58 protein-coding genes and 1 tRNA gene (1 of these 59 cut by a window edge) are annotated in these 56,791 nt (G+C 43.8%); 22 read left to right on the forward strand and 37 right to left on the reverse strand.

Features of this window, described 5'->3' with window-relative positions; all coding sequences use genetic code 11:
• Positions 1 to 177: 177 nt before the first annotated feature.
• Positions 178 to 3,597, forward strand: coding sequence for a CHAT domain-containing tetratricopeptide repeat protein (locus AAFP14_RS16470; RefSeq protein WP_341733325.1), 3,420 nt, complete (start codon positions 178 to 180; stop codon positions 3,595 to 3,597).
• Between the two features lie 5 nt (positions 3,598 to 3,602).
• Complete coding sequence (locus tag AAFP14_RS16475) at positions 3,603 to 5,111, forward strand: hypothetical protein (protein WP_341733326.1); 1,509 nt, start codon at positions 3,603 to 3,605, stop codon at positions 5,109 to 5,111.
• A 170-nt stretch (positions 5,112 to 5,281) separates the two neighbouring features.
• On the opposite strand, the gene AAFP14_RS16480 is transcribed toward AAFP14_RS16475, so the two are convergent.
• Entirely contained in the window at positions 5,282 to 6,241 is a 960-nt protein-coding gene (locus AAFP14_RS16480) for a GNAT family N-acetyltransferase (RefSeq protein ID WP_341733327.1), read from the reverse strand.
• 518 nt (positions 6,242 to 6,759) lie between these two features.
• On the opposite strand from AAFP14_RS16480, the gene pap reads away from it, so the two are divergent.
• Together pap and AAFP14_RS16490 are read left to right on the forward strand one after the other, a co-directional pair.
• Entirely contained in the window at positions 6,760 to 8,247 is a 1,488-nt protein-coding gene (pap, locus tag AAFP14_RS16485; RefSeq protein WP_341733328.1) for a polyphosphate:AMP phosphotransferase, read from the forward strand.
• A gap of 166 nt (positions 8,248 to 8,413) precedes the next feature.
• Entirely contained in the window at positions 8,414 to 9,406 is a 993-nt protein-coding gene (locus tag AAFP14_RS16490; RefSeq protein ID WP_341733329.1) for a YdcF family protein, read from the forward strand.
• 36 nt (positions 9,407 to 9,442) lie between these two features.
• Here the strand turns inward: AAFP14_RS16490 and AAFP14_RS16495 are convergent, their stop codons facing one another.
• Positions 9,443 to 9,952 (reverse strand): hypothetical protein, encoded by a 510-nt coding sequence (locus AAFP14_RS16495; RefSeq protein ID WP_341733330.1) that lies wholly within the window; start codon positions 9,950 to 9,952, stop codon positions 9,443 to 9,445.
• Between the two features lie 129 nt (positions 9,953 to 10,081).
• Between AAFP14_RS16495 and AAFP14_RS16500 the strand changes: the two genes are divergently transcribed.
• From AAFP14_RS16500 to AAFP14_RS16525, 6 genes are all read left to right on the forward strand, one after another.
• Positions 10,082 to 11,122, forward strand: coding sequence for a glutaminase (locus AAFP14_RS16500; protein WP_341733331.1), 1,041 nt, complete (start codon positions 10,082 to 10,084; stop codon positions 11,120 to 11,122).
• A 187-nt stretch (positions 11,123 to 11,309) separates the two neighbouring features.
• Positions 11,310 to 11,510 carry a cytochrome b6f subunit PetP gene (gene petP / locus AAFP14_RS16505; protein WP_341733332.1) on the forward strand — a complete coding sequence of 67 codons (201 nt, stop codon included), beginning with the start codon at positions 11,310 to 11,312 and terminating at the stop codon, positions 11,508 to 11,510.
• A gap of 633 nt (positions 11,511 to 12,143) precedes the next feature.
• A complete protein-coding gene (locus AAFP14_RS16510; RefSeq protein ID WP_341733333.1) occupies positions 12,144 to 13,238 on the forward strand; it encodes a Get3/ArsA fold putative tail anchor-mediating ATPase NosAFP in 1,095 nt (364 codons plus the stop codon).
• 271 nt (positions 13,239 to 13,509) lie between these two features.
• Positions 13,510 to 14,445 (forward strand): SGNH/GDSL hydrolase family protein, encoded by a 936-nt coding sequence (locus AAFP14_RS16515; protein WP_341733334.1) that lies wholly within the window; start codon positions 13,510 to 13,512, stop codon positions 14,443 to 14,445.
• 84 nt (positions 14,446 to 14,529) lie between these two features.
• A complete protein-coding gene (locus AAFP14_RS16520; protein WP_341733335.1) occupies positions 14,530 to 16,680 on the forward strand; it encodes a hypothetical protein in 2,151 nt (716 codons plus the stop codon).
• Between the two features lie 7 nt (positions 16,681 to 16,687).
• On the forward strand, positions 16,688 to 18,532 hold the full coding sequence (locus AAFP14_RS16525; RefSeq protein ID WP_341733336.1) for a DUF6798 domain-containing protein: 1,845 nt from the start codon (positions 16,688 to 16,690) through the stop codon (positions 18,530 to 18,532).
• A 523-nt stretch (positions 18,533 to 19,055) separates the two neighbouring features.
• On the opposite strand, the gene AAFP14_RS16530 is transcribed toward AAFP14_RS16525, so the two are convergent.
• From AAFP14_RS16530 to rfbC, 4 genes are all read right to left on the reverse strand, one after another.
• Positions 19,056 to 20,030 (reverse strand): glycosyltransferase family 2 protein, encoded by a 975-nt coding sequence (locus AAFP14_RS16530; protein ID WP_341733337.1) that lies wholly within the window; start codon positions 20,028 to 20,030, stop codon positions 19,056 to 19,058.
• 74 nt (positions 20,031 to 20,104) lie between these two features.
• Entirely contained in the window at positions 20,105 to 21,853 is a 1,749-nt protein-coding gene (locus tag AAFP14_RS16535) for a hypothetical protein (protein ID WP_341733338.1), read from the reverse strand.
• Between the two features lie 412 nt (positions 21,854 to 22,265).
• Positions 22,266 to 23,138 carry a dTDP-4-dehydrorhamnose reductase gene (gene rfbD / locus AAFP14_RS16540; protein ID WP_341733339.1) on the reverse strand — a complete coding sequence of 291 codons (873 nt, stop codon included), beginning with the start codon at positions 23,136 to 23,138 and terminating at the stop codon, positions 22,266 to 22,268.
• A gap of 3 nt (positions 23,139 to 23,141) precedes the next feature.
• Positions 23,142 to 23,687 carry a dTDP-4-dehydrorhamnose 3,5-epimerase gene (gene rfbC / locus AAFP14_RS16545; RefSeq protein ID WP_341733340.1) on the reverse strand — a complete coding sequence of 182 codons (546 nt, stop codon included), beginning with the start codon at positions 23,685 to 23,687 and terminating at the stop codon, positions 23,142 to 23,144.
• Positions 23,688 to 23,736: 49 nt separating this feature from the next.
• Between rfbC and AAFP14_RS16550 the strand changes: the two genes are divergently transcribed.
• A complete protein-coding gene (locus AAFP14_RS16550) occupies positions 23,737 to 24,417 on the forward strand; it encodes a class I SAM-dependent methyltransferase (protein WP_341733341.1) in 681 nt (226 codons plus the stop codon).
• Positions 24,418 to 24,469: 52 nt separating this feature from the next.
• Here the strand turns inward: AAFP14_RS16550 and AAFP14_RS16555 are convergent, their stop codons facing one another.
• From AAFP14_RS16555 to AAFP14_RS16570, 4 genes are all read right to left on the reverse strand, one after another.
• On the reverse strand, positions 24,470 to 25,036 hold the full coding sequence (locus AAFP14_RS16555) for a DUF924 family protein (protein WP_341733342.1): 567 nt from the start codon (positions 25,034 to 25,036) through the stop codon (positions 24,470 to 24,472).
• Between the two features lie 143 nt (positions 25,037 to 25,179).
• Positions 25,180 to 25,548, reverse strand: coding sequence for a peptidoglycan-binding domain-containing protein (locus AAFP14_RS16560; RefSeq protein WP_341733343.1), 369 nt, complete (start codon positions 25,546 to 25,548; stop codon positions 25,180 to 25,182).
• A gap of 132 nt (positions 25,549 to 25,680) precedes the next feature.
• On the reverse strand, positions 25,681 to 26,319 hold the full coding sequence (locus AAFP14_RS16565) for a HesA/MoeB/ThiF family protein (RefSeq protein WP_341733344.1): 639 nt from the start codon (positions 26,317 to 26,319) through the stop codon (positions 25,681 to 25,683).
• A 490-nt stretch (positions 26,320 to 26,809) separates the two neighbouring features.
• Positions 26,810 to 27,637: a hypothetical protein gene (locus AAFP14_RS16570; RefSeq protein WP_341733345.1), complete on the reverse strand. Its 828-nt coding sequence runs from the start codon at positions 27,635 to 27,637 to the stop codon at positions 26,810 to 26,812.
• Between the two features lie 187 nt (positions 27,638 to 27,824).
• On the opposite strand from AAFP14_RS16570, the gene AAFP14_RS16575 reads away from it, so the two are divergent.
• The gene (locus AAFP14_RS16575; RefSeq protein WP_341733346.1) at positions 27,825 to 28,217 is read left to right on the forward strand and encodes a DUF4189 domain-containing protein; all 393 of its coding nucleotides are present in this window, start codon (positions 27,825 to 27,827) and stop codon (positions 28,215 to 28,217) included.
• A 211-nt stretch (positions 28,218 to 28,428) separates the two neighbouring features.
• Here AAFP14_RS16575 and AAFP14_RS16580 read toward each other — a convergent pair whose 3' ends face one another.
• On the reverse strand, positions 28,429 to 28,764 hold the full coding sequence (locus AAFP14_RS16580) for a hypothetical protein (protein WP_341733347.1): 336 nt from the start codon (positions 28,762 to 28,764) through the stop codon (positions 28,429 to 28,431).
• 277 nt (positions 28,765 to 29,041) lie between these two features.
• On the opposite strand from AAFP14_RS16580, the gene AAFP14_RS16585 reads away from it, so the two are divergent.
• Positions 29,042 to 29,296 (forward strand): DUF433 domain-containing protein, encoded by a 255-nt coding sequence (locus AAFP14_RS16585; protein WP_341733348.1) that lies wholly within the window; start codon positions 29,042 to 29,044, stop codon positions 29,294 to 29,296.
• An 86-nt stretch (positions 29,297 to 29,382) separates the two neighbouring features.
• Here the strand turns inward: AAFP14_RS16585 and AAFP14_RS16590 are convergent, their stop codons facing one another.
• From AAFP14_RS16590 to AAFP14_RS16630, 9 genes are all read right to left on the reverse strand, one after another.
• On the reverse strand, positions 29,383 to 30,009 hold the full coding sequence (locus tag AAFP14_RS16590) for a Uma2 family endonuclease (protein ID WP_341733349.1): 627 nt from the start codon (positions 30,007 to 30,009) through the stop codon (positions 29,383 to 29,385).
• Positions 30,010 to 30,067: 58 nt separating this feature from the next.
• Positions 30,068 to 30,385, reverse strand: coding sequence for a type II toxin-antitoxin system Phd/YefM family antitoxin (locus AAFP14_RS16595; protein ID WP_341733350.1), 318 nt, complete (start codon positions 30,383 to 30,385; stop codon positions 30,068 to 30,070).
• Positions 30,386 to 30,455: 70 nt separating this feature from the next.
• Entirely contained in the window at positions 30,456 to 31,895 is a 1,440-nt protein-coding gene (locus AAFP14_RS16600; RefSeq protein WP_341733351.1) for a hypothetical protein, read from the reverse strand.
• A gap of 9 nt (positions 31,896 to 31,904) precedes the next feature.
• Positions 31,905 to 32,375: a hypothetical protein gene (locus AAFP14_RS16605; RefSeq protein WP_341733352.1), complete on the reverse strand. Its 471-nt coding sequence runs from the start codon at positions 32,373 to 32,375 to the stop codon at positions 31,905 to 31,907.
• 83 nt (positions 32,376 to 32,458) lie between these two features.
• Positions 32,459 to 32,527: transfer RNA gene (locus tag AAFP14_RS16610), tRNA-Leu, on the reverse strand.
• Positions 32,528 to 32,577: 50 nt separating this feature from the next.
• Complete coding sequence (locus tag AAFP14_RS16615; protein ID WP_341733353.1) at positions 32,578 to 32,937, reverse strand: hypothetical protein; 360 nt, start codon at positions 32,935 to 32,937, stop codon at positions 32,578 to 32,580.
• Between the two features lie 404 nt (positions 32,938 to 33,341).
• Positions 33,342 to 33,542 (reverse strand): hypothetical protein, encoded by a 201-nt coding sequence (locus tag AAFP14_RS16620; protein ID WP_340517046.1) that lies wholly within the window; start codon positions 33,540 to 33,542, stop codon positions 33,342 to 33,344.
• Positions 33,543 to 33,663: 121 nt separating this feature from the next.
• On the reverse strand, positions 33,664 to 33,864 hold the full coding sequence (locus tag AAFP14_RS16625) for a radical SAM protein (RefSeq protein ID WP_341733354.1): 201 nt from the start codon (positions 33,862 to 33,864) through the stop codon (positions 33,664 to 33,666).
• 281 nt (positions 33,865 to 34,145) lie between these two features.
• Positions 34,146 to 35,114, reverse strand: a complete 969-nt coding sequence (locus tag AAFP14_RS16630; RefSeq protein WP_341733355.1) for a GNAT family N-acetyltransferase — start codon at positions 35,112 to 35,114, stop codon at positions 34,146 to 34,148.
• A gap of 241 nt (positions 35,115 to 35,355) precedes the next feature.
• Between AAFP14_RS16630 and cpeB the strand changes: the two genes are divergently transcribed.
• The 7 genes from cpeB to AAFP14_RS16665 all read left to right on the forward strand — a co-directional run bounded on the left by cpeB (position 35,356) and on the right by AAFP14_RS16665 (position 41,479).
• The gene (gene cpeB / locus AAFP14_RS16635; protein ID WP_341733356.1) at positions 35,356 to 35,910 is read left to right on the forward strand and encodes a C-phycoerythrin subunit beta; all 555 of its coding nucleotides are present in this window, start codon (positions 35,356 to 35,358) and stop codon (positions 35,908 to 35,910) included.
• 76 nt (positions 35,911 to 35,986) lie between these two features.
• Positions 35,987 to 36,481, forward strand: coding sequence for a globin family protein (locus tag AAFP14_RS16640; RefSeq protein ID WP_341733357.1), 495 nt, complete (start codon positions 35,987 to 35,989; stop codon positions 36,479 to 36,481).
• Positions 36,482 to 36,699: 218 nt separating this feature from the next.
• A complete protein-coding gene (locus AAFP14_RS16645; RefSeq protein ID WP_341733358.1) occupies positions 36,700 to 37,986 on the forward strand; it encodes a HEAT repeat domain-containing protein in 1,287 nt (428 codons plus the stop codon).
• A gap of 250 nt (positions 37,987 to 38,236) precedes the next feature.
• Complete coding sequence (locus AAFP14_RS16650; RefSeq protein ID WP_341733359.1) at positions 38,237 to 38,941, forward strand: HEAT repeat domain-containing protein; 705 nt, start codon at positions 38,237 to 38,239, stop codon at positions 38,939 to 38,941.
• Positions 38,942 to 38,943: 2 nt separating this feature from the next.
• Positions 38,944 to 39,471: a helix-turn-helix transcriptional regulator gene (locus AAFP14_RS16655; protein ID WP_341733360.1), complete on the forward strand. Its 528-nt coding sequence runs from the start codon at positions 38,944 to 38,946 to the stop codon at positions 39,469 to 39,471.
• 56 nt (positions 39,472 to 39,527) lie between these two features.
• The gene (locus AAFP14_RS16660) at positions 39,528 to 40,898 is read left to right on the forward strand and encodes an AAA family ATPase (RefSeq protein WP_341733361.1); all 1,371 of its coding nucleotides are present in this window, start codon (positions 39,528 to 39,530) and stop codon (positions 40,896 to 40,898) included.
• Positions 40,898 to 41,479, forward strand: coding sequence for a hypothetical protein (locus tag AAFP14_RS16665; RefSeq protein WP_341733362.1), 582 nt, complete (start codon positions 40,898 to 40,900; stop codon positions 41,477 to 41,479). Before AAFP14_RS16660 ends, AAFP14_RS16665 begins: the two co-directional genes overlap by 1 nt.
• A gap of 68 nt (positions 41,480 to 41,547) precedes the next feature.
• On the opposite strand, the gene AAFP14_RS16670 is transcribed toward AAFP14_RS16665, so the two are convergent.
• From AAFP14_RS16670 to AAFP14_RS16685, 4 genes are all read right to left on the reverse strand, one after another.
• Complete coding sequence (locus AAFP14_RS16670; RefSeq protein ID WP_341733363.1) at positions 41,548 to 42,024, reverse strand: DUF2656 domain-containing protein; 477 nt, start codon at positions 42,022 to 42,024, stop codon at positions 41,548 to 41,550.
• Positions 42,025 to 42,032: 8 nt separating this feature from the next.
• On the reverse strand, positions 42,033 to 42,917 hold the full coding sequence (locus AAFP14_RS16675; protein ID WP_341733364.1) for a HEAT repeat domain-containing protein: 885 nt from the start codon (positions 42,915 to 42,917) through the stop codon (positions 42,033 to 42,035).
• 6 nt (positions 42,918 to 42,923) lie between these two features.
• Positions 42,924 to 43,190 carry a hypothetical protein gene (locus AAFP14_RS16680; protein ID WP_341733365.1) on the reverse strand — a complete coding sequence of 89 codons (267 nt, stop codon included), beginning with the start codon at positions 43,188 to 43,190 and terminating at the stop codon, positions 42,924 to 42,926.
• A gap of 153 nt (positions 43,191 to 43,343) precedes the next feature.
• Positions 43,344 to 43,946: a phycobiliprotein lyase gene (locus tag AAFP14_RS16685; RefSeq protein WP_341733366.1), complete on the reverse strand. Its 603-nt coding sequence runs from the start codon at positions 43,944 to 43,946 to the stop codon at positions 43,344 to 43,346.
• Positions 43,947 to 44,127: 181 nt separating this feature from the next.
• Here AAFP14_RS16685 and AAFP14_RS16690 point away from each other — a divergent pair, with 181 nt between their 5' ends.
• Positions 44,128 to 44,949, forward strand: a complete 822-nt coding sequence (locus AAFP14_RS16690) for a pentapeptide repeat-containing protein (protein ID WP_341733367.1) — start codon at positions 44,128 to 44,130, stop codon at positions 44,947 to 44,949.
• 219 nt (positions 44,950 to 45,168) lie between these two features.
• Here AAFP14_RS16690 and AAFP14_RS16695 read toward each other — a convergent pair whose 3' ends face one another.
• Both AAFP14_RS16695 and AAFP14_RS16700 read right to left on the reverse strand, forming a co-directional pair.
• A complete protein-coding gene (locus AAFP14_RS16695) occupies positions 45,169 to 45,900 on the reverse strand; it encodes a phycoerythrobilin:ferredoxin oxidoreductase (protein WP_341733368.1) in 732 nt (243 codons plus the stop codon).
• A 7-nt stretch (positions 45,901 to 45,907) separates the two neighbouring features.
• Positions 45,908 to 46,642 (reverse strand): 15,16-dihydrobiliverdin:ferredoxin oxidoreductase, encoded by a 735-nt coding sequence (locus AAFP14_RS16700; protein ID WP_341733369.1) that lies wholly within the window; start codon positions 46,640 to 46,642, stop codon positions 45,908 to 45,910.
• Positions 46,643 to 46,968: 326 nt separating this feature from the next.
• On the opposite strand from AAFP14_RS16700, the gene AAFP14_RS16705 reads away from it, so the two are divergent.
• Complete coding sequence (locus AAFP14_RS16705) at positions 46,969 to 47,547, forward strand: phycobilisome protein (protein WP_341733370.1); 579 nt, start codon at positions 46,969 to 46,971, stop codon at positions 47,545 to 47,547.
• A 202-nt stretch (positions 47,548 to 47,749) separates the two neighbouring features.
• Here the strand turns inward: AAFP14_RS16705 and AAFP14_RS16710 are convergent, their stop codons facing one another.
• The 11 genes from AAFP14_RS16710 to AAFP14_RS16760 all read right to left on the reverse strand — a co-directional run.
• On the reverse strand, positions 47,750 to 48,415 hold the full coding sequence (locus AAFP14_RS16710; protein ID WP_341733371.1) for a HEAT repeat domain-containing protein: 666 nt from the start codon (positions 48,413 to 48,415) through the stop codon (positions 47,750 to 47,752).
• Positions 48,416 to 48,551: 136 nt separating this feature from the next.
• The gene (locus AAFP14_RS16715) at positions 48,552 to 48,860 is read right to left on the reverse strand and encodes a CpeR family transcriptional regulator (RefSeq protein ID WP_341733372.1); all 309 of its coding nucleotides are present in this window, start codon (positions 48,858 to 48,860) and stop codon (positions 48,552 to 48,554) included.
• A gap of 339 nt (positions 48,861 to 49,199) precedes the next feature.
• Positions 49,200 to 49,967 (reverse strand): phycobilisome rod-core linker polypeptide, encoded by a 768-nt coding sequence (locus AAFP14_RS16720; protein ID WP_341733373.1) that lies wholly within the window; start codon positions 49,965 to 49,967, stop codon positions 49,200 to 49,202.
• 112 nt (positions 49,968 to 50,079) lie between these two features.
• Entirely contained in the window at positions 50,080 to 50,964 is an 885-nt protein-coding gene (locus AAFP14_RS16725; protein WP_341733374.1) for a phycobilisome linker polypeptide, read from the reverse strand.
• Positions 50,965 to 51,171: 207 nt separating this feature from the next.
• The gene (locus AAFP14_RS16730) at positions 51,172 to 51,771 is read right to left on the reverse strand and encodes a chromophore lyase CpcT/CpeT (protein WP_341733375.1); all 600 of its coding nucleotides are present in this window, start codon (positions 51,769 to 51,771) and stop codon (positions 51,172 to 51,174) included.
• 18 nt (positions 51,772 to 51,789) lie between these two features.
• Entirely contained in the window at positions 51,790 to 52,323 is a 534-nt protein-coding gene (locus AAFP14_RS16735; protein ID WP_341733376.1) for a phycobiliprotein lyase, read from the reverse strand.
• Positions 52,324 to 52,776: 453 nt separating this feature from the next.
• Positions 52,777 to 53,262, reverse strand: a complete 486-nt coding sequence (locus AAFP14_RS16740; protein ID WP_341733377.1) for a glutathione peroxidase — start codon at positions 53,260 to 53,262, stop codon at positions 52,777 to 52,779.
• A gap of 183 nt (positions 53,263 to 53,445) precedes the next feature.
• Positions 53,446 to 54,357 (reverse strand): YsnF/AvaK domain-containing protein, encoded by a 912-nt coding sequence (locus tag AAFP14_RS16745; RefSeq protein WP_341733378.1) that lies wholly within the window; start codon positions 54,355 to 54,357, stop codon positions 53,446 to 53,448.
• Between the two features lie 293 nt (positions 54,358 to 54,650).
• Positions 54,651 to 55,505 (reverse strand): DUF2382 domain-containing protein, encoded by an 855-nt coding sequence (locus AAFP14_RS16750; RefSeq protein WP_341733379.1) that lies wholly within the window; start codon positions 55,503 to 55,505, stop codon positions 54,651 to 54,653.
• 328 nt (positions 55,506 to 55,833) lie between these two features.
• The gene (locus AAFP14_RS16755) at positions 55,834 to 56,364 is read right to left on the reverse strand and encodes a DUF1499 domain-containing protein (protein WP_341733380.1); all 531 of its coding nucleotides are present in this window, start codon (positions 56,362 to 56,364) and stop codon (positions 55,834 to 55,836) included.
• 67 nt (positions 56,365 to 56,431) lie between these two features.
• Positions 56,432 to 56,791, reverse strand: the 3' end of a protein-coding gene (locus tag AAFP14_RS16760; protein ID WP_341733381.1) for an adenylate/guanylate cyclase domain-containing protein. Its footprint extends 1,290 nt past the window's final position; only the last 360 of its 1,650 coding nucleotides appear in the window; its start codon lies beyond the right edge, outside the window — the gene reads right to left on this strand; its stop codon occupies positions 56,432 to 56,434.

Raw genomic sequence — 56,791 nt, forward strand, 5'->3', positions numbered from 1 at the left:
TAACTAAGTCTCTCAAAAAAACCCGGTTTCTCGCCACCCACGCACCATCCCAGAAACCGGGTTTTTACGATTTTTTCCGACAGTAACTAAGTCTCTCAAAAAAACCCGGTTTCTCGCCACCCACCCACAATCGAATCATGATAAAATAAACATCGGTGTCACTCACAACTCCCCACAATGGACGAAACCCGCGCCCAAGCCTACCTGCAACTAATTCAAACTCTCCTGAATTGCCCAAACGGAGACGAACCGCAGATATTACAAGCTAACTTAGAATTACTAGATGGCGGATTTCTCCAAGCTTGCGAAGTCATAGCAGAAAACTTGAGACAGCAAGGACAGGAAAATCCAGCTAGTTTCTTGCGAAATCTGGCCAGTCAGCTAGGGGAATTCTTCGATACCAACGATGAGGGAGATAGCGATGACTCTGAAGGTGAAGATTCCCAAGAGTATGTAAACTTTATCCTACAATTATTGCAAGCAGAACAAGATAGCAATAGCGATGTTGCCGTAGTTTACCCTATTCTCGCTCAACGGCAACATCTACTCAATCTCCGTTTTGCCGAAACTTTACAGCAAGTAGCACAAAATTTAATTGCCGGCGAAAATACAGAAACAATTGCGTTTATTGTCGGCATTATTGAAAATTTAAGTATTGATATTAGTAACTTTCCGCTAGGAAGTAGAGCGAATAATCTGGAAATTGCGATTACTGGTTATCAAATAGTTTTAAATAATCGGGAACCGGGAAGCGAAAAGTTTGCTCAAACCCAAAATAATCTGGCAAATGCCTACAGAAACAGAATCAAGGGAGAGAAAGCAGAGAATATCGAAGTTGCGATCGCATATTACACTGCTGCATTAACCGTCTGCACCCCCGATGCCTTTCCCCAAGATTGGGCAACGACGCAAAATAATCTGGCAACAGCCTACAGTGACAGAATCAAGGGAGAGAAAGCAGAGAATATCGAAGTTGCGATCGCATATTACACTGCTGCATTAACCGTCCGCACCCCCGATGCCTTTCCCCAAGATTGGGCGATGACGCAAAATAATCTGGCAAATGCCTACAGTGACAGAATCAAGGGAGAGAAAGCAGAGAATATCGAAGTTGCGATCGCATATTACACTGCTGCATTAACCGTCTACAAGCCCGATGCCTTTCCCCAAGATTGGGCAATGACGCAAAATAATCTGGCAATTGCCTACATTGACCTAAAAGATAACTTAGCTGCAATTCAACATTTTTGCTCTGCATTAGAAATTTTGACCCCCTCATCATTTCCCTTAAGCTGCATTAAAGCAGGGCGCAACCTCGGCAACTTTGCCTTCGAGCTCCAAGACTGGGAAAACGCGATTTACGGCTACGAAAACGCCATCACCGCCGCCGAACAAAGCCGCGAATGGGCAACTTCCCAACGCAGCAAACGCCAAATCCTCGAAAAAGCCTTGCCCATGTACGAGAAAATGGTACTAGCCTGCATCCACCTCCAACGCTACGAAACCGCCCTCCTCACCGTCGAACGCAGCAAATCTCGCACCCTCATCGAACTCCTCGACAACGCCAACCTCTACCCCAAAAACAGCACCCCCGCCCAACAACAACAACTCACCCAACTCCGCCGCCAAATTGCTTCCCTCCAGCAACAACTCGACACCAACCAACCCCCAGAAGAAACCGAAACCACCACCGAAACCAACACCGACACCCTCAAAGAAAAAAGCAATATTTCCACAGCCAAATCGCCCCAAACCAGCGATTCCCACCTCGAAGCCCAACTAAAAACCCTGCAACAGCAAGTCACTCAACTGCTGAGAGAAATCAATGACCCCGATTTCAACCTCACCCAACAAGTCATCCCCCAACTACCCGACTTCACCCAATTCCTCGACAGCCAAACCGCCCTCATCGAGTGGTATCTCCCCCCAAACCCAGACTCCGGCTTCCACGTCTTCATCGTCACCAATCCCATAGGAGATCCCCCTAAATCCCCCTTAAGAAGGGGGACTTTGAGTGAAGAAGATCCCCCCCTTGTTAGCAGGGAACTTCCAGTCCCCCCCCTTGGTAAGGGGGGGCTAGGGGGGGTTCCCCTCCACATCCACCACATCACCTTCACCCCCGAACAACATCAACAACTCAACACCGACATCGCCACCTACCTCAGCGACTACGGCCAACCCACCTGGGGCCAAGCCCTCAGCCAGCGTCTAGACACCCTAGCCGCCTCCCTGCATCTCAACCAAATCCTCGCCGATGTCTCCCCAACCATCGAAAAACTGATCCTAATTCCCCACCGCGACTTACATTTATTACCGCTACACGCCCTACCCGCAACCCGCAACTTGCCAAACAACGAAACCAAAACCGGCTATTTGCTTGACATCTATCCCAACGGCATCCAATACAGTCCCAGCAGCCAATTTCTGGAACGCTTGCATCAACGAAAACGCCCGCCCCTCAATGACATTCTGCCCTTGTTCGCCATCCAGAATCCCACGGAAGACCTCAACTACACCGAAATTGAAGTTGAAGAGATTTCCCGCCGCTTCAATCCCCACGCCCACATTTTGAAGCGCCGCGAAGCTACCAAAATCGCCTTTAATTCCGCAGCCACTCTCGAAAAATTAACTGCTTCTCACTACGCCCATTTTTCTTGTCACGGAAGTTTTAACTGGGAGAATCCGTTGAATTCGGGTTTGGTTTTCGCTGGAATATTGGAACCCGCGCAGCCCCCCTTGGTAAGGGGGGAGCAAGATGTAGAGGCAGAAAGTGACACCAAAATCCTCTCAGAAGCACCCCAGACTCTTTCTGATCCCCCCCAGCCCCCCTTGGTAAGGGGGGAGCAAGAGGTAGAGGCAGAACCCTCCCAGCCCGCCTTGGAGCAAGAGGTAGAGGCAGAGGTTCGCAGTTATGTTACTCTGCGTGATGGTCGCCGTTTTCCGACTGATATTCAATGTCTGACACTGAAGGAAATTTTTGCTAGTCTGGATTTGCCTTTGTGTCGCTTGGTTAGTCTCTCGGCCTGCGAAACTGGATTGGTAAAGAGACTGATCACCGATGAATATATCGGTTTAGCTAGCGGTTTTCTGTATGCCGGTGCTAGTAATGTAGTTAGTAGTTTATGGCGTGTCAGCGATTTTTCAACGGCTTTTCTGATGATTCGTTTTTATCAAAATCTGAAGAACCCGGATTTGTCGGTTGGTCAAGCTTTGCAAGGTGCTCAATTTTGGTTGAGAACTATTACTCGAAAAGACTTTTTGGCCTGGTTGACAAATGAGGTGAAAATGGCAGAAGATGGAGTTGATGATATTAATATTTTATTGCAGCGTAATTTTCCCAGTCAACCTTTTGATAAAATTGCTTTGGAGATTCTAGATTGGTGCGAAAAATACCCCGAAATATATCAGCTATTTAAAAGTGAAAATTGGCAAAAAGTTCGCTGCGATATGGTTGGCGAAGACGACATAGATATTCCCCCTGCACCCGCGCACAATGAGGCGGAGATTATTCGGAATCGGGACAGAATTCAAAAAATAATTCAGGAAAATCAGGAACAGCCAGAACAGGATTTACCCAGTAATCCAGAACAAGATTAACCGCAATGTCCAACGAATCCGATCCGATTTATTATGCCTTAAATGTTAGCTTGTTTGCATTCACCCTGCAATCTGGCTCATATTTAGATTCACAAGAACTAATTAACGAATCTCCCACAACTTTTCAGCATAAATATGAGAAAATCTTAAAAGATAACTTTAGTTACAAGCTGAATTTTCCTGATTCATTCCCACAAGTTCGGCAAGATTTGCCAAATTCAGACAACTACGAATTACTGAATAACCGCACCAAAGGGACGCGACAATTTTGGCTGCTTTCCAGTAAAGACACAAACCAAAATCCGATTCAGCCTAAACCGTTATATCGTCTGTTGGTGTATCCACAGAAACTTAGCGATACCTTCGCTTTGTTAATCAATATTTTTCGCCCGCAAGCTGAAGGTTTTGATGGGGTACAATTAACTGAAGTTGGGGAATTCAATCCGAATCAATGTTTGACTCTCAAAAATGACCCGCATTTTATCGGAGAAACTTACTTAATCACGGCTTATCTGTCTCAATCCCAGCCAACTAACCCGGAATCCTTAAAAACTCATGGGGAAAATTTGCTCAAGCAATTATTCGGTGATGTTTGTCCTGATTTTTATCAAGCCGATATTTTTTTAGATGGTTGCATTTTGGAATTTAGCAGACCGAAAAAATCGCAAATTCGCTATTTTGTGCTGTTCTACTTTACTGATGCGACTTCGGAACAACTCAAGGAGATATATTGGGATTTGCCGGAACTATTCTTATACTATCATAAAATTACGAATGTTTTCCAAAAGAGTCGCATATATTCGGATGAACTCGATAAATTAATCCGAGAAGAAATTGAAAGCAAGTCAAAATTGCTAGGTGATTTGGATTTGGCGACATTAAAAATTCAACTCAAGGAACTATTGAAAACTGTTCCGAAATATACTTCACAACTGCGGAATCTTGAAGACTGTTTTAATACTCTGAATATTCATGCCCGAAATTATCAACTGAAATTGAAGCGTTTGCAAGGTCAAGTCAAGGATGAACTGGATATATTTGGTCGGTTTGCGGAACGGGAAAGCGAAACTTTTAAGTTGCAAATTCAAGCTGATTTGAATTATTCTAAACCGGGTTCTCAATTGCTGGATCAAGCTATTGCTAGTATTCGCGGTTTGGTGGAAATTGACCAAGCTGAGTCCGATCGCCAATTACAACAAACTTTACAGGATAGTGAGAAAGAAGACAAGAAGCGCGATCGGGATTTAGAAAATACGATTCAAGCCGTCGGTACCGGTATCGGCGTCGGTGTGGGTTTTGCGGGAATCCTAGCCGCCGGCTATCCCTTAATCGAAAAACCTTGGGTTTTACCCTCTCCCCAACATCCTGTGTTACCGCCTCATCCCTTCATTGTCGCCGTTGTAGTTAGTTGTTTGTGCGGTGGTGGCTTGGGATGGTTGGCTTGGTTTTTCACTAAGCGCCACCTCAAGGCTAAATCCTCATCTGTCGAAGCAATTCCACCTGGTTCGGATTAAGCGCATCAAAACCAAAGAAACCGGGTTTTTTCCAAATTTGGGAGTTGTCACTCAATCAGTCGCCAAAACCCGGTTTCTGGGCACTCTCCCACAATCTAAGAAACCGGGTTTTTTGCTGAATTTGGGAGTTGTCACCAAGTCTGTCGCAAAAACCCGGTTTCTGGGCGCTATCAAACAACCTTAGCCCACTCTATCCAGGTTTCCATCTGGCGGAAACCTACTGATTTGTAAAGCTTTGTCGCCCCTGTCAAACTGTCAGCATCGACGCTGAGTTTGGCTGTGTTTGCACCGGCGGCTTTTAACCTATGCAAACCAGCCAGTAGCATGGCTTTTCCTAAACCCATTTTCCGATAGTCGCGCCGCGTACCTAATAATTCAATCCAGCCGTTTTTTGTGCTGCTATTGGGGTTTTTTTGGGGTTTGATTTGACAGTCGCAGAAAGCTGCAAATTTGCGATCGCCCGAAATGGCAATTAAGTCCAATTCTGGCTGATAATTGGGGTCTTGCATCCAGTAACGCACGGTTTCCGCGGTTAAGTCGTGGTGATTCCAGTGATCGATGAATGATTGGTTGAACATCTCTACCCAAGGTTCGATGTCTTTTTCGCCTGATACGTGTGTCAGCGCAAAGTTTGCGGGGAATTCCGGTGTGGGAATGGGCTCGCAGAGCGATCGGGCCATGGTCCAAAAATAGCGATCGACTCCAAAGCCCTGTTTTTCAAATAGTATAATTTCGTCGGTTTGATCCTCACGGCTGTAGATACGCAATTTTGCAGGTAAGTTGCGTTGTTTTCCTACTTCGCCCAGGCGTGTTTCTCCCCATTTAATGATGTCTTTTTCTAAGCCTTGACGCCGTACATTGGGATGCACGTAAAACCAGAGACAAGCTTCTATTTCATTTTGGGAATCTGGCATATCTAACAGTGCTAAACCGATAAGTTTGTAGTTACCATCTTCCCACAATTGGACATCGCGGGCTTTGTCCAGTTTGGGTGCATCTAAGATTAGCTTTAGTTCTGTTGCGGAGACTTCTTCGCCTAGTTTATCGATTGCTTCGCAAGCGTCGATCAAATTGGCGATCGCGCACCAGTCAGTTTCGCCCCGGTAGGAGCGCATTTTTAAGGTAGTCATAAAAAACTTACAATCCGTAAATTCGGAATGTTGCTATTAGTGGTTATTGACAAATGAGTACAGTAATTCGGACATTTTTCACAAATGTCAGTAACAGGTAAGATGCCTGTTCTACAAGCAATGACAGTAGTTGGGAGAATGGTGTTGATAAAACTCAGAAACCTGTTTATATCACCCAGGCTTTCAGGTTTTATCTCATAGCGCAATCATAAAAATAGGTTGGCCCTTTTGGGTTAGTTTTGGATGTGAGTATTAGATTTAATCAGCGCTCTCTGGCGTTACCGAGCTTGGTGCTGGAGTAACTATCGTTTGAATAAACTTGGTTAAGCTAAGTAAAGAAGTTGTCACCCCCACTGGGTAGTTGATTTTTACTTTTGCTATCTAATTCAACTATAACCATAGTGGTTATTTTTGGCAAGTTTCCTATCGGGGGAGTCCTGCTATTATTAACGAGGGTGAAATTTAGCCTAATGTTAAACTAACGTTAAACTAGAAATTTTGATTGGTATAAAATCAATATGCTCGACAATCTCGATCTAGATATCTGCCTGGACAAAGAAACCTATGATGCCAAGATAGAAGTTTTAATGCAGCAGTTGCGATCGCTCCAACAGGCTTGCTGGGAAAAAAAACTGCCCATCATCACTGTGCTCGAAGGTTGGGCTGCTGCGGGCAAAGGAACTCTAGTCAAAAAAATGGTAGGGTATATGGACCCGCGGGGGTTTGCAGTCCACCCGATTTGGCCGCCCTCAGCAGCAGAGCTGGGCTATCCTTTTTTGTGGCGGTTTTGGCAGAAACTCCCAGCCCGCGGTCAGATTGGTTTTTTCTATCACAGTTGGTACACTCATGTTTTAGAAGACCGATTGTTCGATCGCGTATCAGACGCTGAAGTACCCACAGTCATCAGACAAATCAACGCCTTCGAGCGCCAGATGGTAGATGACGGCGCAGCAATTGCCAAATTTTGGATACACCTGAGCAAAAAAGAGCTCAAACATCGGCTCAAAAAACTAGAAGACGACAGCCTACAAGCTTGGCGAGTGCGACCCGAAGACTGGAAACAAGCCAAAAACTACGCAGAATACAAAACTTTTGCCGAAGAAATGATTGCGCAAACCGGCACGGGGCCAGCACCCTGGACCTTAGTAGAAGGCGACTGTCAACGTTGGGGGAGAGTCAAGGTTTTAACGCAAATGGCCTCAACCATTACAGAAGCCTTAGACAGACAAACGATGCAATCAGCACCGATACAATTGCCGCATCAAGAACACTTACAACCTACGGAACCAGACTTACTCGCCCAAGTAGATTTAACTAAATCGCTGTCCCCAGAAGAATACAAACAGCAACTTCGGGAAGCACAAACCAGTTTTGGCAAACTGCAACAAAGCATCCACGAAGCAGAAATCCCCGTGTTAGTGCTGTTTGAAGGTTGGGATGCCGCCGGCAAAGGAGGAGCAATCAAACGGTTGACGGATGTCCTAGACCCCCGCAGTTATACAGTCAATCCCTTTGCGGCACCGACAGAGGAAGAAAAAGCTCACCAATATCTGTGGCGATTCTGGCGGAAGTTACCAACGGCGGGGAAAATTAGCATTTGCGATCGCAGTTGGTATGGTAGAGTTTTGGTCGAGCGAGTCGAAGGATTTGCCACCGAACCGGAATGGCGTCGAGCTTACCAAGAAATCAACGAATTCGAGGAGCAACTCACCAGTTACGGTTGTGTCTTAGTTAAATTTTGGTTACACATCAGCCCGGACGAGCAACTAAAAAGATTTACAGAACGACAAAATAATCCCTTTAAACAATACAAACTGACTGAGGAAGATTGGCGCAATCGCCAAAAGTGGAATTTTTATGAAGTCGCCGTGAATCAAATGATTCAGCGCACGAGTACCCCCACTGCTCCCTGGACACCAATTGCAGCGAATAACAAGTATTATGCTCGTGTTAAAGTAATTCAAACGGTAACGCAGGCAATTCGGAATCAACTGAAACGCCGATAAATTGGCAGCGGTGAATTTGTGACAGGTAAGGGGAAAAAATAGCAGGTAGCAGGCAAAAGGCTTCAATTGTCAATTCTCCCTGACTAGGCTCGACTCATTACCAATTACCAATCAACCATTACCAGTTATCAATTACCCACTAACTAAATACAGACAATATTGCAAGATGTTTGTACTGCTAGCTCGAATTCTATTTCTATTCCTGTTGTTCTCACTAATCAAATCTTGGTGGGATCAGTCAGGAGGCAAAGACAATCCATTATTAGACCGGTTGCGTGTCTTATTGCTGATCAGCCTTTTGCTGCTGGCCTTTTTTGCCCCCGACACCCCCGTCGGAGCAGCGATTTTTGGTCTCATAGCTTTCTTCTTTAAGCCGCTAGGTTTTTCGATTACGTTGCTGGTGATTGCATCGGCATTGATCACTAACGGAGGCATCCGCAACCCGGCACCGAGAATGATTCTGGCTGCGCTGCTAGTTTTGATTCTTTCGAGTATGCCAGTTGTGGCTTTGTGGTTCGCAGACCAAGCAGAACGGGAAGCCGCAGCGGCTGTCCACACAACTTGCTGCGACGAAACTGCTGCGGCCATTGTCCTGTTGGGTAAGGGCACGACTCAGCCACATATCCCCAACCGGGTGTCTATTCAATTGACAGATACAGGCAATCGCTTGCCCTATGCTGCGGTGCTTTACAGGAAGCAATTAGCACCTTTGGTCATCGTTACCGCAGGGCCTAGACCGGAGTTAGAGAATTATACTGGCGAAGCGAAGGATATCCAAACTTTGCTGGCAAGCAACATGGGTGTTCCTCGCAGTAGCATTATTCTCGACGAGAACGGTAGGAACATACGCACCAGCGCTGAAGAAGTCAGAAAAATTTTAGATAGTCGGGGCGTGGAACGGAAGGTACTGCTGGTTACTTCTGCGATTCAGATGCGCCGTGCTAGCCTAGCTTTTGCTGATGTGGGAATCCGAGTGATTCCGAGAGCTACGGATTTCTACACTTTTCAACCCACATCAGGAGGAAAGTCGAGGCTGCGTATAGATGCGGCTGATTTTCTGCCCAGCGCAGAAGCTTTGGTAACTACGACGCGAGTATTCGATGAATATCTTGGGTCTTTTTATTACTTTTTGCGTGGCTGGCTGGCTCCTAGCGCCTAAAATGGCATCTAACGGTCACTGAGCGCAGGGGGACACTCAACTTAGTCGAAGTGTCGAAGTGTGCTTAGCCCACAGTGACTGCTCCCCAGATTGGTTTAACATCTGACTAGAAGGAGACCTTTGTGGGGAGCTATATTTTCTCATACCGATCGGATCGCCGGCTGCTAAGTTGGCAACTAATAAAAACAGGACCCAAAAAATATTTGTTTCCCATCCAGGGGCTGGTGGTTTCTTGGCTGTTTCTACTGCTTTGACTGACTCGACGTTGACTTTGATGTCTAGTTTGCCTTCAATCTCTTTGCCTTTGAGAACTCCGTCGTTGCAAACACCCTTAAATATCATGGGAGCTGGTTTTGCTGCTTCTGGTTTCGGTGCTTCGTCTGCCATTTTTGTGTCCTGATTTTGGTAGATACGGTTGGATAGTAATTTCTCAGTAGTTCGGGGGGTTTTCGGGAAGGATTCTGAATTGCGAATCGGAAAATTCCATTCCAGAAATACCCCTACTCCTTGCCGAGGCTGAAAAATGACAACCTGAATGGGTTTCAAGCTGCTGCTGGTGGTTATTGGGTAACAACTTTGGCTTGAGGCTGCTATTTATGTATCGGAAGCAAGGGTGGGTTTTTATGCAAATTACCGATTTTTATCAAAATTTTATTTAATAGTCGATGAATAAAATTGGAGGCAGAGCCTCCCGATCTGCGTTACCAGGCTCAGTCTGGTAACGAGTCGTCTTCGTTGTTGCTGTTTCCTGAATTTCCTCCCATCCCCCTTCCTTCCTGGAGGCATACTTTGACCAAACCCACAAATAAACTATCTCGTCTGCAACCAGAGCAACTGCAAGCTTGGGCAACAGAGGCTATTAATCGCAGTCTGTCCGGTGAAATGCCAGGGTACATACCCCTGCTTGTTGAAGCCGATCCAAGTGAGTTTGCAGTACAAATTAGGTCAATTGATGGTGATTTTTTGGGCTTTGGTAAGGCCGATAAAATATTTCCGCTGATGAGCGTAGTCAAGCCATTTGTGCTGCTTTATCTGCTTTGTGAATTGGGTGAAACAGTGGTATTTGAGAGGGTTGGCTGCGAAGCTTCGGAACTGCCTTTTAATTCCCTGGCTCAACTGGAAATAGACCTGGGGAAGCCGAGAAATCCGATGATTAATAGCGGGGCGATCGCCCTGGCATCTCTGCTCCCTGGTGAAAATGCGGTTCTTCGCTGTCAAAACCTGTTGCTTTGGCTGAATCTCAAGGCAAATATTCAGTTATTTATGGATGAATTAATGTTAGATTCAGTGAGGGCAAATCCCAATCAAAATAATCGGAACCTGGCCTTAGAAATGCAAAATTCCGGTGTGATTCAAGATGCTGAAATTGCTTTGGAAACGTACAATCGGGTCTGTTGTTTGTCGGGAAATGTGGCTGCTTTGGCTAAGCTGGGAATGCTATTGGTCTCTAGGGGCGATCGCACCATGGCAGAACAGGGCCGAAATGTCAAAGCATTGATGGCAACTTGTGGCTTATATCAAGCATCGGGGCGCTGGGCGTTGCAAGTAGGATTGCCTACGAAGTCGGGAGTTAGCGGGGCTGTATTGTCGGTGATTCCGGGTGTAGGGGCGATCGCCTGTTACAGTCCGCCCCTAGACAAAGAGGGAAATTCTGTAGGTGGCTTATTTCTGTTGGAACGAATCGCGAAATCTTTGGGACTGAGTGTATTTGACTAGATAGGCTGAGCCTGGGATACCAAAAACCAGGCTTCTGGGTCAGGATTGGTGGAAAAACGAGAATTTTTGCAAGAAACCGGATTTTTGCGCGGGGAGGACTCAGGGAAAAGAGCTGTTGAGATGTAGACGGCCAACGGTAGAATGGACTGTGGAATATAGGTAATATAGAGCAGGAGAACATTTTAGCGTGGCAATAGAAGTAGGACAAAAAGTTAAGGTGCGCCGTCTCAGAGATCGGATACCTGCAAATATCGTGAGCAAGTTGAAAACTAATCCAGTGGGTACTGTTGACGGTTTCAAAATGGTTGACGGCAGTGGAGTAGGGGTGGTTGTCAAGTTTGACGGTTTTGTGACTTGGTTTTTTGAAGACGAACTGGAAGCGGTTTAGCAGAAGGAAGAAGGAAGAAAAACCCCCTAACCCCACGGCGGTTTCATTCTGGAAAAAACGAGCGCTCGGTAGGGGTAGTGCCCCCGTGCCTACCCCCCCACCAACCATTTTCCGTCATTTCAGAGATTGGGGCAGCCACGGGGGGCGGCCCCTACAAGAGCAATGTTACAGCCCTGGGGTAGTGGATGGTGCGTGCCTACCCCCCCCACCAACCATTTTCGGTCATTTCAGAGATTGGGGCAGCCACGGGGGGCGGCCCCTACAAGAGAATGAAACCGCCGGGCATCCAGGGCTGTTTCATTCTCAGGAAAACGATGATTTTGTAGGGGTAGTGCCCCCGTGCCTACCCCCCCACCAACCATTTTCGGTCATTTCAGAGATTGGGGCAGCCACGGGGGGCGGCCCCTACAAGAGAATGAAACCGCCGGGCCCCCCACCGACCACTTGCCGTCATTTCAGGCATAGGGGCAGCCACGGGGGACAGCCCCTACAAGAGCAATGTTACAGCCGATCCCATAACCCCCTGCCCTCCCAAGGGGGGATGGGGGAAAGGAAGAAGAACTCCACTCCCCCACTCCATCTGAAAGTTGCGGTTAAATGTTAAATAGTAAGCTTTGGCAGTGAGAACAGAAAATGGCTTTGATTTTGACATTTTTGGGCAAAGGCGGCACTGGCCGCAGCACGATCGCGATCGCAACTGCTAAAAAATATGCGGCTCAAGGCAAGCGAGTTCTGCTGCTGAGTCAAGATCCAGGACCGGGATTGGGGATTTTGCTGGGAACTCCCCTAACTTCCACCCCCCAGGAAATCAGCTCGAATTTCAAAGCAGTTCAGGTGCAAAGCGCACCGCTGCTGGAACGTAGATGGGACGAGGTTAAACAACTGGAAGCCCAATATGTCCGCACACCCTTTTTCAAGCAGATTTATGGCCAAGAATTGGGGGTGTTGCCGGGAATGGACAGCGCCTTAGCCCTGAATGAACTTCGGGAATATGACGATAGCAAACAATATGATGCGATCGTTTATGACGGTACCGGCGGCATGGATACGCTGCGGATGCTGGGAATGCCGGAAATTCTGAGTTGGTACATCCGCCGATTCCGTAAAGCTTTGGTAGATTCCGATTTGGGTAAAGCTTTGTCGCCGTTTATTCAACCGGTGGTGAGTACGGTGTTGACTGTGGATATGTCGGGGGACAATGCCACTAAGTCTACTCAACAAGTCGATAATTTTTTGGATAAAGGCAAGGAAATCTTGGCAAATCCAAACCGCGCGGCGGCTTATTTGGTGACGACTGGCGATGCAAGTGCGATCGCCACAGCCCGCTATCTGTGGGGAAGTTCTCAACAGGTTGGTTTGACTGTCGGCGGTGTGATTGTCAATCAAGCATCGGTGACAGAAACTCTGGCGGCTGATTTTGCTCCTTTGACAGCAGTTGCGGTGCCTGCCCATAGCGATCATAATTGGCAAGGGCTAATTGACGCTTTGCCAGATTTTGCTGAGGCGACAAGTGCTCCTAAGCCGATCGAGATTAATATTGCACAGCGTCAAGTTAGTTTATTTTTGCCCGGATTTGACAAGAAAGAAATTAAATTGATTCAATCGGGGCCAGAAGTGACGATCGAAGCAGGAGATCAGCGGCGCAATATTTTGTTACCTCCACAGCTAACTGGAAAATCTGTGACAGGGGCTAAGTTCTTGAATAGTTACTTGATTGTGTCTTTTTAGCAGTAGATTACCTGAACCGCGAAGGAAGAACCCCCCTACCCCCCCCAAGGGGGGAAAGAAGAACTTCTCCCAAGGGGTAAAGAAGAACTTCCCCCTTGGGGAAAAAAACTCCCCCAATGGGGGGAAAGAAAAAGATATAGCTCTTCCTTCGCGCTCTTTGTTTCTTCGCGGTTCGTTCAAAAATATGAATAAAAATATTGCTAAAAACTTTGTTTTCCGATTAATAACCTATCTAATTTTTCCCCTATTTATATCTGTAGGTAGTGCAGAAATGGTCTTACGGGTTGCTGGATACAAGCCATGGCAAACAGAAAATGTTGATGTTGCAGTTGAACCCAAAGGTAATTTTTTTACTAAGGATTCTGAACTTGGCTACAAGCATTTGCCAGGAACGTTTCAAGTAACACTTAACGGTAATTACTCATTTAATGCTACTCACTTAAACAATAGTTTAAGAATCACGCACCCTCTGAATACTTACAAATTACCGTCAAAAAAACCAGAAGTTTGGATATTTGGCTGTTCTTTTACCTACGGTTGGTCCTTGAATGACAGCGAAACCTATGCTTGGTTGCTACAGGAGAAATTACCACAATATGAAGTTGTCAATTTTGGTGTTAATGGCTATGGAACTATCCACTCGTTGATTCAGTTTAAACAAGCGCTTAAGCAAGGAAATAAACCGAAAATTGCTGTGATTGCCTATGCGGGTTTTCATGACAGACGCAATACTTTTTCGAGGGCGAGAAGAAAGCAATTGGCTGATTGGAATAAACTGGGTGTTTTGTTTCAGCCTGATGCTAGGTTGAATAAACAACAGGGTTTTACCTATACTATGGCACAACTTGAGTATCATGAGTTGCCGTTGATGCGGGTGTCGGCTTTAGTGAATTTTCTGGAGGTTAATTACAATCTATTTGAGGAGGAATTTTATAGAAGCCATGAGGTTTCTAAGGCAATTATTGCAGAGTTTAACCGTTTGGCTAAGGCGAATGGGGTGAAGTTGGTGGTTGCGGGTATTAACCCTGGTTCTGCTAAAATGTTGGCGGAGTTGAATGGGGAGGGTATTGCGACTGTGGATATTTCTGTTGATTTGAAAATACCGGCTAATAATAATTTACCTCATGATTTGCATCCAAGTGCGATCGCTAATCGGCAATATGCAGAAAAGTTGGAAGGTTTTTTACAAGCTAATTTTTTAAATTAAGTTAACGAACCGCGAAGGCGCTAAGGGTACGAAGGAAGAGGGAAGAGGAGGTTTGGGTGTTGTTTATTTGGGGTGGCTAGGTTTATGAGGTTATTTGATTGGGTTTTTTTTAAGTGGAGTCGCAAGTCTGTGGGTGATGGGTTTTTCCTGTTGTTACTTGTGGGGGTGACGGTTGTAGTAACGTCAATTTATGTTTCTAGCGAACGTACTTTTTATTGGTGGGATTATGCTGGTTATAATAATGCTACAGTCGAACTTGTTAAGTCTTTTCGGGAATCGCCAGATCAGGCATTACGTGCAGTTATAGAATCGCTGGCTAAGGAGAAGAATCTTTTGATTTCGTTGCCTTTAGTGCCGTTTTTGCTATTGTTTGGTGATTCTAGGTTGAGTTATATTCTTAGTGTATCTCTGATTTATGTGTTGCCGTTTCGTTTGTTGTTGGGGGGGATTTGTGCTAAGCTAATTCTTTTCGAGCCGCGCCTGGTGTTTTGGTCAACTGTAGCGATTAGTTTGCTGATTCCGATGAGTTGGATTCCGACTTTACGCGGATATCTGGATACTGGTGGTTGTGTTTTTTTAGCTTTGGCAACTTTAGTTTATCTGCATGATGTTAAGCTAAAATATTGGTGGCAAATTCTGTTGATTGGCGGTTCGCTGGCTATGGCGATTTTGTTTCGGCGACATTTTGCTTATAGTGCGATCGCCTTTTTTGGGGCTGCTATACTTCAGTATTTAATCGACTTTATTTTAACCTATAGAACTAGGCCAAGTCAAGCTATATTTTTGTTGTTAATTTCTGGGGTTAAGTTGGGTTTGATTGCGGCAACTAGCTTGGCTGTTTTAATGCTGGTGGCTGGAGATTTTACTCGCAGTGCTCTGACGGTTGATTACCGCAATTTATATTTGGCTTGGAGTTTGTCGGTTCCTGATATTTTAACTCGTTATGCTTCTTTTTACGGTTTGGGAACTTGGCTGTTGGTTGTGATTGGTTTTTCGGCGGGAATGATGAGGGGGATTCTGGTTGGTGAGGCTGTGGTTTTTGTTGGGATATTTGGGGTTTTGTCACTGATTGCATGGCTGTTGGTCTTGCGTTATGGCTATTTGCACTATACAATTCATGTTACACCGATCGCACTTTTAGGGTTATCGGCATTTTTCTGGACAAGTTGGCTGACACTCCAAGGCAAAGTTCGATATTTGATGCTGGGTGTAGCTGGTTTGTATCTGACTGTGAATGCAGTTTTGGGGTTGATTCCGCTGAAGTTTGATTTTTCTGCGCTGTTTGTGGCTAGTTTTCGGCCTTTAGTGCGATCGGATTATGGCGAAGTGGTAAAGTTAGTTGAGTTTCTGAGAAAAATTGCGCCCAATCAGGAACCAATTTATATTGCTGGTGCTTCTAATAGTTTTAATGCTAATATTCTTAAACAAGCTAACCGTAAATTGAACCCGCCGGAGGGTTGGTGGAAATTAAACACTCTTGGTAGGCCATTAATTGACTCTCGCGATACTTACCCACTACCGGAGTTGTTGATGTCGCAATATGTGGTGGTTGCTACGCCTTTTCAGCAGGTGTTGCTGAGTGATGAACAGGTTTTGCGCCCAGGGGAACAAGATGTTGTTAAAGTTGTCTATGATGCTTTTACTCAAAATTGGGAAATTTCCCGTGATTTTGAGCTTTTACCCGAACAGTTTCAGCTAGAAAATGGTGTCATAGTCAGAGTTTACCGGAGAATGCGCCCAAGTGCGATCGCGACAGCCATCAAAACCCTTCACGCTATGCAGCAGCAAATAGGCGAAAAACCAGGCACTCAATTAGATTGGATCAGCTTAAATCAGTCTGTTTATACCAGCCCTAATTATTCTGTTACCAAAGAAGCTCATAACTTATATCATATTGTAACTCATCCCATTAAAAATTCCCAGCAAATTGATACATCATTTTTATATTTAGGTTCCCTTTCCGCAAAAAATACAATCCTAGGCCAACTTAATTTACCTAACAAACAATGTCAGGGAGTTTCCCTGCGGTTGACTTTGTGGAACAATCAAGGTAAATTAATCAACTCCAGTGAAACAGTTTATAATTCAACTGCTTTACCCAAATTAAATCTATTAGTTGAAGGAAAAAATCCCAATTATTTACTCCTTGAGGTATTCAGTACCAATAAACAAGACTTAACCAACCAATGTCAACTGGAAATTAACAATTTAGCCATATCAACTCAAAAAAGTTGAACCGTCAATGCAGAAATCTCAAAAATCCAACTGGTATTTTAACTTATCCCTCTATACCTTTGTCATCATCGGTGCGTTGATAGCAACAGGCTATCAATTTCCCCTAGGAGGCAACTTTCCCGAATTGCCACAAATCCAACATCTCCTAAATCCTGAACTCTATAAAAATGACTATCATGTTCAGGAAATGGTTAAATTTAATCCCAGATACTACTATTATCATATCATTTATTTCTTGGCAAGTCTAGGGTTAAGTATTCCCTTAGTGCATTTTATTTATCAATTTCTAGCGTTTGGTTCATTTGTCCTAGCTTGTCACGCAATTATCAACATATATACTAAGGCAAAACTGCCCGCAGCAGCCCTGACTTTTTTATGTTTAGCATCCTCATTTACAGATGTTGGGAACACGCTGATATTTTCTACCAAATCCGTACCCAGTACCTTTGCAATGGGTTTCGCAATCTGGGGAATTTACTTTAGTTTGCGTCAGAAATGGCTGACAGGATATTTTTGTTTTGGACTAGCTTGTTTGTTGCAATTTTTAGTGGGTTTGTTGCCGGGGTTAATGATGATGCCTGTGCTGATTCTGGAATCTGTAAAACAGCGAAAATTCAAAAATCTAATTTTGGCGATCGCACTTTTAGGCACAATGGCAAGTATCGTTTATTTACCGATGTTGCTAACAGGCACTACCGGCACTCATACTATGAATAATGCCGATTTTGTCTACATTCACGCAAAAATTCGCAATCCTCACCACATCCTCCCCTCCAATTGGAATGTGGGCAACAATTGGTTAAACTTTATCTGTTTAACTATTGGCGGTTTGCTTTGCATCAAAAATACAAATACCCTGGAAAAAACCGACAAAATTAACTTTTCTATAGTCATTGCTACATCAATTTTTGCCTTACTGTTAAATTACCTATTTGTGGAAGTTTACCCGCTGGCTTTGATTGCAAAACTCCAGTTAGCGAGAACAGTACCTTTTGCTCAAATAATGATATTCATTGCTGTGAGTTTGCTAGTCGAGAGACTTTACCAAAAACAACAAATATCGATGATTATTTTGCTGTTAATTATCTTCACTTTACCCAACCGAGGCATTTTATTTCTAGCATTATTCATATTTTTATTAATATTCCAAAACTCCAAATATACCATTGCTAAACCCTACACTATTTTGCCCTGGATTTTTACCACAGTCACCTTGATTTTAAGCTTGATCTATCCACTGAGTAATTCAGGAGAAATAATAGAAAGGATAATTAGCATACCTGGGTTATTTTTAATTCTAGCGTTTCCCTTCATTTTAGAAAAAATCTCAATTTCGACAGCCATAAAACAAGCAGCCACTTATCTATTAGCTTTGCTAACTACCAGCACTTTAGTTTTAGGAATAGCCGGAATTATCCCCAAACCCCTGTTAGATATATTTCAAACTAGAATTAATATCAATGCCATTCCCCAAGACGACTTAAACCAATTAGCCCTACGCTTCTCCAAAACTAGCAGTCAAGATGCACTGGTATTGATTCCACCCTCTGTCACCAGTTTTCAATCCTTTTCACAAAGGGCAGTTGTAGTCAATTTCAAGAACTTTCCCTTGACAGAAACAGGTATCAAAGAATGGCAAAATCGCATGGAAAGCGTGTTAGGAGTCCCCTTGAATCCGCAAATGATTTGGGGGGGAAATGACTTATTTAGTCGGCGCAATAGCAGCGATTTAGTCGAAGTTGCTAGAAAATACCGCGCCGATTATATCCTAACTCGTAGTGACTGGCATCCCAATATTCAAGGGGAAATCACAGATAAACAAGGCAAATGGATACTTTATAAAATTAGGTAATGGGGAATCGGGAATCGGGCTACCCCCCTGCCCCCCAAGGGGGGAAGTAATGGGGAATCGGGAATCGGGCTACCCCCCCCTGCCCCCCCCTTGGGGGGAAGTAATGGAGGGGTGATATCGTTTCCGGTTGCATCGGAATTATTAGCCGAAATTAGGACACGGTAGTACCCATAGGTGTCAACTTAAGCTGTCAGCCCGCCCCGTGTCTGTTAGTCATCCCGCGACTCCGACAGGGGTTAAAACCCCTGTCTCATAGCCAAAGTCAGTTGAAACTGACTGAAGATTTGCCCCAAACCAATACCTATCAACTCAACTAATTCTTCAGTCCTCTTTGAGAGGACTTGCGCTATGAGACAGGGGTTTCAACCCCTGTCGGACTATAACTTTTACCTTAAGTTGACACCAATGGGTAGTACCGTGTCCCTACCCAAAATAATCTTGTAGGGAAACGGCACTGCCGTGTCCTCTATATCATTCCGGTGTTACCGGAATTGATATGACTTCTTCCTTCTTCCTTCTTCCTTCAAATATCAATATTAGAATCATCAATAATTTCACAAATCTGCTTATCTACATAATCAGCATCCACATTTCGCGCCATCAACTCGGCCAAAATCCCCAAGGAAATTAACTGTACCGACAGGATTGTACACAAAATTCCAAAAAATAACAAAGGTCGATTCCCGATCGGACCAAAATTCATCCCTCCCAAATTCAAAAACCAAATCACAATCAAATAACTCAGTGAAACAGTCCCAATCAAGCCAAAAAATAACCCTAAACCCCCAAACAAATGACCCGGTTTCTGTAAATAATGCGTCGTCGCCAATACCGTCAACAAGTCCAAAAAACCTCGTGCATAACGTTCCCAGCCATAATTAGATTTTCCATGTTTGCGGGAATGGTGTTCGACAACCACTTCCCCAATTTTAAAACCCAAATTGTTGGCTAAAGCCGGAATGTAGCGGTGTAATTCTCCGTACAATTTAATAGATGCTAAGACTTCCTGGCGATAAGCTTTAAAGCCGCAATTCATATCGTGCATTTGTACGCCAGTTACCCAACACGCCACCGTATTAAACAATTTGGAAGGTAAAGTTTTAGAAATAGGATCGTTCCGCTGTTTTCGCCAACCCGAAACTAAATCAAATCCCAATTCTAAATGGTCTAAAAATCTAGGTATTTCCGCCGGATCGTCCTGAAGATCTGCATCCAGAGTAAAGATTATTCTGCCTGATGAATTGCGAAATCCGGCGGCAAGGGCGGCTGATTTGCCAAAGTTACGACGCAGTTTAATGGCTTTAATTAGTTTGGGATTATTCCTGGCTAAATCAATGATTTCTCGCCAAGAATAGTCGCGACTACCGTCGTCTATGAAAATTACTTCGTAATTGTCTATTCGGGTTTGAGTCATCACAATTTGGATTTTTTCAAACAGCAATTTTAGGGTTGCTTCTTCGTTGTGAACGGGGATGACGAAACTGAGGTGTTTTTGCATATTTTTTTTACCGCAGAGGGCGCAGAGAGGGGTTTTTGGGAGGGAGATTTGAGATGGTTTTTTTGGGTGAGTTTTTAATTTTTATTGATGGTTTGTGAATTTCGTAGGGCTACCCAGCCTTGGCGGTTTTTGAATGATGCGTAGGCTGTTAAGAATTTGTCGGTTGGTGATGTCTGAATGTAGCCTCTCCAAGCTGCGGATGCGTAGGATGGGCCAAATAAATTAACTAAATCGGGGCGGGGAAATCCTGACATGGCGAAACCTCGAACCACATTTTCTTGGTTGAGGATGGCTATACATTTTACATTGTTTTCTGGGTCTCCTATCCAGCCAATTACTCTGCCGGCACTGGGTGCGAGTTTGGTGATTATATCAAAGTATCCTGGTACTCCGTCTTTGGGGGCTGATAGTAAGTTTGGATCTATTTTTGTATCTAGTGGTGCACAGAAGTTTTGTTGTTTAATGTCTCGGTTAAATGGCACTAAATTATGAGTTTTTAAGGCATCGATTAAGCCGATGAAAGCGGCTGGTCTGTTGCCTACTTTTTGTTTAATTAATGTGACATCGGTGATGCCTAATTGTAATGATAATGCGACTAGGGGTTGATAGGTTGCTCTCTGGGCGATCGCACTTGCTATGTCTCCTCCCACGCTGTACATTAATACGATCGCTATTGTGGTGATTCCTAACAGCGATGTCAGCCAACGTGTTTGGATTCTGGGAGTTAGTTCTAATTGCTTTACCCACAATACCGTGAGGACGATGGTGCTCATCCAAAACAGGGCCGGCAGTGTGGCGTAGCGGGAAGCGGTGGCTTGTTCGACTCCAAATCCCGATCGACTAACGGCGGCCATTAACGCTGTTTGCAATGTGTAAATCTGGATAGATAGCCAAGGTAGCCACTCGGTGCGATCGCTCTTTTTGCCAAACAACCAATAACCAACAAAACTCGTTACAGCTATCAAACCAATGATGCCAATAAGTGAGGCAATCGCAATATTTTCGCTAAAAATTCCGCCTAAATAAGTAGGAATATATTCAATAAATTTCAGCGGGTTTATTTTGGTTAAAGAAGGGTGATGAGCGGGGGTCTTATAAGTCAAAAAATAAGTCCCAATCACCGCAATAGAAACACCAAAATACAAATAAATAACTTGTCTAGGAAAGCGCAACACCATAGCAGCAGCACACAATATTGGCCACAACCCTAAAGGAGTGCTGTAACTAATACAACCTAAAATACCAAAAATAATGCTACCAATTACCCACTTATTTTGTAAAGGGGAGAAGTAGGGCAGCGGCAGCGCAGTTACGGGCAAATTTTTCGCATAGGATTGCAAACAAAATATCGCACAAATTACAAATAAATTAGCTATTATCCAATGTACACCACTAAATCCACGCATCCAATTATGAGCGGCTGCGGGAGTAAAATTAAAAATAGAAATAGCAACTATAATAAAGATAAATTGCACCGGAAAACGGCTAATTTTTAAAGGTAGCAAAGCGATTAATACGTGGCACTGGATCAAAGCCAAAAACCAGGCAAATACACACAAACCGATATTTGAACCTTGGGTAATAACTATATTCAAGGCATAGATAATTGCCGGAATCAAGACAAAATGCTCGTTGGCGCGAAAGATCCAATTCAAAGGATTAGTGGCAAAACCATCGACTGAGTAGAAATTCCATGTCATCCACCAATAGTCAAAATTAGATAAATCTCCCGCTTGCGATATCAGGTACAAAATATAGGAAGCTGGTATGATAATCCCTAGAACTGATGCACCAATTAAAACATATTGTGGCTGGAATTTCATCGGATTTTGAAACACAAATGGTGTTGACTTAGGGCTTGACTATTTCATTCTCTCTAGGGGCAATCCCCCCGTGGTTGCCCTGTTGTCGGCTGGTGGGTGGAGGCAGGGGGTAGGCACGCACCCATAGGTGTCAACTTAAGGCTGAAATCCTTGAGAAATCAGGGTTTTATGCCAAGTCTAGATCCCCCTAAATCCCCACCCCCCCCCTAGCCCCCCCCAAGGGAGGAAGGGGGACTTTGATCGGACTCTTGTCCCCCCCCTTCTGTAGGGGCGGTGCCCCCGTGCCCGCCCTCTCGGCTAGGGGGGATCTAGGGTTAATAGTCAAACAGCAGTCTGTGACAGGGTTTGACGTTAAGTTGACACCTATGGCACGCACCATCCACTAACCCTACCACACTCGCCCCCTCAATGTTTATTTGACTTCTCTTGCCAGCATTTGCCGGAGGGATTCCCGCCAATAGGGAGGATGTGTGCCGAGAATTCCTGATATTTTTACAGGTGAAAGCACAGAAAAAGCCGGACGTTTTGCAGGTGTTGGATATTCCGCTGTTGTAATCGGAATTACCCGCTGAACTTTTAGGGGAAAGCCCAGTTTTTCTGCTTCTTCAAAAATGGCGATCGCCAAATCATACCAACTACAAACTCCGCTGTTTGTATATTGGTAAGTTCCGAAAATTTCGGGTTTAATCTGAGGAATTATCTGGGAAATTGCCGCAGCTAAATCTCCTGTCCAAGTAGGACTTCCGATCTGATCGGCGACTACCCGAATTTCTTCCCTGTCTTTTCCCAGCCTCAGCATTGTTTTGACAAAATTACCTTTGCCACCGTTGCCATAAACCCAGGCTGTTCTAATAATAATGTGCCGATTTCCCGCTTGTCTAATTGCTTCTTCACCAGCTAATTTTGACTTGCCGTAACTTCCCAGGGGATTGGTAGAATCTGTTTCTCGATAAGCATAACCCTGGCTGCCATCAAATACATAATCCGTGGAAATATGAATCAATGTTGCTCCCAGTTTTTCGCATTCTTCGGCAATAATGCCAGGAGCAATGCCGTTGACAGCCTGTGCTAATTCTGGTTCGGTTTCTGCTTTGTCTACAGCAGTGTAAGCACCCGCATTGACAACTAAATGCGGTTGAATTTCACCTATTGCTTGACGAATAGTTTCGGGTTGGGATAAGTCGAGACGAGCGCGATCGACTGCAATTACCTCTCCCGAAGATAATAAAATTGGGTGCAATTCTTGAGCGAGTTGTCCGCTACCACCTGTCAGTAAGATTTTCATTATCTAAAATACTTGAGCTCTTTTCAAGGTTTGTCCGGCTTGGTCTTTAGCTGATAAAATTGGTTTGGCACCATCCAGCGGCCAATCTATCGCCAAATCTGGGTCATTCCAGAGGATACACCGCTCGTGACTTGGTGCATAGTAGTCTGTAGTTTTGTACAAAACTTCCGCAGTTTCAGAAACGACTAAAAAACCGTGAGCAAATCCCGCCGGCACCCAAAGTTGCTGTTTATTTTCAGCACTCAGCATACAGCCCACCCATTGTCCAAAAGTCGGCGAGCTTTTTCTAATATCCACAGCGACATCAAATATTTCACCACTCACTACCCGCAGTAATTTGCCTTGAGGCTGCTGCATTTGGTAGTGCAATCCGCGCAATACATTTTTCGAGGATTTGGAATGATTGTCTTGAACAAAATCTGCCGTCACACCAGTTTTTTCTCCAAAAGCTTTGTGATTAAAACTCTCAAAAAAGAAACCGCGCTCGTCTCCGAAAATTTTCGGCTCAATTATCAAAACTTCCGGTATTTCGGTAGATATAACGTTCATAGTTGCCTGGGATAGTGATAAAGTCATACTTACTGAATACTATCTTACTATGAAAGCTGACGGATATCTCAAAAAATTGTACGCTAATCGATTTGATTCCAGACAGATGGAAGCTAAGGTATTGCTTTGGAAAGTATTGATTGACGATTTTTTACAAAATTATGTTCCCTCCCAATCATCAATTTTAGATATTGGTGGGGGTTACTGCGAGTTTATAAATCAGATTAGGGCAGATAAAAAATGCTTAATTGACCTCAATCCTGATTCAAAAATATTTGCTAATCCTGATATTGAAGTGCTGAATATTGATGTTTTAAGTTTGGGCGATCGCCCTTTGTTTTCCGAACAGTTTGACCGCATTTTTATCTCTAATTTTTTTGAACATTTGAATAATAAAGAAGAATTAGTCCAAATTATTTCATTCTGCTTTGATTCTCTCAAGTCGAACGGTTCTCTGTTGGTTATTCAGCCAAATTTCAAATATTCTTACAGGGAATACTACGATTTTATTGACCATCAATTACCGATTACCCACTTATCGCTGCAAGAGCTTTTACAAACTGTGGGTTTTCAAATTGATCTGATGATACCGAGATTTTTGCCATTTTCTACAAAAGGTAGACCAGCCTCGCCACTGCTGTTAAAGATTTACTTGAAACTACCTTTTTTATGGCAGTTTTTGGGAGGACAAATGTTTGTCAAAGCATCGAAAAGATCGAGCTGCCTTTGAAATTGGCGCAAACGCAGTCTTAGCAGAGAAAGACCAAGAAATAAACTACACTCTAAAATCCCGAACCTGGTTGTTTGAGAAACTCAGCTTCTTCGGGAGTTGTCTCGCGCCCAAGAATCTGATTGCGGTGGGGAAATCTCCCAAAGCGATTGATTATTTCCCAATGCTTGAGCGCAAATTCTATGACTAAATCGCTGTTAGGTTCGCCGCTGAGTTGACGAAATAGTTCCACAGATTTTTGCTGGTGTTCTAAGTTTTCGCTGTGTTCAAAAGGTAGATAAATAAACCATTTTTGTACTGTCACTAATTCGCGATCGAATTGGTTTTTAATTGCGTGTTCGGCAGCGATTAAAGCTTTGCTATCTGTATTAAAGGCTTGTGGCGTTCCGCGAAACATATTGCGCGGAAATTGATCTAGTAGTATAATTAGTGCTAGGCAACTTTGGGCCCAATCTTGCCAGTGGTCGAGTTTACCGGAGGCGGCGGATTCGTATTGTGGCAAAAAGCCCGATCGCACTTTTGCATCAAATCTTAAATCTTTTTCAAACCAATTTTTCCGGGCTTTGCCAAACTCAGGGGAGTTCGCTCCACCAAACCAAAAATCTAAAACTTCATTCATCGGGGGTTTGTTCTCCGATTGATTATTGACTGTATTTTTGGGATTTGTAGTTGCACAAAATCCACTATTTGCACAACTACAAACCGAAGGAATTAATGATTAGCAAAACAGACTTAAGATCTTGTGTTGCACGGTGCTTGAATTTACAAACTAGCAAATAGTCTGTCCCAAGTTTCTCCCCCGACAATTCCATCCACCGGAAGGTTAGCTTGTCGCTGAAATTTTTTCACTGCTGTGAGAGTTGTTGGGCCGAATATACCATCAATTACGATCGGCTGTGGACACAAACCTCGCGCGTTTAATAATTTTTGCAGCTTTCTGACATCTTCTCCTCTCGATCCGTGTTTTAAAATCCTTTTGTGCGGTTTATGGGATTTTCTTTGGGGTTCGTGGCAATCATTTGTGCGGCAAACTTCGTCGCCGCTCGAAGCATAATTTGCTCCACCGACACCAGTCAAAACTAATAGGGCTAGAACTGCTAGTAAAATAGAAAATGTTTGTTGTCCAACCATAGTTTCCCTGTTAATTTTATTAAGCTTATTTTGCGTGTTTGACGATCGCCTTTGAGAGTTATAAACCGGATTTCTGGGAGAGAGGTATCTCAGCTCAAGCGATCGGGTTTCTGGCAATGGCCACTAGACATTCTACAATATAAGTGGTCTTACGGCAAAATCTTCGATCGTGCAAGTTAAATTTTGTTGCTCCTTGGTAGCGACAAATGCCACCATTACTTCGCAAGCAACAGCAACTGTCAACATCACTAAGTTTCTCGACAACGGGTAATCGCAAACGTCATCATTTGCCGATGAGGGAACGCGATAGTGTTGGTTCCAAATTATTTCGGAGTAATCGGTGGCTAATCCGACATGGAGGCAAGGAACGGAGACACTTGCACAGTAATCCTTGAGTGCTTGTCTTCCTACACTGTTATCAAAAGTATCAACGATCGCGGCGCTGTTGGCAAGTAGTCGATCGACATTGGTGGATGTCAATTCTTTTGAGTGCGCCTCTATTTTGACTCCCAAAGCGCGGTAAAGATTGTGGGCGAGAATTTTGGCTTTGAAGGCGCCGATATCCGATCGATAATAGGGTTGAGTGGACAAATTGCGTTCTTCGATGCGATCGCGATCGACTACTGTTAATTGACCAAATCCCGATCGCGCCAAATTTTCTGTAATATTAGCACCCAAAGCACCGGCACCGCACACGGTAATAGGGAAATTTTTAACCATGGACATCACTGATGATGTTCTGTACAATTGTTCGTGAAAAAAAATACTCATAGTAATTGGGAATTGGGAATTGGGGATTGGGAATTGGGAATTGGGGATTGGGAATTGGGGATTGGGAACCCCCCCTACCCCCCCCAAGGTGGGAATTGGGGATTGGGCATTTGGCATTTGGCATTGGGTATTGGGCATTGGTGTCAACTCAGGGTAAAACCCAGTCACAGACTGCTAGCAAGACTATTAACCCTAGATCCCCCCTAGCCGAGAGGGCGGGCACGGGGGCACCGCCCCTACAGAAGGGGGGGGACAAGAACTTACTCAAAGTCCTCCTTCTTAAGGGGGATTTAGGGGGATCTAGACTTGGCATAAAACCCAGATTTCTCAAGGATTTCAGCCTTAAGTTGACACTAATGGGTATTGGGGAACCCCCCTACCCCCCCAAGGGGGGAATTGGGGATTGGGGATTGGGCATTGGGCATTGGAATTAACACAAATAACCAATAACAAATAACCCATAACCAATAACCCATAACCAATAACAAAATTATCTATCCTCAACTACACCAACTAAAGACTGTAAATCGAAGTTTCTGTCTAATCCACTCAGACAAATGCCAGCACTCATCACAGTCAAATCATGCTTAGCAATAGCCGAAGAATGTCTTTCACCAGTGCGGCTAGTCCATTCCACCAGCCAATAGTCATCGCGATCGCAAAAACCTTGTAATTCTCCTCCCCCCATGTGCAAAGCCCGCTGCAAGCGCTGTTCATCCCTAAATTTAGGGTCAGAATCTTTGATATTTTGTATCACTAATTCATAAACAGTTGCCATTTCTGGTGTCATGCCTTTAAAACGTATTTCTTGAGGCAAATTCAAGGTTTCTAAAGCAGCCCTTAATTCTTCAGCAGGTAGAGGATCTGCCCGTCGATCTATTTCCTCAAACCACCAAAAATGACCATCCCATCTAGCAACTATCGGCTCAAACTGCGAGCCTTCTGTTACGAGATGTACGGCTACAGGTTTAACAAAACCAGTACGCTGTTTTACATCAGATTCATTAACCGGATAAGCCAGCCAAGTTTGCCCTCTTAGTACATGAGCTAATTGCAAACGAACTGGCACAAGCAGTTGTAAATACTCTGCCACTTGTGCCAAATCTGGATCTGCAACTACGGCAGCATTTTTCTCATTTATTGGTTGAAAAATACCCCAGCCTTCAAAGTTGCGAGGCTGCGGTTTAAACCTGTAAATCATTCCATCTATCCTTGTCCGCACCTTTCCCCCTCCCACGCAAGGTGCGAGGAATTGGGTATCTAGGAGCTTTCCTTCTTGGGCGGCAAGTTGGTTGAGGATTTGGCGGATATCAGTCATCGGATTTTAGAGTTGAGATTTGGGATTTGATATGAAACTTCTGGCTTAATTCTCGTGTCACAAGCCCGACAGCCTCTTTAATACAAGGTTTTTGGGAGATTACTATGGGGATGTTGACATCCCTCGCGAGGCTGATTTAATATTGGTTAAGTACAAAAATATAGCTCTGTAAAGGCAGCCACTAAATATGTTTCAACAGCTATTTTCTAAGTGTGTTTTAGCGACTGTTTTGACACTGCCACTTCTGTTATGTGCTCAGACAGCTCAAGCTCAGGATAAACACGGAGCTACTGCTTATTCTGCTACTTCTGATGCCACTGGTATCAGTTGGGATCATGCTACAGAAGAAGAAGCATTAGATGCAGCAGTAGCCGCCTGCAATCAGCATAGTGGAGGGGCGAACGATTGCGAACCGCTGACATCCAACACTAATAACTGTGGAGCTATTGTCGTTGGGAAAGGAGGAGCTGGTGCCGGTTGGGGCGACGATAAAGCATCAGCAGAAGCTCAAGCTTTGGCGGCTTGCAGCGAATTACCAGGAGGCAGTTGTAAAGTGCAGCTTTCTGTTTGCAATAAATAATTAAACTTCTCGATTCTCGGACTCTGTTTCAAGAGCGTTCTGTGCCGTTAAATCCTGCGGATGCAATAGTCAAGAATCTAACGCTCGGTTTACTATTGGTTCCATAAAAGTGTTTAAAAAAGAGTGAATTTTTAGAAAATGTAAAATTCACTCTTTTTTATCTTTTATGACTTGTGATTGCATCTTTAAAGGTAGGTGCGCTATTGGCACCTTATCCCGGATAATCTCCCGTTTCAGAAGTAACTACATCGGGTTTTAGCAAACTTTCTAATCTATCTTTAGACCAATATTCAGTTGGATAAGCGACTGCAATAATGTCGGAAAGTCGAATCAGCCAAGTGACTTGTCCATAAGAATCGTTATTTTCCCCGTGTTCGCTAGGGGGAACAATTACCAGAATTTCAGCAAACTCCCTGGATAAATTAATCGGGATGCCGCCGAAACTGCTATTATTTGTTTTCATCCAAACTTTACTGCCTCGATCGAGAGCTTCTTGCAGTCGTTGGGAGAGCAAACAGGATTTTTTGACCTTAGACTTTTTTGTCATAGTGCAAGCTCAAGTAGTTGTACTGTGTGTTAAGATCGAGGGCGATCGGCATTTTTACTCACTAAACCGACAAAAGCAAAAAAGGCGATCGCACTCGCTGCTCCTTACTCTACTGTATAAGAAATTGACCGAGTGCGATCGGTATAAAAAATTAATTACCAAATAGGGAAATCGCCCCTAGTCTTAATTTATCGGCTTCCTGAGACATACCCTGGTAGATCTCGCGACAAAATACGGTATAATTGGCTGCATATTCCCCAATCGTTTAAGCAAAAAAATGGACTGGCGAAAGCAAATTAATTTCGGCACTAAAAAAGTACCAGCTCAACCTGCTGTTCGAGCAACTGGGTTGTCTGTAGAATTTCTGCTAGGGCTGTTTGCTGCGGGATGGACGGAACAACAGGTGTTAGAAAAATATCCTGCACTTACTTCCTCTAAGTTGTGTGCAGTTCTGGCTACTGCTGATTCAAAGTTAGTATCATCTATAGCAAATCCTGAGTTACTAGAAATGATCGAGAGAACAAGAGAATAATTGAAAATAGCGAAAAATAGGGAAAAGATTCTTACTTGAGGATATTGACGGAGATGTTTGGGAGTAAAGTACATCTCTAGCAGTTTTCAATTTCTACCTAAACTTTCTCTAACTCTTTCCCGAAACTCCAACACCGCCTCCAGCGGATCTGGTTGCTCCACATAATATGCTAGAAGTTCTAAATCTAAACCAGGCAACAATTCACTTTGGTGGATTTTTTCATATTCATCTCCTCGAAGATGATAAACCTCAAAGCGACGATTTTTCCAGAACCAAACCTCTTTAATTCCGAGCTTTTTGTAAACTGCTAACTTATCTACACCACCGCTGCTGAGTACAACCTCGATCGCCAAATCAGGAAACTCTTTCTCTGTACCGATACAATAGCACTCATCCGGTTCTGTACCGCCCTTTTTTGCTTGAATCCGAAAGGTAGTTGAACCTAATCCCCAAAACCGAGTCCGTGTTTCTTGAAAATACGCTTCTAGCAGCATCCCAATATTGGTTTTATCTCGATCGTGACGGCGACTTGGGGCCATAATTTCCAGCACTTCATCTAAATAAGTAACCCGATACCAAGGACTATCTCCGAGTTGAGTCAGTAATTGTTCATACTGTTCCCAACTTACCCCACTGGTAATAAATCTTTCCACTGGATCTTCGGTGAAAAGCTCTAATTCGGTTGCTAAATCTTTGATTAATATTGAAGTCACCAACTGCTCCTCCCAAATTTAGAGTATAGTAGAAGATTGTGATTTTGTCATCAAGGATTTAACTGGCAATCGCTACCTCATTTTCAGTATCATCATCTTCATCAAGCCCAAATCTTTTGCAAATTTCATCGAGTGTCTGAGGTTGAATAACTCTTGCTTTAGCTCTCTTTAATGCTGTCAACAAACGAGTTGCATTGGCAGGCGACCTCAGCAAATAAAGGGTTTCTAGCAAACTTTCTAATTCTGCCTCAGAAATCAAAACCGCATTTTTACCGTTAGGTCTAGTAATAATTATTACTTCCCCTGTTTCAACAGTGCGATCGCAGAGATTTTCTAAATTTGCTTCAGCGTCAGTGTATGTAATCTCAGTTGACATACAATTCTAACTCCCACTAAATTTGCGAGGATAGCCCGCCAGCTTAACTGACGACCCATGCCCAATTATATCACTTATCATCCCTGACTGGCAGCTTTGTATCCAGAATTTCCATCAACAATTCCAGCCGCGAAGGACGACTCAACATCGGCACTAAATTCGGCAGCGAGTAGTAATCTCCAGCAAACGTAAAGGTTTCTACCGCTACTTGTTTGTCCTTCAATTGCTTCTCAACATAATTGCACCAAGCGCCAACTCGCACGATTACCACATCAGGAATTACCCCCAAACTGCGGCAGTAATTTTGATAAGCATCAGCGAAATAAGGTGCAGCATTTTCGCCTTCATCTGTGACTATGATGAATTGCTCAACTACTTGCTTTTTAATCCGCATTGCTTCCACCGCGCAACCGCAACTGGTGCCACCGCCAGCGCGAATGTGTTTGAATGCGCGTTCCCAATCTGTCAATTCGCTACCGTTTGCTTGCACTGGGTAGGGCATGGTGTCAAAGGCGTAGACGAACAGTGCAGCCTCGGAAATGCCCGATATTAAAGCAGCGAGACGTTTGCCGACTTCGATCGCACTTTCCATGCTTCCCGACTTGTCAATCAACAAACCCGTGGCTTTGGCAATTTTGCCGCGCTTTTTCACCTGTTCGTTGGTAACTGCTTCCAACTTCGCCACCGTTGCTGCGTCAAAGTTGGCGCTATCAGTTGCGACACTGGCTTTGTAAGCAGAAACGCGCGAACTCTTGGCTGCTTCACCCAACTTGGCATCAATCAACAGCTTGACTTCCGGGTGATCCATCGCGCCGCGAGACTGAATCGATTTCAGGTTGTTGATGACTTCCTGGGGCGACATCGAGTTAATCAACGCAGCCAAAACCATTGGTGTTAGCTGTTGGATTGCACCAATGGCGATCGTATACGGAATCTTGTACTCAACAATCAAATTCGCTTGTTCCGCTGCTGTTGCAGCCTTAGCTAACCGCTTTAAAACGAAGGCTAGAGAGTCTTCTGGTGGATTGTTTTGGAACAGAATCGCCGACGCGCGATCGCTCGGTTTGACGTGTAAAGTCGCGTACAAGTGCTTCATCGCTTTGCGACTGCGGAGGGCGGCGCGATCGAAAAACTGCGGATTCTTTTCCCGCGATTTCAGATAGCGAGTCACAGCAGTGCGCGCACTCCGAGGCACTTTATTTTGGTGCTGCTTCATGAAGTCCACAATCCGCGAAACCTCGTAGGGAGGAAACTGTTGCAACATCATAAAACCAGCATCTCGGTGTTCTGTTAGTGCAGAAGTTAGCAAGTTTCCGACAAAAACTTCCTTGTGGTCGCGGACGTCGCCTTGATGCTGATACCACACTGCTAAATGACCGTAAAAAATCGGGTCTAATTCCACAATTAGTTTGTGAATTTCTGCTACTTTTTCTAATTGACGGTGAGGTGTTGTGAGCAGACTGTTGAGCATTTCTAAACGTAAATCGCGCTCTGCTGCATTCATTTTCATTGGTTTTACCTAATATTTTGTACCGATTGCAACTGTGTCGGAGTCGATCGCTTTCAAATCTGGTTCAACCCAATTATTGCGGGCTTCCCAAGACATCAGCCGATCGCGCGTATAGTAGCTCAACGGTAAAGTACGATCGGCATATTTGGCGATCGCACCGTTAGCCAGACTTACCATCGATCGATGGAGGCTTTCCTGAGCGAGGTATCGGCGGATGATTCCCAGCCAAAACAGCGTTAGAGTTTCGTGATATCCACTATTTCTTGTAGTCTCAATTCCCTGAGCCGAGTTATAATGTTTAATCCCATTCCGCACTGCATCGATCGCTTCTTGCTCGGAGTCGTAAAACAGATACCACAGCCCGACGGTTAAATGGGCGGCATGATTCCATTGGTGGCGAGGTAGACTGCATTCTTGGAAAGCATGAATCAGGCTGTCTATCTCCCAGGGCGATCGGTAAATTATAGTTGTAGTTTTCATAATTTAATTCTCCTTTCTCACCACTTTTGAATCTAAAAGTTAGAAAAAAAAGCACTTCGCGCGAGTTGAAAAAGTCGTTGATTCACACACAGGATTTGAACCTGTATCTACTCGATCTTAAGTCAAGCGCCTGACCATTTGGCTAGTATGTAAACTTTCCCGATCGGGGCGCGAAGTGAAAAATTCTTTGGTAGTAAGGACTTCAGTCCTTATTTTTAGCTAGTCGTTCCATAATGAACTTAATTTGCTTCTTGTTGCATTGACGTTTAGCCACAACGTACTTCTCCCGGTTGACAGAAGACTTATTTTTGGTTATCCCCAAGGGTTCAATATCTGCCAGTTCCATCGCATACCACAAATCATTTATTTTCTGATAATGATGATAAGCATCTATGAAAACAAAATCATCGGGCTTCTTTTTAGGTACTTTCCGAACTCTCTTAGCTAAGCAAAGAATTCCCGTCTCAGGATGGACATAAAATTGCTTGTACCAATAACCAAGAGGAAGAGCTGTATCATAAAATTCACGATTTTTCCGATAAGGAACCCCATCAATTAACACCGCTGAGCTACATCCCCAAGATGAGGATGATAGGAGTCGAACCTATTACCTCTGGTTGAGAAAACCAAAAAGTGTGTAAGCTTCAACTGTTGGGGTGCGGTGTAGCAGTTGTTTAAATCTAAAAAATTCAGGTAGAAGAGGAGGCGCACAAGTCAGAGAAGCTATTTTTAAAACCCCTCTCCAAGAGGCGGAGAGGGTAGGAATCGAACCTACTGTACGATGTTTAGTCGAACGTTACCAGTTTGTAAGCTTCTTTAGTTGGGGTGCGCCGCCTAATAGCCGAGCCGAAATCCTGGTTAAATACCCCCTTTATTTCTTAGTCTGCGGAGGCAGACTTCGTTTGTATAGTGGCGGTTTTAACCGCCTAACGATCGAGGGGGTAGCCAACTCAGATAGCTGAATTTCTAGCCGTAAACGGCTTCTGGGCGCACAATTAAATCGCCCGAAGGACGGCGATCGAGCACGTAAGACTCGAAGCGATCGCCCTTAACATCAAAATGCTTGGCCAGACGTTCCTTAATGGCTTGTTCGCTCATTCCTGTCGCGATACCCAGTTGGTTTTCTGCCACATCATAGGAACGTCCTTCAAAACGAATGTGAACCATTACTGATACCTCCTTGAGCGATTTGAAATTTTGGATTTGGGATTGGTAGCCTGTCTGCTCTTTAGTCTTGCATTTATTCTCTAAAAGTTGCCAGTTGTATTTCCCCAAATACGGCTGGATTTTACTGAAACAAACGCCGTTCTAAGTGATAGTTTTGTTTGATGTTGCGGATTTTTTCAGTCTGTTTTGCAGGTTCAGTTTTGGCAGAATTTTCCTGCTCTGAATCCGCTTTGTCTGCATTGGATTGAGGCTGATTCGGTACAATCTCTGGCTCAGACGGAGGCAGTTTGTAACCGAAAATTGTGGTGTAAAGTAACAACATGACAATCTAGTCTCTGTTATAAGACTTTCAATTGGATGTTCCTTGAAATTTCGATTAGTTATTTAGTTTTCAAGGTTCAGAATTTTACGGAAAATACAGGTTTTTGCTTTTCCTGCCCTTTCCATATTTATATACTACATACGTACTACATAGGTGTCAAGGGGTTCGGAAAAGTTTTTTTGTCAGGATTGGGGGCTCGACGAAAGAAACTGGGTTTTTCACCTAATCTGTGGCTGTAGCGAAGTATTTTCGTCGATCGAACCTGGTTGGTAGAGTTCCAACTATATCGATCGAACTTCTTTGACATAGGCTATGGTTTTGCGAATATTGTGGAAGCCAACAGATTCGTACAGTCCCAGGGCACCGGACTGATTATCGGCATCGACTCCGATAATGGCTGTTTCGATACCGACAGCTTTTAGCCGGTGTAAGCCAGCCAGCAACATTGCTCGTCCTAATCCGAGGTTACGGAAGCCACGTCTTGTACCCAGAGACATGATCCAGCCTTCATTCCGACCGGTGCGATCGCACTCTTCGATACTGATTTCACAGTGACAAAATGCTGCGAAAGTGCCGTCAAGGGCCACTGCAATTAAGTCTAAATCCTTTCTGTAACTGGGTTTGGCTAAATCGTATTGGAATTGTTCTACTGTTAAATCGTGGTGGTTCCAGTGGTCGATAAATGATTGGTTGAACATTTCTACCCAAGCGATCGCATCCTGTGCGCCCCGAAACTGACTGAGGGTGAAGCCTTTGGGGATTTTTGGTTCTGGGATTGGTTGAGAGATCGATCGCGCCATACGACAAAAATGGCGATCGGGCTTGAAACCGCAATTTGCTAGCAGAGAAATGCGATCGCTATGTTCCGCGCGCACCCAAGATCGCAGTTTCACTGATATACCTCGTTCTGTTTGCACTTCCCGCATCCGCTTTTCTCCCCAAGCCACTGCTAGGGTTTGAATATTGCCCGATCGCGCGATCGGGTGAACGCAAAACCACAGCCAACCGTCGATCATCTCCCCAGATCCAGAAATCGACAACTGAGCAAAACCGATGAGTTTGCCTTGACTGTCTTCCCAAATGCAGATATCGCGACTTTTGTCAATGGATGGTTGATTAAATTTTTGTTGCAATTCGGAAATGGAAGTACCTTCTTCGAGGCGATCGACTTGTTCGCAAGTATCGATCAAATGGGCGATCGCTGGTAGGTCACTTTCATCCACGTAGGGTCTGATCGACACATTTAACATATATATAGTTGACGGTTGACTGTTGACGGTTGAATGTTTGAACAATAGCGATGCCACCAGAAACTACATCAGTTAAACGAAAAAATGTAGTTTTGGCGACAAAAGTAACAAATTGTTACTTTGTTTCTCAGGAATGAGACAGAGACATCATCCCAGGGATATATTCAAAACCATCAAGTTCGTCACCAAGTTGACCAACTAAGATAAGAAATAAATTTTCGTCTAAGTTAAGGAGAACTCAATGCTTGACGCTTTTTCAAGAGCTGTAGTTGCAGCCGATGCCAGCACCTCCACCGTAAGTGATATTGCTGCCCTCAGAGCTTTCGTTGCCAGCGGCAACCGACGCTTGGATGCAGTAAACGCGATCGCCAGCAACGCTAGCTGCATAGTTTCTGATGCTATTGCCGGTATGATCTGCGAAAACCAAGGCTTGATCCAAGCCGGTGGTAACTGCTATCCTAACCGCCGCATGGCAGCTTGCTTGCGTGATGGAGAAATCATCCTGCGTTATGTCACCTACGCTTTGTTGGCTGGTGATGCTTCAGTTCTTGACGACCGTTGCTTGAATGGTTTGAAAGAAACCTACGCAGCTTTGGGCGTGCCCACCACCTCCACCGTGCGTGCCGTTCAAATCATGAAAGCTGCTTCTGCTGCTCACATCCAAGACAACCCCAGCGAAAAATTTGCTGGTGCTAAGTTGCGGAAAATGGGAACAATCGTAGTTGAAGATCGTTGCGCCACTCTAGTTGCCGAAGCTTCCAGCTACTTCGATCGCATCATTTCTGCACTGAGCTAGTCCATTGCTAATCGCAATTCGCTCAGCAAAATTGAAACTACGCTCACTGTCAAAATCACTTTAGGAGATTTAAGAAATGAAATCAGTTCTCACCACCGCTATCGCCTCTGCTGATGCAGCAGGCCGCTTCCCTAGCACCTCAGATTTAGAATCAGTCCAAGGTTCTATCCAACGCTCTGCTGCTCGTTTAGAAGCTGCTGAAAAGCTCGGCAACAACCTGGATGCAGTTGCAAAAGAAGCTTATGATGCTTGCATCAAAAAGTATCCTTACTTGAACGAAGCCGGTCAAGCTAACTCCACCGATACTTTCAAAGCAAAATGCCATCGCGACATCAAGCACTACCTGCGCTTGATCCAATACTGCTTAGTTGTTGGCGGCACAGGCCCTCTCGATGAATGGGGTATTGCTGGTCAACGCGAAGTTTATCGCGCTTTGAGCTTGCCTACTGCTCCTTACGTTGAAGCATTGAGCTTTGCTCGTAACCGCGGTTGTGCTCCTCGCGATATGTCTGCTCAAGCTTTGACTGAGTACAATGCTCTTCTTGACTACGCCATCAACTCCCTGTCCTAATTAATTAGCAGGTTTGTAATGTCGTGACTGGGTAGTTTATACCCCGACAAGTCTGGGAAATCTGGGTTCGTTGCATTACCAATTTTGGTAAGGTAAGAGTCAAGAATTCCCGGGCTTGTTATTGTGTTTGAATAGGCATATCCTAATTTCTTCCTTCTTTTCCCCCCAAGGGGGGGCAGGGGGGGGTTCTTCTTCCTTCTTCCTTCTAATATAATTTTATGGATAAACGCTTTTTTAGTTTCTTTAATTTAACAGAAGACCAGGCGATCGCCCTTTTGGATACGCCCCAAGCTGAAATTGGCGAAGAAGATTCCCGCTACATCGCTGCTTCCCACCTGATCAATTTCTCGACAGATCGATCGATCGCGGCATTGATGCGAGCAGTACAGCAAACCGATCCGGTGTTAGAAAATCGGATTGTGCGCCGCAAATCGGTAGAAACTTTGGGAAGACTGCAAGCTGCGCAAGCATTGCCAGTGATTCGCACCTGTTTGAGCGATAATGACTGTTACACTGTGGAAAATGCCGTTTGGGCGATCGGCGAAATTGGCACTCAAGATGCCGATATTTTAGAAGAAGTGGCTCAATTGCTGGATAAACCGGGACAAACCTATCGGGTAATTATCCACACTCTGACTAAACTAGATTATCAGCCAGCAGTAGCCAGAATTCGCAGATTTGTAGATGATATCGATCCGCCAACTGCTAGTGCTGCGATCGCCGCCATTTGTCGCTTAACCAGAGACTTTTCTCAAATGGAAAAAGTTGTTGCCATGTTGCAACACAAAAATGTCCTAGGGCGCAGATTATCCATCCAAGATTTGATAGATGCGCGTTACTACGATGCCATCCCTAATATTGCCAGATGTCCCGTATCTTTAGTGTTTCGGTTGAGAGGAATTAGGATGTTAGCATCAGCAGGAATTGCTGACAAATCCCTGACCTTTGCCACCATTCAACCTTACTTGGAACAAACCTTAAGAGATAATCCAGCGGATTTAGATTTAGTACATAGTTATGAAAACTTACCAGATTTATCGTTTTTGATTCGCCAGTTATACGAAACAGATTTTGGACGTTGCTATTTAGCAGCTAAAACAATTCTCGAACATTACTCAGAGGAAGCACCAGCAGCTTTGTTTGCCACCTTTGCCGAAGAAGCAAATAATGACTATGGAGCGCATTTTCATGTGGTAAAATTGTTTGGTTGGTTAAAACATTCTGCCGCTTACGATTTGTTATTGGAAGCTTTGAATAACTCCCAACCCCAGTTTCAGAAATCCCGTGCAGCCGCGGCGATCGCCCTGGGGGAACTGGGAGAACAACGTGCCATTCCCGAATTGAAAGCTTGTCTGGAAACTAAAATCTGGGATTTGAAGTATGCTGCATTAATGGCACTAGAAAAACTGGGTGATGTCAGCGGTTATGCGATCGCTGGGACTGACCAAGATTGGTTGGTTCGAGCTAAAATAGATGCTCATAATTCTGTAACATCCGAATTGTAATAGGAACACCGCAGTGCCTATTGGTGTCAACTTAAGGCTGAAACCCTCGATAAATCTGGGTTTTCTGCCAAGTCTAGATCCCCCTAAATCCCCCTTAAGAAGGGGGACTTCGATCGGACTCTTGTCCCCCCCTTCTGTAGGGGCGGTGCCCCCGTGCCCGCCCTCTCGGCTAGGGGGGATCTAGGCTTAACAGTCAAACAGCATTCTGTGACTGGGTTTGATGTTCAATTGACACCTATGAACTCTTGGAGTGTCCCTACTACCGGGCACGGCAGTAAGGTCTCCCTACAGAGAATATATCTTAATTAAGCTTAAATTAGAACACCTAAAAACACCAAAATTCATGACAACAGATGCTTTGTTTGAAAAACTAAAACACCCGAATCCTCATATGCGCGATCGGGCAATGTATGAAATAGCCGATTCCCGCGATGAAAATACAATTCCTCGACTGGTAAGCATTTTAGATGATGAAGATGTCGTCTATCGTCGGGCGGCGGTGAAGGTGTTGGGTGCGATCGGTGAGGATGCTGTACCATCGGTAGTTGACGCATTATTAAACAGTGAAAATGTGACTGTGCGAGGGAGTGCGGCCAAAGCACTAGCACAAATTGCGATTAACTATCCAGATTTGCCTTTCCCGGAAGTCGGTTTGCAGGGATTGAAAGCGGCGATTAATGACGCTAATCCTGTGGTGCATATTGCAGCCGTGATGGCCTTGGGGCAGATGGGTTCCTCTGCGTTTGAAATTTTGGTAGAATCGCTGAAAACAACGGATAATGTGGCGGTACAGGTGGCGATCGTGAATGCGCTGGCTTCTGTGGGCGATCGACGTTGTGTAGAAGTTCTCACCACATTTGCCAATGATGAAGCCGTGGATTCTTATGTGCGGGAATCAGCGACAAGTTCTTTATCGCGGTTGGATTTGGTGATGAATTACAAGCGTGCAGAATAGTAATGAATGAGTATGATTTTACTGTGAAGTTTAATCTAGAAAAATCCCTAGCTAATACTGACGATTTTATCGAGAAACTATATGCAGGTGGCTGTGACGATGCCTTAATTGGAGTTGGAAATAAAGGATATCTCGCACTGAATTTCATCCGCGACGCATCATCGGCTTATGAAGCTATTTCTACGGCGATTCATGATGTCAAAAGAGTTGTTCAAGGTGTTACTCTAATTGAAGCAGCACCAGATTTGGTTGGTTTGACAGATGCAGCTAAAATTCTGGGGTACACTCAACAGCACATGAAAAATCTCTCGCTCGAAAGCAACTCAAAATTTCCGATTCCTGTTTATGAAGGTGCCCATTCGATCTGGCATTTAGCGGAAATTTTAATTTGGTTGCGCGAAAATCGAATGCACTCAATTGATGATACGCTGTTAGATATTGCTCAAACCAATATGAATATTAACATTGCTAGGAGTTGGCAAAAGATCCATCCTGATACCCAGGAAAGTATCAAGGCGCTGGCTGTTTAGTTTGGTTTGTGCGATCGAAGCCGATTTGTTAGCGATGCAATCTAAGGAAAACACCAATGAAAATTAAAGTCAAAAATCTTGGTGCCCTAAAACAAGCTGAATTCACCCTGGGCGAGTTGACAATTATTTGTGGTGGCAACAATACCGGAAAGACCTACGCTACCTATGCACTGTTTGGCTTTTTGTTTACTTGGCGGCAGATTTTGGCGATCGAAATCAACGACAACAAAATTCAGCAACTCCTTGCTGACGGTGTAATCCATCTAGACATACAAGAATATGTCAAACAGGCAGAGCAAATTGTTTTTAAAGCTTGTCAAGTTTATACACAGCAATTGCCTCAGATTTTTGCAGCACAGGCTAAAAGATTTAAAAAAACAGAGTTTCAGGTAAACCTAGATATCAAAAATATTACCTTGGCAAGCCAATTTCAGTCAACACTAGGCTCTGCCAATGTCGAATTATTCTCGATGACGAAAAGAGAAGATAGTAGAGAATTAGTTGTTACCTTGCTAGTTGAAAAAGAAAAGGCAAAAATCCCCAATGAAATACTTAAAAAAACCATTGCCGATGCACTAAAAAATATTATTTTTGCCGAAATTATTCCTCGTCCTTTTATCGCTAGTGCAGAAAGAACTGGTGCAGCTATTTTTCGCAAAGAGTTGAATTTTGCCCGTAATAGATTGCTTGAACAAATGGGTAAAGGCAACAATAATATCCATCCCATTGAACTCTTATTTAAGGCTTATCAGGACTATGCTTTGCCAATCAAGACAAACGTTGACTTTACGAGAGAACTGGAAACCATTGTCAAAAAAAGCAGTTTTCTTGCCGAGAAACATCCTGATATACTGGCAGATTTTGCTGACATAATCGGCGGCCAATACACTGTTACCCGTAATGATGAACTTTATTATGAGCCGAATGGTAAAAGGCTCAAGCTTTCTATGGATGAAAGTTCTAGTGCTGTGCGTTCTCTATTAGACATCGGTTTTTACCTAAAACATGAGGCTCAAATTGGCGATTTACTGATGATAGATGAACCAGAATTGAATCTACATCCTGAAAACCAGCGCCGCGTCGCACGTCTATTTGCTCGCTTGGTAAATCTTGGTATTAAGGTTTTTATCACTACCCACAGCGATTACATTATTAAAGAACTGAATACGTTGATTATGCTTAACCATGACAAACCTCATCTGAAGCGAATTGCTGAAGAAGAAGGTTATCGAGAAGTAGAACTAATTTCGTCTAACAAAATCAAAGTTTATATTGCGGAAGAGGCAGGGAAGACAAAAACAAATAAATGTCAAACTCTTACACCAGCGGATATCGATCCAGAAATGGGTATTGAAGCCCGCAGTTTTGATACAACTATTGAAACGATGAATAGGATTCACGAAGCGATTGTCTGGGGTGAGGATTGATGTCTGATATTGCGATCCTCAAAGAGATGATTCAAGAAAGTGCTACAGTTCCATTGGAAGAACACAAAGGTAAAAAGCAAGTTACACTCAAAGAGCCTCCGCCTGCTGACTATTCTGTAACGATTGATGGAATGCCTGATGATGCTCAAGTTATTGTCATTAAAGCCGATGCTTTCCCAGCACCAACCAAGATTTTCACGAGTTCAAAAGGTCAGTGCAAACGCGCAGATTTTGTGATTATTGCTGATACTCCTACAGAAAAAATCATCTTTTGTATTGAGATGAAGAAAAAGAAAGACCAGAATACAAAAATTATCCAGCAACTAACGGGTGCAAAATGCTTTGTTGACTATTGTAAGGAAATCGGCAAAGCATTTTGGCATCAACAAAACTTCCTTGATGCTTATGAATATCGTTTTGTCAGTATCGGTCATATTAGCATTTCCAAAGGAAAAACACGCAATAATCGCTCAACTGAGACTAATGACCGTTTAACTGAGATTCATGACCGTCCTGATAGGATGCTGAAAATTAGTAGACCCAATAAACTTCAGTTCAATCATTTAATCTACGGGAGATAGATAGTGTGGTGAACGTCAAAATCAGCGCTTCGGGACTTAGCTTTTACTTTTCAAACAACTTTTCACCTTTACCCTTTTCTCCTTTCAACCTTAAAAACATCCTCAATACTTTTCCCAGCCGTTTTATCCTCCCAGCCCATCGCCATCAAGAAACTCTCAGCAGACTGAGTTTCCACCACATCAACTCCCCATTCTCCGGTTTGCAGCGCTTCAGGATCGTCACTCAATGGCGGAGTCTTCTTGAATCCAGCTAAAATCAAAACATCAGGAAAAGAATCATCAACTTTCCCTTGACTCTTTCGCTTATTCACCAAAGCTTCAGCACAAAATTCCCCAACTTGAGGCGGAGCAAAATCATGAGTAGAAAATAAAATTTCTACCATCCAATGAGCGTGCTTTAATTGACGACACTTAATCTCAGGATATTGGCTTAAACCCTCAGCAAATACCAGAGTCAAATCTTCCCGACTTAAGGCCGGAAAAACACCCTCTGGCATATCAAAATTATGAGAAAGTAACATCCGCCCGGTTCCAGATTCAGTCATATTTTTAATTACTTAATTTGAGAAATTGCTAACTTAATTACACCTTGAATCGCCACTTCCGATTCCTTGGCTAAGGCTGTTTGTAGCGGCTCGATCGCACTTCGATCGCCTACTTTCATCAAAGACAAAGCCGCCGCCCTGCGAGTTTCCCCATCACCGGTATCCAGTAACTCAATCAGGTTGGGGATTGCAGGCTTATAAGCCAGATTTCCTAAAGCCGCCGCCGCCTCACAACGCACATCCACATCCACATCCGTCAGAGACTTAACCAAAATCTCAAATAACTCCGCTTTGGGCTCTTCCTGTGCGACTTTGGCGATCGCCCCTACCACCGCACTGCGCACCACAGGCGAATCAGAAGCTATGGCTTGATACAAATACTCCTTCGCCTCCGCCCCAATAAACGCCAACGCCCAAGCCGCATGACCGATCGTACTTTCCGGCACATCCTTAGATGCTAAAATATCCAACAAAGCCTGCACAGAAGGTTCACCAATCCTCGCCAGCGCCCCAATCGACGAACCCTTAACCACCGTATCCTCATCATTCAACAAAGCATGAATTAAATGAGGAACCGCAGTTGGATCTGCAATCAAAGTCAAAGTTTTAGCCGCCGCCCGTCGCACCACGGGATTAGCATGATTTGCCAAACCATCCAACAAAAAAGGAGTCGATGCTTCACCAATTTCGGCCAAAGTTTCCGCGAAACGCAGTCTAGTCATCCCCCGCGTATCTCCCAAACATTCAACCAACCGCTGCAAAATTTCCCCATCATCAGGATCGAAAGTATCTAAATCTATTTGTTCAGTAACTTCTCGCAGAAAAGCATCTGTTTCTGCATGAGCCAATAAAATTGGATCGTCCTGAGATTGAACACCAGCATTCACCATCATAGTCACCTAATTATTAGTAGTTATAGCAGCCAATTGAGCGCGGAGACTCTCAAGTCCAGCATCAATTTGAGCCAGTTCGGGCTCAATTTGAGCCAGAGCTGGTTTCTGGGGTAGCTTTGCCTTTTTGGCCGCAGCGATTGTCTCAGTCACCAAACGTTCCCGATATCGCTCAAATTCCGCAATCACTTCCACCAATTCTTCAGGATTTATCTGTGTTGAATCCTCGACCGATTCATCAATATCAGATGGTGTTAATTCTTCGTTTTCAGACATAGTTTTGATATTTTGATAACAGGTGAAAAAAAATCGGCGATCGCGTCTAATCAAACAAATTAAATTTCCGTAGGGGCGGGTTTTACCAACAATAATTGCCCAAGACCAATCATCTCATAAACCCGCCCCCACCAAACCCTAAATCGCTTTAACTCAAACCACAGCCGCCCCAGAAACCCTCAAGCGATTGCGTTCCAACATCTCTTCTAAAACAGACTGAGAAATACAACGACGCTCAGAACAGTAGGCCATTTGTTTAACCCCATTGCTCATTTGAACGGTCATCACCCGTACCCGAAAATGATCGTTAATAAACCAACAGCGTTCCTGTCCTTGATTTGTCTCATATTCCGTCTCAATAGTCAACACCCCATCCTCAGCAAAATTGTAAATACCAATTACCGGAATGCCTTCCACATAACCGCGATTTCGCAGAAACTTGCCCATCTTTGGGTTATTGGGATTGGGTACATCGATCAGAATTGCAGCATAATTTTGGTTCGGGGTAGCATCATCCAAATTATCCTGCCACATGAAACTGCATCCCCCGCTCACTAAAGCGGGATCTACATTCTGCTGTTGACAAACTTCTAAGACTCTGGGATCATCTATTGACAAGACATCAATGATGACATTAGATTCTCCCGACTCATCAGCAGCAGCAGTATCAAAATTATGGACTGTTCGCTGAGTGAACCAAACGCCCTCACTTTTGCGAAAGAAATCCATCATAGTCATCGGTGGTGTTAGCAGCATTTCTGTGTCAACTTAGGGAGAGAAATCGAGGAAATCCCCTTGTGAAAAGGGAGGGGAGGAGAAACGGATCGAATTTTGGTTAAGAAAATTAACACGCAGGTGATCGCACAACAATCAAATCCTAGGATAAATGACACCGGACACTTTGAGCAATTCGATCAATAAATCTTCAAAAACTCTAATGACACTTAATCAACACTCTTTTTTCCTCTCTGAACCGCTGACTCTCACAGAAGTTTTACAAGCTGTTGAGCAAGGTAAAAGCTTAGCTCAAACTAACCTCCAGGGAATCAACCTCAGCCAGATGGATTTATCCGGGATTGACTTGAGCGGCACAAATTTAATCGGCGCCAACCTCAGCAAAACCAATTTACAAGGTGCAAATCTCCAAGGAGTTGATTTACGGCGGGCTAGCCTCAGAGATGCCAATTTGAGTGGAGCCAACTTACAAAGAAGTTATTTTTTTAGGGCAGATTTACAAGGTTGTAATCTAGTCGATGCCAACTTAGAATCAGCTAAATTCAAATTAGCATTATACGATCGCCATACGCTGTGGCCAGAAGGATTTAATTACCAAAAGATTGAAGCAATTGGGCCAAAAGCCAGTCTCAGTGGGGCTTTCTTGAATACAGCCAATCTCAGAGGAGCCGATTTGAGTTACTGTAATTTGCGAGGTGCTTATCTAAATGGAGCCGATTTAACAGGCGCCAATTTGGAAGGAGCAGCCTTAAGTGGTGCAACTCTTCAAAATGCTTTACTCACTGGTGCTTATTTGCGGAATGCGATATTAATTGGCGCTGAGTTACAGGGAGCTGATTTACGGGCGGCTGATTTGACAGGGGCGAATTTAGAACAATTAAAAAGTATTGCTGGCGCTGATTTTAGTTTAGTACAAGGATTGACAGAAGAAGCCAGAGCCATGCTTCGCAGTCGTAGTTCCAAGGAGTTAGGTACTTGGAACTCTTTCACTCGTAATAATACGGCTCAAAGCCTTGCTTGTTAAATCAATTCCGGTAGATTGATTCTGGTATAATCCAAATTTCTGTAGGGGCGGGTTTTACAAACAATAATTGCCTAAAACCCACAATCTCCTAAACCCGCCCCACCCAAAGACAAGGTGGGGGGTAGGCACGGACGGGGGCACTACCCCTACAAAGCCCTCGTTTCTTGGAGAATGAAACCGCCCTGGGGGTAGGGGGGTTCTTCTTCCTTCTTCCTTCTCCTATAAATGCCGTTCCAAATCGAACAAAAAACCGTGAATATATTCCTCCGTCCACTCCTCACCATAGAACCGCAAAAACATCCCCCTGGCAGGATCTTTCGCAGCACGATAATTGATATAATTCCGTTGAGCTTGAAGAATTTCTGCTAATCTCTGACTATCTGTGACTGGTTGGGCGCGATCGACCAAATCGAGATAAGCTTGTAGATAATCCTGAAAAGCTGCAAACACCGTAGTTTGCACGGCCTCCGTTTCCTTGGGACGAGTCCACAGAAAAGCCGGAGAAAAGAACTGTTTGGCTTCTTCAGGAAAATCGCCACCCCAAGGTAAGTCTGTTTGATATTTGTTAAAAATCGGTAAAATTGGATCGGAGTATTGCTGTTGATAAGCGACATCGTGGAAAAGCGGCTGCATATCTAAAGCAATCAAATGTCCCCCCGGCAAAGTTACTAAATCCGCCCCAAAAAAAGGCAAATCGTAATTTATTTGGGGGAAAATTACAAAATTCAGTACCTGAAGAGCATCACCACCCTGAACGTGAGCTGCCCGAATCTGGCGCAGTTTAGAGGATTGGAAAGCATGGCTGGTTGTTACCACCAACTGCTCTTTTTTTCCTTTCCCAGTGATACATTCTTTCTTTTCAAAACCTGCCGGAATCGGATAAAGAGCTAGGTCTAGTCGTTCCGTTATCAGTGGGATGGCGTAATCTAAAAAAGGTTGATATAGAGTCATATTTAATTTATATCGCCCCGGCGGGAATCGCTAAGGGAACAGCATCTTCAAACAAAAACTCGTACAAAAATTTCTCTGACCATTCATGACCGAAATAGCTGCTGAATAGTCCTGATGCGGGGTCTCTTTCTGCACTATACTGGTCGTAATCTTTCTGTGCTTTCACAATCCGCTCAACTTCTTGGGGAGTTTTCAGCACTGAAGCTTGCTTTAGCATTTGACAATACAACTGGACGTATTCTTGATAGGCGGGAAACAATTGGTTTACCACTGTTTCGGCGTCGGTTTTGGCAAAGAGCAAATTTTTGGAAAAATATTGGTTGGCATCATAAAACTTCATTTCTAAGTCTTGTACCAATGCGCTGTATTTAGTGCGAATTTCGGTCAATGGTTCGATATACTTGTCTATGTAGGGGCGATCGCGGAATAAGGGCTGAAAATCAATCACTACCAAGATTTTCTTTTTCCCAAACGCTAAAAAATCAATCCCCAGCAAGGGTAGATCGTAATTATAGTTAGGATAAATGACACTGTTGAAAATTTGCGCCGTTTCCCCAGCATCGATGTAGGTGTAGCGAATTTTTCGCAATTCTGGGCATTGATAGCACCAACTTTGAATCGTGGCTGGATTTTTGCCTCTTTCGCTCACCACTGATTCCAAACCAGAGGGAATGGGACGGCTCTCTAGTGCAAAATTCTTAGACAGTTCTTTTTCTAAAAATTGCTGAAATGGCTTAAACATATATGATAATTTAGCCCCTTATAGGTTTTCCCTAAATACAGGATGATAGGCGATCGCCAGAAGTCTCGTCTCTGTTTTGGCTAACAAAGTAATATTTCGTTATGAAACTAAACTGTCGATCGAACTTTTGTAATAGATATTTCCCATAATTCCTGTGGACTAGGCATGGAGCCTGCCCTTTACAGTTGGGGATAAGTCTAATTAAGACTTTCTACCACATTCCCCGCTATGAATCTCATATTCTTAACAAAACTTAACAAATATTTTCATAATTCTAGTCTATAACTTGGATTGTCTCCAACTACCTGAATGTAATTTTAATAACTATGCAGTTAAGTGACAGAGCCAAAGAATTAATTCCCAAAGCGAGAATCGTCAGTTTTGCCACTTGGAAAAATCTCTATTCAGAGGAAGTAATTGCAATTTTTCAAGCAGCAGACAATCGAGGTCAATATCTCACCGACGAAGATTTAGAACGCATTCAAAATCTGGTTCCAGATAATTATTTAATGGTAGCACAAGCTAAATTGCTGCGAGAGCAAGCTCCTGATTTGGTTGCCAAGGCCAGAGCAAAGGTATTAGCAGAATTTCCGAATATCGCCGAACCAGGCAATGACCTCTATCCTCCGGCTCGCGCTGAAGCCTGTTGGCGAGATTTCTGGCATTTCCTGCGCTCTGTCACCTATGGAATTGCCGGGAAAAATCCTGAATTCCTGAGCCAGGAAGGACTCAAAAATATGGAGCTACTTTATCAAGAATTGCGTGTCCCAGTGCCAGCGATGCTCTGTGGATTAGAACAGTTAAAAACAGTGAGTTTACAGCAATTTACTTCAGAGGATCAGGATTTATTAGGTCTGACTTTTGACCATTTAATCACTGCGTTAAAACAGTTTAGTCAAGTTTGAGTACCCATGGGATTTAAGAAACCGGGTTTTTAACCCATATTTTCGCACTCCAGCCTATATTTTCATAAAAACCCGGTTTCTGACTCAGTAGAAATCTCCAAAAAAGCCACTCTGGAACAGGCAAAATGCCTGTTCCCCAGTAATTATTGGAGAAGCCTAGTAGAGATTCAAGAAATTCTTCCTTCTTCCTTCTTCCTTCTTCTTAACTGTTTTCAAGCAAGTTTTCTAAAGCAGCACCAACAACTTGATGATGGGAGTCTTGCCGCAGTTTACTCAAAACTTCCTTCGCCTGGGGAGTATCAAAATGCTTCAAAGCAGATGCAGTGTGCTGACGAATCCCTTCATACTCAGAATTAGCCAGGGTCAATAATTGAGAAAGTGCGGCCGATTCCTGATTTGTTCCAGCTAAGGCACCCAGTGCATCCACAGCAGTTTCCTGGGTGGTCATATCTTCGCCAGCTAATGCTTCGATACAAACTTCAAAAAGTTCGTTGTAGCACTCCATGTCTACCAGGGCTGCTAGAATGCTGCGACGCACCAGCCAGTGGTCATCCTGAATAAAAGTCAGCAGTAAATGAGATGCAGCACATCTGCCGAATAGAGATAGGGAATTCGCTGCTTCAGCCCTCACATTGGGGGTGTTATCAAGTTTGATGATTTGGAGGAGTGCGGCGAAGGATTCGGCGCTTTGTTGTTGCCCAAATCCTCGGCTGACAAAGGAACGTACTAAAAATTCTGGGTCGTTGAGTTTGGATTTTAGTAAGGGAACGGCTATTTCTGGTGTATAGTCTTTGAGAGCTGCGATCGCCTTGAGTCGATACTGAAAGTCAGAATTTTCTAGAGACGCTTCGATTTCGTGAATATCCATAACCACAGAGCAGTAGTTTTCATTAATGTAACAGAAATATTGTTTCTTGTTCCTGATTATTTATTCCTGATTCCTGATTCATTCCCCCCTTGGGGGTAGGGGAGGGTGACTTCTTCCTTCTTCCTTCTTCCTTCTACTAAACCCTGTCATCAAATCTAGTCTGAAAACTGCCATATTTAAACCAATATTGTCGCAGTTCATGGTGAGGTGTATGCAAACTTCCTTTGGCTTGATAAAGGATAACTTGTCGATGATTTCCCATCCAAACTCGTTTGCTGGGTTCCACAGAAATTAAACACCCTCCTAGACTAATGATACATTCCTCAAATCGCTCAATTGTTGGATAGTCTAAGGTTTCAAAAATCAGAAACTGACCGGAAAAAATTAAGTGGCGACTTCTAATCCAAGCCTGCATTTTTTTGTCAGCTATGGGTGGTAATACCATTTGAGATTTAAGATTTGAGATTTGAGAAACAGTCCTGGACGCGCTCCAAGTAGAGAATTTTCCCTTCTGTCCTAGATAACTAAAGCCTGATTCGTTCTTCTATCGATCGAGTTTTTAGCTTTTTTTTCATATAAAAAGAGCGAATAATTAACTCGCTCCAGAGAAACTAAAAGATTATGTTCGTCCGGGACAGTAAAATGTGATAGCTATTACAACCACGACTTCCCAGAATTTGTGGAGAATCTTGGTCTTCCATTTCCATAGCACAGGCATCTTGCCTGTGCTACAAACAGTCAATTTACTGACTTGGGGATACTCCCTTCATCAAGTTGTGAAGTCTTAAACTACTTCGGTGATGCTGACAATTTTGCCGCCTGCACGATGAATGCGCTGAATTTGCGGAGTCATCTTCCCACCGGAGACCAGATATTCAGTGTTACTCACTCGGCGAGGGCTATCAAATTTAGCGCCTTTAACTAAAATTTTGAACATCTTTTCGGTGGCATCTTTGTAAGCACTGATCCGACCGCCGGTGCTTGGTAGAGTAATTTTGTTACCGCTATTACCAGCGACAAAATCTACTAAGCGAGAAGCGGTAAAGGCACTGTCAACGCCTGCATAACCTTGATATAGGGACAGGGTGCGATTGTAGCCGACTTGCTTTTGTCCGACTTGACTTTTTGCGCCTTGATAATTGGGGACTGTATTTTCGCCAAATTTGTCTTGGTATTCTTGACTGTCGAGGTAAGAATCAATTTCTGCCTCGTAGCCTTTTTCGATACAGGTGCAGATATGCTCAGATAGTTCTGCTTGGTCTAAGGGAGCGCGACCTAACAAATGTTTAAAGTTGAGTTCGACAAAGCGGTAGGGAGCGCAAGATTCAAAATACCGACTACGATAGAAGTCGGATTTAGCTACAGCACGGACAAATTCCCGTACAGTCATGCCGCCATCGCATAATTGGGATTCGGCGACGGTTAGGCGCTCGCTTTCCATGACGTGAGGATTACCCAAAACTTGCTTGTAAACGGCGCGAATTACGGCCTGTTTATCGTCGGAGTTGCTAGTAGACCATAGTTCTACAGGCGCATCTAAAACAACACTCATTGGCTTTTTCCTACAAATAAATAATGCTTCAAAACAGAGAATTAAGGATTGCCTAAAAACGCTCAGGGACGTAGATTCCCCAAGTCGTTAAGGCAGAAGTTTCAGGGGGTTTTTAGTTGACCGCGGTGATGCTGGAAATTACGCCACCTTGTTGGTGGATGCGTTGATATTCTTGCGAGAGGCGATCGAACGGTACTAGATAAACTTGATTGCTGCGGCGGAATTTAGATACTTTGTTGAGCACAGTCGTTCCTGAAGAGCGATATCCAGTCACAGTAATGCGATATACTTTGCCTTCTGCTAAGGAGCCTAATCCAGCACGACTACGTGTATTGAGCGCCGACTCTTGGAATGCCCAACCATCTCCAATTGCACCACCGGAAGGAGGAACGATTGGTAGAGGGGTTTGTTGAATCACGAATTTATTCAACACAGGGGCTTTTCCAGAAATACTGCCCTTCAAATCGCTGCTGGAAGCACCGCGCAAGAGAGCAAACATATGTGTAAACCCAACCATGTTTTGTCCTGGTTGGGTTTTGTAGCCTCGGTAGTAGGGAACGATATTTTCCCCGTAGGCGTTTTGATATTCATCGCTGTCGAGGTAGGAATCAATTTCTGCCTCGAAGCCTTGGGTATCTAAGATAGTGCTATGGGTTCTCATTTCTTCTAGGCCATCAGGAGCGCGACCGAGAAGGTGTTTGAAGTTGAGTTCAATGAATCGATAGCGAGGACAAGTATCGAAAAAGCGAGAACGATAGGCGTCTGATTTTGCCAGGGCGCGGACGAATTCGCGTACACTGAGTTCACCACGTTTGAATTGCGATTCAGGAATTATGGCTCGTTCACTTTCCATAACGTAGGCATTACCTAAAACTTGCCGATAGACGGCACGAATTATGGTTTCTACTTCTTCTTGGGAACGTCCTGGGCTCAGTTCTAAACAGGGTGTTTCTTCAAATAAACTGACTCCAAGTCGAGATGCAGGTCCAAAAACCATTTAAAAAATCTCCACTATTGTGTTATGTGAAAATTTACCATAATTAGATGTTAGATTAGAAAAAGTTACATAACGTAACAGAGTAGATCTCGTGGCGTTTTTTTGTACTACAGGTAGGGAGTTTATAGCGGGGAAATATCTGTGGGGAAGGTGATTGGTGGCTGTAGTATGCTAGGGCTGCTGTAGCCGATCGCCCAACCGCGCTAATTAGACTAATGGCACTTCCGTGGCAAAGCTTTGGCGCTTTTCAAACCATAAAGAGCCGTTGTCTGAGCCCCAAATCTGTTGATGAGTATTTACATCCATGCCGCGATCGAGACTACTCCAAGTTGTTTCGGTAATTTCTACGTCACTGATGAGGTAGGTTAAACAACCTTTTTTTTCAATCAGACACTGGTTTCCCGGTTCTACACTGCCGCGAAACATTTCTCCGTCTCGTTGGAAAACCATCGAACAATTGTAGCGTCTTTGAATACAATCGGGTTTAATTGTCTTGAGAATGCTTAATTCTCGTGCTGCGCCTGCGTATTGTACTGGATCGTTGAGACTATAATTTTCAATATAAATTTGTTCTCGTTGGTCAATTAATTTGTGAACTCCTTGACGATAGGGAGTCCAAAGGTCATGGTCATAAACTTGTTCGGAATAAAAGCCGATCGCGTTAAAAAATTCAAAGGGTAGGGGACGAAAGAGAATGTGAATATGGGCAAATTGTTGTGGTTTGGCAAAGGATTGTTTGTAGTTACTAAAATCCCCCGCCATCCACTGAGCCAGAGTGATTAAATCATTGTTTTTGACAGTATTCATACCCTATTTCCTATTTGCTTATTTCCCGGAAAGTGAACGAATTTCTGAGGAAAATGAGGCGGTAACAACTCCACTTCCTTTGCTGGTTTTGATCAGGGAAACACGAAACCGCAGATTGGGATTTGCAAACCATATTTTTTCTTCGGCGGCGGCGTTATCGTAGCTGGTGAGCAGCACAAAGGTATCATCCTCGGTGATGTGATAGTCGGCGGCGGCGGGAATGGTTTCGGCATATCCTTGATCTCGCAGTAATTTGCCGCGATTGGCGACTGTGCGATCGGGGATTGGTACGAGGATGCAACTCCCCTTCATTTCGGCGTTTTCATCCCAATCAGAGTGTCCCTCCCATACCATTTGAAAGGGGCTTAGTGCTTGGGTTGGGTCTATGTTGTAGGACTTGCAGAGGTCGATGACGGCTGCATCATCGGGTGAGACTGCGACGATATCAATCACTGATTCTATAGCTTCAAAGTGTCTGAAAGTCAAGTGATGGGCGCTACGTTGCGATCGCCATTGTCCTAGTGAATTTTCAACAAACTGCTCGATGTTCATAAGTAGAAGCAAGAAGGAAGTATAACCCTGTTAAGAACAGGCACGATGCCCGTTCCACAATCTTGATGAGAAAAGTCTATTGCAGCCCATAGATTATCACATTTTCCTAGGATTGCCTAGACTGGCGATCGCAACTCTTAACCTTTGACTAGGCGCGGCCTATTTTCCCATCCCCTTGACATCGAATTATCACCCATTTCCTAGATAACTAAATCCTTTTGACTGCGGTTATGTTTTATTTTTCTTTAGGAAATGAGGAGATACCGGAAAACAGCATTAGCAGTCCGCCACCCAAAATGGCGATCGCCAATAAACCTACAACTAAATCTAACCCCGATGTATTTTCCACTAAATAATTCTCCCATTGTATTTAATCAACCGCGGGAAAAAAGAAGGCAGAAAATTAGAAACCTAAAAAAAGTAACTTCTTTCCTCTTCTTTATTCCCTCTTCTTTATTTAGCCAATTCCTGTTCAATTGCAGCAATCAACTCAGGAGATTCCGGGCCTACACTGCTGCGAAATCTAGCAACCACTTCACCTTGTTTGCTGACTAAAAATTTCTCAAAATTCCAAGAAACCTCGCCCTTGGGAGCCACAGAACTGGTAAGCTGAGCATAAAGCGGGTGTTGTTGACTACCTTTAGCGTGTACCTTATCGAAAAGCTCAAAACTGACACCGTATTTTGTAGTGCAGAATTCGACAATTTCTGAGTTAGTACCAGGCTCCTGAGCACCGAAGTCGTTACAGGGAAACCCTAAAACCCGGAGACCCGCATCGCCGTACTTTTGATTCAACTCTTCGAGTCCTTTGTATTGAGGCGTATAGCCACAGTAGGAAGCTAAATTCACGATCAAGAGTACCTTACCAGCATACTCTCCTAGCTGTTTGTCTGCGCCTGCGATCGTTTTTACTGTAATGTCGGAAATGGTGCTGGTCATTTTCTAATACTTTTAGACTTTTCCAACACAACTATACCGCAACTTGGAACAATTTTTCCGAAAATGCAGAGTTAGTCCCTCCGGTTAAACTTTCCTAAAACCTGATGGGAAGTTGGGTTTTCTCGCTCAACCCAACCTCTAAGCTTTATTTATCAAATTAGCCCCCAGCTCAGATTTCCTAGTTCAACTATCTGAATAGCTGTCCATCAATTTTTGATAAGTTTCCTCAAGCTCCTGATTTTCCAGAACTATTTCTAGACGGACTTTGGCGCAGCCGTGACGAGGCTGGGATTCGATCAAATGTAAAACTTTGCTAGCTTTTTGCACCGATGTAAATTCAGCGCTGACTGTTGGTAGTGAGGATTGGTGATGATTAATTTCGCTCAAATCAATCCCGGTGATTTGTCCCTCACCTAAATCTATTTCGGCCAGCACCTTCGGATCGTCACCTACTTGTTCCACAATCAATTTTTCTCGGTGAATTGGTACTTGTACCATCCGAGTTTCTATTTCTTTGCGGACGATAACTTCGCCAATTTTGCGCTTGCTGCGATTGATGACCAATCGTTCTTCTAGCAGGCGAATTATTTCTCGATCGACAATATCTAAGTCTTCGCCATCTAAGTCTTCGTGAGTTTCCGGGCTTTCCAGATTGTCCATGGGGCGCTCATCGGCATCGGTTTCATTAGACATAATTGCTACGGGAGGAGTTGGGTTGCTGTGACTGAGAACGTTTGGGGAGGCTGGCGTTTCTAAATGCTCATGGCTGTCATTACCTGATGATTTTAGTGGCAGCATCTCTATTTGCTCTAAGCTGAGTTTAAATGACAGGATTTTTTCCTGATAATCTACTGTGTCGAGTTGCTTAATATTTAATAAAACAAGCCGTGGGTTCTCCCCCTGCTTTCCGGCTACTAAAAAATTGAGTTTTCCATTATTGTCGAAATAGACATCTTTGATTTTACCTACTAATTCACCCTCCCGATCTTTGACTATAAAAGTTTTGAGTTTGGTTCTAACTTTTTCGGGAACTCGATTGAAATTGGTAGTTGCTTTTGCTGGTTGATTTTTTTTAAATGAGGGTTGGTTGTTCATTTTTAAAAGTTTCGTAATTTACATTAAAAACGCTATATATAGCCTGGGGAGTGAAAGATGAGGTACGATAGGGAATAGGGAATTGGGAATAGGGAATTGGGAATAGGGAATTGGGAATAGGGAATTGGTAATTGGCAATTGGTAATTGGTAATTAGTTATTCCCCATTCGCCATTCGCCATTCCCCATTACAGGCTTTGAGGGGTTTTTAGAGGGTAATGTTAGGATGACAAATTGGTCTGAAAGAAACCAACTTGGCACTAAATATATCCCCCTAAAATAGACAGGGGCGCTTTAGATTTTGTTATCTACAAGGGGAGTTCCATCTGTCTTAATGTCTAGTTCTTCACGGCGCAAAGTTTCTTCACCATCCACGGTGCTGCGAACTACTTCTTTTCTAACGCTGACTTCTTCGCGCACGTAAGCTTCTTTGTGAATGTCGGCGGTTTCTTCGTAAACTTCCATGCGTGCAACTTCACCGGATTGGAAGTCAACTTCACCGACTGAAACTACTCTACCTGCTTCTACGGGTGTTACTCGCTCGATGACAACTCGTTCTTTTTCGATGGGTACTGAGGCTCGTGCAACTTCGGTTTCTACACGCTTACCGACTGCTACTTCCCCTGTTTTGGCACGGTTTTTGTTGGCAATTAACCGTTCTTCATAAAGTTTGAGGGTTTGATGATTCTGTTCGTTGGTTTCGTACAGAGGACTGTCTAAATCGTAGCTGTAGTTGCTGCGATCGTAGTTAGGAGTAGCAAGGGTTGATGCGGTTTCTGGCGCAGTGGTGCCACGGTATACGTCTCTTACCTGTTCTTCGCGATCGTAATCTACAGGCTCTAATTCATTATAAGCAGGTAATTGTTCTGCTTGAGCTTTGCTGAAAAGACCAGTTGCATAAACACGACGGGCTCCGTAGTCGAAACGAGCAGAGCCGATCGGCAACAAGACTTTTTTGCCAAAAATCCAGATCCCAGTGTCAATTACTAAATAACGAAAACGACCGGTTTCATCAACTAAAGCGTCGTAAATGCTCCCTATTTTTTCATCGGAGTCACCTGCATAAACATCAAAACCTTTGATGTCGTCTCCTGCAAAAATTTCTTCCCTATAGTTAGGATAAAATTCTTCTATTCTTTGAAGAGCCATGTCTTTTTCTCCTTTACTTCTAATTACCTTCATCCTAAAAATTTATTAGTAATTTTCCCTCTCCCTAAAGTCGGAAGTGTAGAATCTAAGTTCTTTAATACTATAGGAATACAATGGGGTATGGGGGATAACGCACTCAACTTTATGCAAAACCCCTCATGGGTTAGGTGAGGGGCTGGGGAAAAGTTAAAATTTGGGGTGCAGCTCAGTTGTGCAAATATATTCGTATGGGCTGTAGCATGACTGCTGTAAATCTCTAGTTATCACTAATAAATTGTCTGCCGTCATGCTACAGCCTATGCAAAATCTCCCATTAAAAATTGGAAGTTCAGAGTTGATTTAGTTGATTTCTGATGGTTTCTATCCGTTTGCGATTGACTCCCAAATCGGATTGTCCTAAACGTGAAGCCGATCGCACATGAATGACTTTTGCTGATTCATCTAGCAAGAATTCTACATCATCCACGAACCCCATCAAGGAACTGGTAAATTCCGCATAGAGGTAATTATCTGTTTGTTCGATAATTTTAGTTTTGTCTAAGGAGGCGATCGCCCCTTTGAGATTTGCCATGGCGACTGTGGGTGTCGAATTGTATGTCAAAGGCTCAATTTTGTGTTCGGCATCTTGACTAAAGCTGCTGACACAGTTGGGGGAAGTGGGACAAGGTGCGAGTTTTCCTGACTGAATACCGATATTGGTAGGTCTTTTTCCAGCAAACATGGTTTTTTCTCCGGGAATGGCTATAAAAATGGCGATCGACAGTATTGCTACTCCTAGCAATGACATTAAAATAACTAGCACTTTTTTTAATGCTGTCGGTGATTTTGTGTCAACGGTTTGCAAATTATTAGCCCTCATCAAGCGGAAGTTCCATCTAATTTTAATATTAATAGATATTTACTTAAAAAAATTAACCACTTATATTTTAACACTTGTCTAGCAACCAGTAAGTCAACATTTTCCCTTTGCCTTTAATCTCAGTCATCCCCCTTTCTTCTAAAACAAATTTATCTTTCAAAAGCTCATGAGTTGCCGCCGTCACTTGAATTTTGCCAGACATTCCATTGGATTCCATCCGCGAAGCAACATTAACAGTGTCACCCCACAAATCATAGCTAAATTTGCTAATTCCAATAATTCCTGCCACCACCGAACCGCTGTGTATGCCGATGCGTAACTCAAAATTTTCTCCGGTTTTGAGATTAAACTGAGTCAAAGCCGCTTGCATCTCTAGGGCTAAAAGGGCGATCGCCTCCCCATGATCCTCTCGCGGTGTGGGTAAACC

The sequence above is a fragment of the Microcoleus sp. EPA2 genome, assembly GCA_020882975.1.
GTDB lineage: Bacteria > Cyanobacteriota > Cyanobacteriia > Cyanobacteriales > Microcoleaceae > Microcoleus.

What these genes read in the sequence shown, in the direction of transcription:
- AAFP14_RS16470 (WP_341733325.1), top strand. Translation starts at nt 178, where the DNA reads ATGGACGAAACCCGCGCCCAAGCCTACCTGCAACTAATTCAAACTCTC.
- AAFP14_RS16475 (WP_341733326.1), top strand. Translation starts at nt 3,603, where the DNA reads ATGTCCAACGAATCCGATCCGATTTATTATGCCTTAAATGTTAGCTTG.
- AAFP14_RS16480 (WP_341733327.1), bottom strand. Translation starts at nt 6,241, where the DNA reads ATGACTACCTTAAAAATGCGCTCCTACCGGGGCGAAACTGACTGGTGC.
- pap (WP_341733328.1), top strand. Translation starts at nt 6,760, where the DNA reads ATGCTCGACAATCTCGATCTAGATATCTGCCTGGACAAAGAAACCTAT.
- AAFP14_RS16490 (WP_341733329.1), top strand. Translation starts at nt 8,414, where the DNA reads ATGTTTGTACTGCTAGCTCGAATTCTATTTCTATTCCTGTTGTTCTCA.
- AAFP14_RS16510 (WP_341733333.1), top strand. Translation starts at nt 12,144, where the DNA reads ATGGCTTTGATTTTGACATTTTTGGGCAAAGGCGGCACTGGCCGCAGC.
- AAFP14_RS16515 (WP_341733334.1), top strand. Translation starts at nt 13,510, where the DNA reads ATGGTCTTACGGGTTGCTGGATACAAGCCATGGCAAACAGAAAATGTT.
- AAFP14_RS16520 (WP_341733335.1), top strand. Translation starts at nt 14,530, where the DNA reads ATGAGGTTATTTGATTGGGTTTTTTTTAAGTGGAGTCGCAAGTCTGTG.
- AAFP14_RS16525 (WP_341733336.1), top strand. Translation starts at nt 16,688, where the DNA reads ATGCAGAAATCTCAAAAATCCAACTGGTATTTTAACTTATCCCTCTAT.
- AAFP14_RS16530 (WP_341733337.1), bottom strand. Translation starts at nt 20,030, where the DNA reads ATGCAAAAACACCTCAGTTTCGTCATCCCCGTTCACAACGAAGAAGCA.
- AAFP14_RS16535 (WP_341733338.1), bottom strand. Translation starts at nt 21,853, where the DNA reads ATGAAATTCCAGCCACAATATGTTTTAATTGGTGCATCAGTTCTAGGG.
- rfbD (WP_341733339.1), bottom strand. Translation starts at nt 23,138, where the DNA reads ATGAAAATCTTACTGACAGGTGGTAGCGGACAACTCGCTCAAGAATTG.
- rfbC (WP_341733340.1), bottom strand. Translation starts at nt 23,687, where the DNA reads ATGAACGTTATATCTACCGAAATACCGGAAGTTTTGATAATTGAGCCG.
- AAFP14_RS16550 (WP_341733341.1), top strand. Translation starts at nt 23,737, where the DNA reads ATGAAAGCTGACGGATATCTCAAAAAATTGTACGCTAATCGATTTGAT.
- AAFP14_RS16555 (WP_341733342.1), bottom strand. Translation starts at nt 25,036, where the DNA reads ATGAATGAAGTTTTAGATTTTTGGTTTGGTGGAGCGAACTCCCCTGAG.
- AAFP14_RS16560 (WP_341733343.1), bottom strand. Translation starts at nt 25,548, where the DNA reads ATGGTTGGACAACAAACATTTTCTATTTTACTAGCAGTTCTAGCCCTA.
- AAFP14_RS16565 (WP_341733344.1), bottom strand. Translation starts at nt 26,319, where the DNA reads ATGAGTATTTTTTTTCACGAACAATTGTACAGAACATCATCAGTGATG.
- AAFP14_RS16570 (WP_341733345.1), bottom strand. Translation starts at nt 27,637, where the DNA reads ATGACTGATATCCGCCAAATCCTCAACCAACTTGCCGCCCAAGAAGGA.
- AAFP14_RS16575 (WP_341733346.1), top strand. Translation starts at nt 27,825, where the DNA reads ATGTTTCAACAGCTATTTTCTAAGTGTGTTTTAGCGACTGTTTTGACA.
- AAFP14_RS16580 (WP_341733347.1), bottom strand. Translation starts at nt 28,764, where the DNA reads ATGACAAAAAAGTCTAAGGTCAAAAAATCCTGTTTGCTCTCCCAACGA.
- AAFP14_RS16585 (WP_341733348.1), top strand. Translation starts at nt 29,042, where the DNA reads ATGGACTGGCGAAAGCAAATTAATTTCGGCACTAAAAAAGTACCAGCT.
- AAFP14_RS16595 (WP_341733350.1), bottom strand. Translation starts at nt 30,385, where the DNA reads ATGTCAACTGAGATTACATACACTGACGCTGAAGCAAATTTAGAAAAT.
- AAFP14_RS16600 (WP_341733351.1), bottom strand. Translation starts at nt 31,895, where the DNA reads ATGAAAATGAATGCAGCAGAGCGCGATTTACGTTTAGAAATGCTCAAC.
- AAFP14_RS16605 (WP_341733352.1), bottom strand. Translation starts at nt 32,375, where the DNA reads ATGAAAACTACAACTATAATTTACCGATCGCCCTGGGAGATAGACAGC.
- AAFP14_RS16620 (WP_340517046.1), bottom strand. Translation starts at nt 33,542, where the DNA reads ATGGTTCACATTCGTTTTGAAGGACGTTCCTATGATGTGGCAGAAAAC.
- AAFP14_RS16625 (WP_341733354.1), bottom strand. Translation starts at nt 33,864, where the DNA reads ATGTTGTTACTTTACACCACAATTTTCGGTTACAAACTGCCTCCGTCT.
- AAFP14_RS16630 (WP_341733355.1), bottom strand. Translation starts at nt 35,114, where the DNA reads ATGTTAAATGTGTCGATCAGACCCTACGTGGATGAAAGTGACCTACCA.
- cpeB (WP_341733356.1), top strand. Translation starts at nt 35,356, where the DNA reads ATGCTTGACGCTTTTTCAAGAGCTGTAGTTGCAGCCGATGCCAGCACC.
- AAFP14_RS16640 (WP_341733357.1), top strand. Translation starts at nt 35,987, where the DNA reads ATGAAATCAGTTCTCACCACCGCTATCGCCTCTGCTGATGCAGCAGGC.
- AAFP14_RS16645 (WP_341733358.1), top strand. Translation starts at nt 36,700, where the DNA reads ATGGATAAACGCTTTTTTAGTTTCTTTAATTTAACAGAAGACCAGGCG.
- AAFP14_RS16655 (WP_341733360.1), top strand. Translation starts at nt 38,944, where the DNA reads ATGAATGAGTATGATTTTACTGTGAAGTTTAATCTAGAAAAATCCCTA.
- AAFP14_RS16660 (WP_341733361.1), top strand. Translation starts at nt 39,528, where the DNA reads ATGAAAATTAAAGTCAAAAATCTTGGTGCCCTAAAACAAGCTGAATTC.
- AAFP14_RS16665 (WP_341733362.1), top strand. Translation starts at nt 40,898, where the DNA reads ATGTCTGATATTGCGATCCTCAAAGAGATGATTCAAGAAAGTGCTACA.
- AAFP14_RS16670 (WP_341733363.1), bottom strand. Translation starts at nt 42,024, where the DNA reads ATGACTGAATCTGGAACCGGGCGGATGTTACTTTCTCATAATTTTGAT.
- AAFP14_RS16675 (WP_341733364.1), bottom strand. Translation starts at nt 42,917, where the DNA reads ATGATGGTGAATGCTGGTGTTCAATCTCAGGACGATCCAATTTTATTG.
- AAFP14_RS16680 (WP_341733365.1), bottom strand. Translation starts at nt 43,190, where the DNA reads ATGTCTGAAAACGAAGAATTAACACCATCTGATATTGATGAATCGGTC.
- AAFP14_RS16685 (WP_341733366.1), bottom strand. Translation starts at nt 43,946, where the DNA reads ATGCTGCTAACACCACCGATGACTATGATGGATTTCTTTCGCAAAAGT.
- AAFP14_RS16690 (WP_341733367.1), top strand. Translation starts at nt 44,128, where the DNA reads ATGACACTTAATCAACACTCTTTTTTCCTCTCTGAACCGCTGACTCTC.
- AAFP14_RS16695 (WP_341733368.1), bottom strand. Translation starts at nt 45,900, where the DNA reads ATGACTCTATATCAACCTTTTTTAGATTACGCCATCCCACTGATAACG.
- AAFP14_RS16700 (WP_341733369.1), bottom strand. Translation starts at nt 46,642, where the DNA reads ATGTTTAAGCCATTTCAGCAATTTTTAGAAAAAGAACTGTCTAAGAAT.
- AAFP14_RS16705 (WP_341733370.1), top strand. Translation starts at nt 46,969, where the DNA reads ATGCAGTTAAGTGACAGAGCCAAAGAATTAATTCCCAAAGCGAGAATC.
- AAFP14_RS16710 (WP_341733371.1), bottom strand. Translation starts at nt 48,415, where the DNA reads ATGGATATTCACGAAATCGAAGCGTCTCTAGAAAATTCTGACTTTCAG.
- AAFP14_RS16715 (WP_341733372.1), bottom strand. Translation starts at nt 48,860, where the DNA reads ATGGTATTACCACCCATAGCTGACAAAAAAATGCAGGCTTGGATTAGA.
- AAFP14_RS16720 (WP_341733373.1), bottom strand. Translation starts at nt 49,967, where the DNA reads ATGAGTGTTGTTTTAGATGCGCCTGTAGAACTATGGTCTACTAGCAAC.
- AAFP14_RS16725 (WP_341733374.1), bottom strand. Translation starts at nt 50,964, where the DNA reads ATGGTTTTTGGACCTGCATCTCGACTTGGAGTCAGTTTATTTGAAGAA.
- AAFP14_RS16730 (WP_341733375.1), bottom strand. Translation starts at nt 51,771, where the DNA reads ATGAATACTGTCAAAAACAATGATTTAATCACTCTGGCTCAGTGGATG.
- AAFP14_RS16735 (WP_341733376.1), bottom strand. Translation starts at nt 52,323, where the DNA reads ATGAACATCGAGCAGTTTGTTGAAAATTCACTAGGACAATGGCGATCG.
- AAFP14_RS16740 (WP_341733377.1), bottom strand. Translation starts at nt 53,262, where the DNA reads ATGACCAGCACCATTTCCGACATTACAGTAAAAACGATCGCAGGCGCA.
- AAFP14_RS16745 (WP_341733378.1), bottom strand. Translation starts at nt 54,357, where the DNA reads ATGAACAACCAACCCTCATTTAAAAAAAATCAACCAGCAAAAGCAACT.
- AAFP14_RS16750 (WP_341733379.1), bottom strand. Translation starts at nt 55,505, where the DNA reads ATGGCTCTTCAAAGAATAGAAGAATTTTATCCTAACTATAGGGAAGAA.
- AAFP14_RS16755 (WP_341733380.1), bottom strand. Translation starts at nt 56,364, where the DNA reads ATGAGGGCTAATAATTTGCAAACCGTTGACACAAAATCACCGACAGCA.